The sequence below is a fragment of the Lysinibacillus sp. JNUCC 51 genome (genome assembly GCF_015999525.1).
Taxonomy (GTDB): domain Bacteria; phylum Bacillota; class Bacilli; order Bacillales_A; family Planococcaceae; genus Lysinibacillus; species Lysinibacillus xylanilyticus.
The window spans coordinates 111,844-169,514 of the sequence record NZ_CP065545.1 but is presented as its reverse complement, the minus strand read 5'-3'; the positions used below and the strand labels follow the sequence as shown (position 1 = coordinate 169,514).

Below are 57,671 nucleotides of genomic sequence, written 5' to 3'. Positions count from 1 at the left end.
TTTTCCTTCAAATATTTCATCGTTAAACTGAATATCAATATAGTGACCAATGTAGGTCATGTCATATGTTCCATCTTCATTTAGCCCACATTTGTCTTCAAATGGGATAAACTTAATTTTATAAGTTCTTTCATTTGTAGTTAGTGTTTCCATGTTACGTTAACTCCTTGTTACTCGAATAAAAAAACCTTCTCAGTTTTTAATTGGTTGAATTAATAATTATTAAGATAATCCTTCAAACATTTCTTGAATAAAGGAATCTCTGTATTCAGATTCTAAAATATAGACTCCTTTGTCATTGGCTATTTTCAGTAATTCTTTCTTTTTAGTTTCATCATTCTCGCTAAATGTTTTTTCTACATATTGCAAATCCTGCTTGAAATGTTGAATAAATGTATCTCCTTCTCTTTGAATATCAATAGCAATAAAATCAAAAGATAAAAATGTTTTCGTTGGAATAAAAATTGTATCAAATATATAATATAGAGCTTTCATAGGAACATAAGAAATGTCTTCTTTATATTCATATTTCTCGATGATAGGTAAAATTTCATTCACTAGTCTTTGTATTTCATCAACATCACATACTTGAGTATATTCTAATTCATAGACATTAATAATATCTTGTATTTTATCATACTGTTTTTGAGCTAACAGTTGTTTAAAATATAGAATTTCTTCTTTGAATTTGAACCGATCTTTTCTAGATACTTTCCTAAAATCGATAACTGCATCTTCAAGTTGTTCCCACTCAATCATTGGGTAAAAATGAGCTTGTAAAAAATACTTAGTTTCACCAAAGTTTTCCATTTAGATAACTCCCTTATTCATTGTATTCTATTAATGGCGCCGTGAAGATTATGTAAAATCCTTCTTCTGAAAATCCTGATTTCTCTAGAATAATGTAACTTTTTGTTAGATCTGTATACTCTTGTTTTGTGCGTTGTGAAATGCCATAGCCAATAGGATATTGATGGCTAGATTCTAATCTAATGCGTCTACGTGAAACACTGGAGTCTTCCCATAACCATTCAGCAATTTCTTCACTATGCATATTCAATATTTCATTGACAATTTCAATCGCCATATCTCTGTTATAAAAGCAAGTAATATCGTTAAATGAAATTCTTATTTTTCTTTCAATTTCTTCTTTTGGTAAATCAAAGAACATTATTTCTCTATTTGACATCATTCTTTCGACTCCTTTAAAACGTATAAAACTAAGTTAATAAATAATAAACAAAACTTCCAGTTCCTGCAATATCCAAATATTTATTATTTGAAGATTTAGCCACAAATAGTTGTCTTGATTCGTCTGAGATTTCTATTGTATCTAACGATGCTATCCTCACACCGTCCATGCTATCGTAAGCATTGTGATTTGCTTAGTACATTTAGACGAATTACTAGTGTTTGATTTTGATTTTGATTTTTTTTCTAAGGCAATGTCCCTCATAACTTTTATGACTTTATTTGTGTCAATCGCATATAAACTAATATTTTTACTAGGACCGGGAATACTTCGAACCATAAATAGAACAACCTATAATTTATTCTTTGCAATTTTTTCGAGAATTTAGTATATGTTACCAAGTTTGGATTTGCAATTTATTTTTGAGTGTATAATTTTGTATATTAAGCAAATTTATTCGCTTTTAAGCACAAATATCAAGTAATAGCAATACAGAAACTATTGTGAAAATATATAATTATATGACAAGTGTAAGTGCTTTTGGATATAGTGTTAGAAATAAATACGGGGTCTAATGGTGTAAAAGACTTTGTTAAATTTCGTGACAAAGGGGTTATTACTGGTTAAGGGATAAGTCGCTAGTGCATTTATCCAAAGGCATTTAAAGTTAGATCTAAACTTCCAAAACCGAAAAACATTATTATGCAAATATGCAACATCAACAAACGGGATGAATTAAAGCTAATGTAAAAAGGAAACTTCAATCTATACAAAATATAACAGGCGATTAAATGTCTTTAATTCTTGCGAATGCATCCAACTCAATTGCAAAGGGAAACACCTGTTTAAAGTTGTGTTAAAAAGTACAGAAGAAAGTAAAGTTATATTTGCTACTATTTAATTAGAAGTATTATCTTTTTTATTTTGTTCCACTTCATTTTAGTTTTAGAAGAGCCACAACCTTCCAAACAAAGTGTTATTTTAAGGGCAAGCACTGACACTATGATGAAACTGTCAATTTTTGAAGTTATTTACTAAAATAAAAAGCAACCAAAGCAACAAAAAGCAACCAAAATTCCGAAAGCAAGTGAATAACCGTGAAATCGAATCATTATACAATGACATAAAACCTTGCTATAATAACCTTTGCGAATACATATGAAAGAGGGTAAAAGCATGAACGCTTACGATGAATATATGAAACAGGTAGTGAAGCCGATGCGCGAGGAGTTAGTGGAGGCTGGATTTACGGAGCTTACGACAGCTGATTCGGTGAATGAGTTTATGGCGGAGGCGAAGGGGACTTCGTTGGTTGTGATTAACTCGGTTTGTGGTTGTGCGGCTGGGTTGGCACGTCCGGCTGCTCGTGAGGCAGTGGAGGCAGTTAAGCCTGACAATCTTGTGACTGTTTTTGCGGGTCAAGATCCTGAAGCGACAGCTGCAATGCGTGGCTTTTTTGAGGATGTGCCACCAAGTTCACCATCGATGGCGATTTTAAAGGATGGGGAATTGGCATACTTTATTCCACGAGAACAAATTGAAGGATTCCCTGTGGAGCAAATTGTTACACATTTAACAGGTGTTTTAGAGCAAACATGCGAGAAGTAAAGACTATTGTTACGACAGCGGGCAGACCAGACGATTTATCGTTGGCGCTCGCTGCTTTTGCGTGTGAACAATTAGATGCATCGTTTGAACCAAGAAAAAAGCGTTCTGTTCGGAAGATTTCACAGGAACTACATGCACATGTAATCGTTGCTGGGAAGAATCGTTTTGAGTATTATGCTTTTGGTACCAATGAGCCGTTTTTCTTCCATCCAAATTCAGCAGCGTTTCGCTTAAAGCGTGTTGCTCGTGGGGAAGCGGAGCCGTTTTTAGAAGCGGCACAGCTTGAAAAAGGAGATTCAGTCCTTGATTGTACATTGGGACTTGCTGCAGATGCTATGCTGGCGGCTTATACAGTTGGCGAAGCGGGTCAAGTCGTAGGGATCGAAGCAAATCCGAATGTTGCCTTTATTGTAGGGCAGGGTATGCAATCCTACGATACGACAGAGCTACCGCTAACTGCATGTATGCGCCATATTAAAGTGGTGCAGGCTGAGGCGGTTAGCTATTTGAAAACTCTGCCTGACAATACGTTCGATATTGTGTACATGGATCCGATGTTTGAAGAGATTATTGAAGAAGCCAATAATTTTGAAGCATTGCGCTTAGCTGGGGAGCATATGACATTAACGGATGAATGGGTAAGTGAGGCAAAACGAGTGGCAAAAAAACGCGTAGTGTTAAAGGCTCATTTTCGCTCAGAATGGTTTGCCAAATATCAATTTACACAATTAACAAGAACAACTGCGAAGTTTCATTATGGTGTTCTGGAGATTGACTGAAGTAAATATTGAGTGTTTTCCGGAGGCTTGTTCATTTGAACTTGCCCCTTTTTTAAACTAAAATTCCAAATGTGGTAATATGAAACACGGTGTAACTTAAAATAAAATGTTTACTTTTTAAATTCTTTGTAGTATAATATGAATCGTGCTATTTTAGGTGGCATATTTACGTAATCTGGAATTCTGCTTTTTGTTTTTGAAGATACTTATTCACACTGGCGCATGCTTTGGGGCTGCAAGGACGCAAAAGAAGGTTGGGTTTGCGTTGCTTAAGTTAGAAAGCACACAGTGGAATTTTACCGCGGTGATGAAACTAATGTTTCAATATAATATTTATTCCCCAGATGATTGGGTTGAGACTTTACAATTTACGGAAATGTTACCTATTAAATACTAAAGGGGTGGCTTCGCAAAAGCGAGGCTGCCCCTTGTCCAATTTTTGGAAAAAAGTCAAGCGAAGAAAAATACCATCTTTAAAAGATATATAGAAGAGCTTCTGACAGTAGACCGACTTTGTCTACTTTTTTTATGTAAATAATTTCTGATTAGCGAATTTGGAGTAGTTCTTTTTATCTATTTTATTAAATGAATATTTCAATATATTTGAACTTATGTAACAATGTTAATTATTATTTCAACTTAAAAATACCTAAATTGACTTTGCCATTGGGTCATGGTCGTTGGTAACACGTTAAAATCATGTTCAAAAGCAGTGTCGTATCCTATACTTTTAGATACTAGTAAGTGACATGTTTAATATCGTAATAGATTAAAGTTGTCCTTTTTAAATCTTTTATTTCTGAATATTCTACTTTTTGGTAAGTATATGATACTGCTTAAAAGCTGTCGAGCTAAAATATAAAGGAAAAGTTGTGGGGGAATAATTATGACGTTAAAGCAGACATTTTTGATTTTAGATGAATTGAATCATCCAAGAGTAGGGGTGATTATGAATGAATAAAATCGGTTTATTGACTATCGGACAGTCGCCTCGTTCAGACATTACACCAACATTTGAAGAAATTTTTGATAAAGATGATAAAGATATAGAAATTGTGGAAAGAGGAGCATTGGACTCCTTAAACGAAGCACAATTATTATCAGTTATTGCGAGAAAAGAAAAGAACATATGTGTTTCACGATTACATGATGGCAGATCGATAATAATGTCTAGAAGAAAACTGCTTCCAATATTACAAAATGAATTATCAAAGTTGCAACAAGAAGTTGATATGGTCATCGTACTATGCACAGAAGATTGGCCGACTTTAAAAAGTGAAAAGCCCGTTTTTTATCCAAATAGAATAGTAACACAAGCTATTAGTGCGATGAAGGATCATCCGAAGATAGGTTTAATTATCCCGCTAGAGGAACAAAGGAGAGGTGTGCTGAAAAAGTGGGAATGTGTTTCTGAGGATATTACAGTCGCTGTTGCCTCACCTTATGATTACGGCAACTTTGAAGAAGCAGCTCGATATCTTAAAGATTACCGAGTGGATATAATTATTTTAGATTGTATGGGATACAATGAAGAGCATAGGCAGTTTGTTAGAAAAGAGAGTGGTATATTAACAATTTTGCCGCGTACTTTAGTAGCAAGAATCGTACTTGAATGCTTATAAATTAAAGAAAATGAAAAGTGCTCCCAGACTGTAGATTCTAATCATAGATTTAATCTGCAGTCTTTGTCGTTTTATCGAAATCATCTGCTTTTTCCTATACCGTTCGTCAAAAGGATATAGAATTAGTCATAATAAATTAGAAAAGCCAGCAAGCCGCGGACTTTCTTGTATAAATAATGCATTAATTCGTGGAATCTTAACAATCACGCTTAAGAATTATATGACACAGTAAATGAAAGCGAGTCAGAAGTACAAGGTCTAGCTGAGAGCAAAAGTGTGCAGCACAATTCTGAGCCAAGAAGTAATTATTTGAATATTTCGGATATTTTACGAAATTTTATGTTAAAATGGATATAGTGAATTTTGTGAAGTTTTACATCAATGTTAGTGGATTAATTGATGAGGGAGGGATACCGCCTATGATAATTTGGTTTCGACACTTGCCACCGAAAAGCATGGATTTGTCAAAATGGTCTCCTTTCATATAGAATAATTGGTACAGAAAACATTATATGAAGTTTGTATATCTACTTCAGATTATCATTTTTCTAATACCCAATTTCTTTGGAACGGGATACACTCATTTAAATATATTTACTCTCATAATAATGAGTATTTTTGTTTTCATCGTTCATGAATGTTTACATATTGTTGTCATTAACAAAAAAGGAGATATTAGCTTAACATTTAGCGGAATATTTTTTTGGCTAAATACAAATGCAATACTATCCAAAACGAGATTTTTGGTCTTTATGAGCTTGCCTTTTATTGTATTATCGCTAGTCCCTGGCATTATGTCGTTCTATGTATCAGGAAATATCAAATCAATCATATTATTTGTAAGTTGGATAAACACATTGATTTCCGCCTCAGATATCATTAATGCATTCTTAATTGCAATTAAACCGAACAACTCATTTTTTTGCAGAGGCTATTACTCAAATAAGTTTAAACTAAAGGTGTCGGTTTAACTTTAAACCCCAAAACCAGAATGGATCTCTCCATTCTGGTTTTTTCTTTATGCAGCCAAACTATCACGATAGGTGAATGGACTACATCCTAGATACTTTTATTCATTCGTTATTGTAGTAGTAGGTCTATTTATCAATCGCTTGTTTTATTTCTTCAAAACTAGTATAGACAATTCCATGATACTTCTCTTGTTTTGTATGCCAAAGAAGGTTTACATTGGCGATTGCCTAAGCAGTTTCAATTTACTATCAATTCAGGAAAATGTGGGACATGGAGAAGTATCGTCTTTAAACAAATGGTTTATTATTTACTATTTGCGAGATCGTTGGAGGATACTCAAGAAAAGAACTATTATATTCTTGAAATTCTCTAGTCTAAAAAGGTACCTAAACAATTAAAACCAGGTGCTCAAAATGGTTAGTTTCTAGCATTTTGATGCTCATTCTTATTTTTTAGTTCAAAAATTCCTTTTTATAAAACTAGTATACACGTCCATACATAGATTTAATCGCTACATATTCTAACGTTATAGAGAGCGCTCTCTAATAAAAAAATGAAAAGAGGGAATTTTTTGGGTGGTCAATGTGAAAATCAAAATCAAAATCCAATACCTTGTCCAGTAACATCAACTGAACAAATACCATTCAATAGTGAGGCTACTCCACTAGCCGCTACACCGGTTACAGCTCCAACAATCAAAATTCCAGTTGTACTTGCAGAACCAACACTTCAAATAGTTGTAGAGTCAGATATTACACTTAATCCTGCAGCAACTGAAATCAAAAGAGTAAAGAAAAATGTATTCCTAAATCAAGTTAAACTAGTACCAGTTCGGTTTGCACGTATTGACAACACTGACTTTTTTACGGTAACAAGAGCTAAATTATTTGTAGCAGGACATATTCGCAAAAATATAGAATATGCTTCAGCGGCATGTAATGGGGCACTTCAAGATAGAATTGCTGATATTCCGTTTTCTGGTTTTACAGATCTAACTTTCCCACAAACACCAGGAGGACCTACTCCAATATTTGGAATTTCTGAGTTTGCCGAAGCGAACTTCCTTAATGAAAGAACTCAAATGGATGCTAGATTAGATAAAGTTTTCTTCCAAAATCTCGTTAAATACAATGAACAACCATTTGGCGAGTTAGTCGCTGCAAACTTCTTTGAACTTGATTTTTCACCGGTTATGGCATCGCCTGAAAGAACTTTCTGCACATTGCGTGAAAAAATCGTGCTTGAATTAACTGTAAAAGTACTGCAAGTTCAACAAGTTCGCCTTGGAGCTGGTACTACTGTAGTAACTCCGGTTCTTTTCGGCCTTACTCCTCCTACTAGCCCTTGATAATCTCAAGTTTTTAGAGGAGCAGAACAAATAAATAAGGCAGTTCACCGCAACAATATGTAATCGTAAAAATAGCCCTGTAATATTTTATGGGCACTATTATTAATCTAATATTGAATTGGCAGTTGAAAGATCGGTTGAATCTGATTTTCAACTGCCTTTTGCTTATAGATCAGAAAACAAAAAAGATTGAAGCGGATTAGCCTCAATCTTCTTTACATATGCTTCGTCGTACTTTCAACTATTATTAAAAATACTGACATTATTGGGTGTCGCGGGATATGGATGTATCTTATCCATTTATTATTTTGTTTCAAATAGAGAAATTAATAAATTAAATGCATATTTAAGTACATTTAGATATGTAGAAGTGAACAAGTAATACATAATAGTCGCACTCACTATGAGTTGCGGATGATTTTTCATTAATTGAAAATAAACAAATTAAAAGCACCCATTAAGGTGCTCATTAGTAATCGAATTTTTTAAAATCATCTAAATATTTTCTCCAACCAAAATCAGTTATTTTGAAATCATTATACTTTAATTGAGTATATTCTCGAAGATATTTATTTCTTTCCAATTCATTATAAGCAGAATCCATGTTAGTACCAATATTTTCGTAATAATCTTCTGGTCTGTCAACCCAAACGTGTTTAGTACTAATTGGTTCATAATTCGTCCAACTCATATTTGTTTCTATTCTCAAATCCATTTTCAGATTTGGATAAAGATACCAGCTATTGTAGTCTTGCCCCAATATTTTTTTGTTTGGCAGTTTTTCTATTACATCTTTAGCCATTGTTTCAATAAAATCATTAAGTTGTTTTCTAGCTTTAGCGACATCCTCTTTGGCTGTATCTTGATGCTTAATCGATTTTAAGTGGTCTCTCATTGCATATTCGAAAGACAATTTATAAGGTGTAAGAGACATATCGAAGTCAATAAAAAAATCATATGGTCTATTTAAATCATCGTTTTCAGAAACAGTATAATTAAAGTTTACTGTAACAATGTCAGTTTTTAATTCTGGATATTTTTTGTCTAAATAAGTTTTTAACTGATTAGCTGATTCAATTTTAGTATCAACCTCTTTAGCTTTACCGTTTGTATGCGGCTTCTTTAAAGCAACCATGTCTGTGCTTGAGTTCACTTTGTTTTCCATTTCTTCTGCTTGTACAGTCTCATTGTAGGCTGGAGTAAATAACATCGATAAAAAAATGCTACTAGCAGCCAATGATAATGATAGTTTTTTCATTTACTAACCTCCTATTTAGTTAGATTATACCATATAATAAAATGAATAAAAAGTAATGAATTATTTTCCATTAAACTATAAGTACTTTTGCTTTTAATAACAACAAAAGATCACTTCTAATGAGTGGTCTAATTTTTTATTAATCATTATTGGTTGATATTCACATATGAAACGTAAAATAACATTTAAAAGGGGTAATCTTTCATGAATGAACTGTTAGAAGTAGCTAAAAGACTTAAATGCAATAGAAATAAGGTTTATCATTCTTATTAAAAGAGGCCAACCCGTCGAATGAAAATATCAACTATTGAACAGGATGATTTTTTAGTTATAAACGCTGGTAAGGATTTAACATACCCCTTTAACGTTAAAAATTTATGATTCATAACTTCCACAGGTTAATTATATTCAAACACTCTAGCTACACGATTAGCCGAGAGTGTTTCTTCATTTTATCCAGCTTAATATTTGGCAATGAAAAAAATAAAAAGGAGATAGATGTGGATGGTTTTAAGGATTTTGAAATAACAGAGGAAAAAGTTCGAAAGCTATTACCTATTGTTGAGAAAATTTGGTCTAGGAAATACGGAGTTGATTTGAAATTGAAAAGTTTAACAATTAATAGTAATATATACACTTGCAGCGGCAGGTGTTTTTTCATGTGGAAGGTAAAATAAAAGGACTGAGGAATTAATCCCAATCCTAATTTCTCATCCCTATAAACATGCCCACCAAAGCGGTAATAATTAGCCCCGATTTAATGTTATTTAAAGTGTTTATATGCATTGTTGATAAAAAGTAAAAAGCCTACAGAATATTGATGTAGTAGGCTTTGTGGGAATTAATGATTGCTCTTTGCAAAGTAATTTTATTAGTCCGTGAAGCATAAAGATGATAAGTAACCTAACATTAATAAAAGACCAATACCCATTGCGATTTCCATGTTTTGTACCTCCTTTTAAAAAACGACACATTTATCACGCATTCTGCCAGTAAATGCCCGATTAGTTTGGGGCGACAGGACGATAGTCATACAAGCGTTTTCACAGGATGTGAAGTTTTTACTTTATACATAAATATTGTACAATGAATTATAGAAATATGAAACCTTTTAAAGGCTAAAGCGTATATATTAGTAATAGAATTACCAATTTGTACATAAAGAGAAGGTGTTAATTAATGAAGAAATGGGTTCAAAAAAGTATCGTCATTATGGTTGCGTTTTTAACATTTGGATTAATTACGCCAACACATGAAATATGGGAAGCATTTGATCAAACTCCATCAAATCGCGCTTCTATCGGACCGTCAGCTGGGACAAGTACTGCAGAAGCGGCTGCTCTTCCGATAGAACAAACAGAAATACAAGAAGATCCGGTTGACTACAGTGCATTGCTCGTTGATGCGGCGAAAGAGCAATCCTACATAAAATTCGGCACAAAAATCGGCCCGAAAATAAGCAATGAGTTTGACTCCATTATCTTCCCGAAAATGGAGGAAGCTATTGCGATGACAGTAGCAGGCTTAGACGATACGTCATTAGCATCGTTAACAATTTCCGAAAAGCCAAGTGGTAACTATGGCGAAAAAATTTTCAATATTACTAACAATGAATCAGGCAAGGATTTAATTCGCTTCCATGTCCGTACAGAAAAAAGACCACAGGATGGCTATTATTACAACTTCCACTACCACAGTGCCGAGGACGACTTTATGGCACACAATAATTTAGGGGATATTTATTGGGAGAAAAACACACCTCCGAAGTGGTTATCCTAAAAATCACGAAACACTCGCTTAAAATGCGAGTGTTTTTTTGTTTGAAATCAATGATATATATCTATATTAATACTGATTTGTTGACTTATTACACGTTTTCTAGGTAGAGGAGGGGGGATAAAATCAATTGCCCCATATTCATCGTTCATGCTACCAATATCCTGTAATCGATGAAGAAACAAATACAGAAAATTAAGAAGAAACGTAGACAAAAGCTAAGAGTTTTTTTTTATTTCTCCGTAGATATGTAAGGAGAGCTCTTATATTTTTGTGGAAGTAGGTGATCTATGAAGTATTGATCTATCATTACTTTTTGGTGCTATTGAAACTATTTTAGACGTATTTGGTGCAATTTATTGGCAGCATTTGCGCTATTGCTACCATTAGTTCAACAGATTTACCCTTTATTCGGCTACAACACAACAATTTATAATAAACAAATAACAGAGTAATTTACACTGCACTTGCTTTCGTAGTGGTGGTTAACCCGACAATGTTAGGCACTAATGATAGCAAACAAGCGATATAATATGACAAACAAAGGGTGATGTGAAATGACTTATACTATTGAACAACGTTTAATGTCAGGTTTACCGAATATGGCATTAACGGCAATAAAATATGTAATTGCCCATGAATCAAGTAACGAGAACAATTTCGGCCCTGATGCGTTAGAAAATGAAATAAAATATATGAATCTTAATAAAGCAAATGCATTTACATCTCATTGGGTAGGTGGTGGAGGTCGCATTGTACAAGTCGCACCAGTCAATATAGTGCAATACGGTTGTGGCCCTAAAGGAAATCCACTTAGCTATGCTCAAGTAGAGCTGGCGCGTACAGATAATAAAGAGCAGTTTAAAAAAGATTATGCATCGTATATTTGGATTTTACGAAAACTTGCTAAAGATGCTGGCATCCCTGTTGTATTAGATAGTAATGGTAATGGCATCAAGTCACACCGTTGGATTACTGATAATTTAGGCGGTACAACACATAGAGATCCGTATTCTTATTTATTGAGTATGGGCATTTCAGAAGCTCAATTTAAGCAAGATATTCTAAATGGAATAAATGAACAAACACCACAAACAGAACAGGATGATGATATTATGAAATTTACTAATGATGCCCCAAAGGCTGCAGTACGTGAATATCTTAAACAATCAGTAGATAAAAAGTTGATTGATAAATCGTGGTTAGATAAATTCGACAATGGGACTATGACAAGCGGTGATTTCGAAGGACTAAAAATTATCATTGCACAGCGCAGCAGTTAATATCAAAGTCCAGGTACTCAATTAATTTTGAGCCTGGACTTTTTTTATTTCGCGACTAAGCCTCTTAATTGTTTAACGAGAAAATTTAATTTGAAATCAGGAACAATTCGAAATCCTATTAGTCATGAAACACTCGTTTAAAATACGAGTATTTATTGTATTGAAAAATAAGTGTTAATTTTTTGTAATTGAATACCATTCTAATAAGAGCTGGAACTCCATCTTTTTCAATAGTTTTGTTTATATGAATTATGTTGTTTTCAATAAAGTGGAATTCTTTCTACAACCGTCTATACAATCATTTTTTTATTTTAATAAGATATACAGAAAGTAATATTTTTTATTAGGAGGTGAATCTTTGTCAAATCAAACATCAACGTCTCAAACTAGAAAGTATACGATTACTACAGGACCATTTCTTGTTCCATTGGATGCTGCAATTGGACAGCCTAATAATAGACTTGTGATTGTAATTAAAAACCCTACAAGCAAACCACTAGAAGCAAATGTTGTGATTGAATATTGCCCTTCTTTACAGCTTTCAACAGAAGGGGTAACACTTCCTTTTATAACTAATGAGAATGAAAGACCTTTTCTTGAAGGCCTTCCTTTAACTGTTATACCTCCTAAGAGTTGTACTCGATTGGAATTTGATATCAGTGCTATTGTAAATGGAATCCTGCATGTAAAATCTACAGGCGATTATTTAGTAGGAGAACGCCCATTACGTGGAAAACTTGAAATCGAAGTGGTTGGGGGATCAGGGCTTTCTAGTCCAACGAATCCAGGCCTTGCTGTTGCTGATCCTTCTATGGTATTCCATTACGGTGATATGAAGGTTATCCTTTAACTTTTGTTCTAATGTTTTGCGTTGTCATCATTGCATCGTCGAATAAAAGTGAATCAAAATTAGTTTCCGTATTAATTGACAAAAACTATCTAAAAAGCCTTCCCCGTAATGGAGAAGGCTTTATTTTATCGAGTGATACGTTCGAAAAACGCTATTGTTTTTTCTATATCTGTTACATGTCGATTGCATGTTTGGCTATCTGCGCAAATGTAATTACTATAATTCGTGAACGTTCCAACGACTTGACCTTTTACAGACGTAGTAAATAAGCCAACATCAGAATGGCGGTTACATAGTGCGCATATTCCTTTAGTTGTATTGTTAGAGTAAGTTCCCTTAATCGCTTTTAACTTTTCATCTTGTTCCAACACGACATATTTTCGATGTGTACCAGGATCATCCCAAGCTAAATAACAAATTTCCTGAAAGTCCATTTCTTCAAGTTTTGGTAACTTGAGCTTTTTTTCCTTTTTAAATAGGCTCTTAATTGTGCTTGCAGTTACAGCTTTGAATGGGATGACGTAAGGTTTTAATTGCTCTAAATACGCTTCACCCTGTGCACGATCTGTCACATTAAAAAGATTTTCAATTAGTTGAGCTTCCGCAGTGGACAGAGCTAATTTTGCCGTAATTTCGGTTTCAACAATACCGTGTACGGCTTGGATAACGTTTTTATCCTTTGTTGTTGCAAGTGTGTGTATGATTTTATTCATTTGCTGATCAAGTAAATTATAGTTTGCGACCGTTAAAAACGGCTGAATTGTTTGTTTTTCCATTTGAATTCACTCCTGTATAGTAGGCTTTTTAATAAGGTTTATGGCCTAAAGAGATCATTCAATGATGTTAATATGTTAACTTTTCTAGACCTCTTTGACCTGTAAAGTGTTTGGTCTAGAGCAAGCATTACAAAAGAATGCGTCCATTTCGATTCCTCCTTGAAAAGAAAACTATACTTATTATAACATTTTTTAGGAATTTAATAAAGTTTGAAAATTTACTCACCGCAGTATGTAATATTTGGTATAATAGTTTAATATTTGGTTATCATCAAAAGTTGTTAATGACATTTTGATAAATCGAGTGTCATGTATATAGGTTGATTGAAGTAGAGGCTGGGCGTCCGCATGGGAGTGCCTAGTCGGAGCAGAAATTAACCCCACGATATGGTGATGAGCTTGAATTATTGAAAGGGGGAATTTTTATGAAACAGGTTATCGGTCATGAAAATTTTAATGTTTGGAGAGGGATTGTTAGTAACTAACACGGGATGTTTAGTACTAATAGACCTTCCAAACTAGTAATCGATTGAAAACCTAGGAGGAACTATTATGCTAAATCAACAAGGATTTAATTTATGGGCTGATGGTTACGATAAAACGGTCCAGCTAAGTGAAGAAAGTAATCAATATCCATTTGCAGGATATAAAGCAGTATTAAATACGATTTTTAACGAGGTCATGTACATTCCAAAATCAACTGTATTAGACATTGGATTTGGCACAGGGGTGTTAACGGCAAAGCTTTATGACAATGGCCATATTATGAATGGGTTCGATTTCTCCTCGAAAATGATCGAAATTGCCAAAGAAAAAATGCCTGATGCGAACTTGATGGAGTGGGATTTGTCAAAAGGGCTACCAACGGAGCTTCTTCATCAAAAATATGACGCCATTATTAGTACCTATGCACTTCATCATTTTACAGATGAAATGAAGGTGCAATACATTACAGCGTTATTACAGCAACTATCGCCTGCAGGTAAAATTTTTATCGGTGATATTGCGTTTGAAACAAGAGCGCAGCTTGAAAAATGTCGTCATGACAGTATTAGTTATTGGGATGATGATGAATTTTACTTTGTCCATGAGGAAATCAGCTCCTTGCTAGAAGGAGTATGCCAATTAGAATTTTATCCAATCTCACATTGTGGTGGGGTTTTTGTACTTTCGAATTTTGCGTAGGAAGATGCTAATATGATTATTTCGGATAATATATATGGTGAATTCGAGATAGATGATGTGTTAGCGGAACTTATTTCGAGTAAACCGTTGCAAAGATTGAAGGGTATTCATCAAGGTGGTGCAAGTTATCTAGTAAATAGCCAATGGAATGTAACACGTTATGAGCATTCGATTGGTGTCATGTTGTTAATTAAACAGCTTGGAGGCTCTTTAGAGGAGCAGATTGCAGGATTATTGCACGATGTTTCACATACTGCTTTTTCGCATGTCGTTGATTTCGTCCTTGAAAATAAAGCTGAAGATTATCATGAAGATATATTTGTGGATGTAATCAGGGCATCAGAAATTCCTAATATCCTTAATAAGTATAACTATGATTATGAAAATCTGCTTTTTAATAATGCGATATGGAATTTACTTGAACAACCAGCTCCTGAATTATGTGCGGACCGAGTAGATTATACTTTAAGGGACATGTATGTATATGGGCAAGCCTCTTTAGAAGAAATAGTAAAATTTTTAAATGATATTATTATTTATCAAGGGAAGATATGTCTTCAAAGTATTGAATCTGCTGAATGGTTTGTGAGAACTTATTATCAAGAAGTGCTTGATTTCTTTATGGATCCGTTAAATATTTATGCTTATGATAAATTAGCGCAAACGCTAAAATTAGCATTAGATAAAAAAATTATTACGCTTGCCGATTTTCTTAAGGAAGATAATGAACTAATTGAATTGATGAATTCTTCAAAAGATAGGCAAGTACAGAGCCTTTTAAAACAACTCCATCCTAATATTAAAGTGAGGGTTGGTCAGGGAGAATTTGATATTCATCAAAAGAATAAAACTCGACTTATCGATCCATTGATTTACCTTAATAATAGATTAATAAGGGCAAGCGCATTATCTGAAGATGTTAGAAAAATGAATGCAGCTGCTGAAGAAAAATTTCAACAGGGTGTGTTTGTGAAAATACTATAAGTATCTGGGAATTTCCGATAAAATTAGTAAGGGGCTGTCTACTGACAGTCCCTTCGCTTTATGTAAACATCGACATAATATATTTACCTGATAACATAAAAACTGCATAAACTGCAAGAGAGCTAATTACGGAAATGCTTGGTTTAAACCAGGTTGTTAATAAAAATGCTAGAACCGTAAAAAGTAACATACCTACAGCCCCAAATACAGTATTTTGTAAAACGCTGTGGAAAGTATCTTCCTTCATATTTTTCATCTGCATGCCCATATTAATGAGCGTCAGAATAGGTAATGCCGTAATAATGCCAGATAAAAACAGATATTTTGATTGGCTTAATAGTAATGCTATTACCATTATAGTGCCACCCACAATAAAATAAAGAAAATATAACATAAGTAACCCTCGGCTTTTTATTCAGAATAGTGTAATAATACTTTACGAAATAGAGCATTACAAGTCCTTGTTTAATATATTTAGCAAGAAAGCGAGAAAGATATACTTATATCAAAACTTACTAGAATATTTCGGTCTATTTGAAAGGGGTGATGACTGGCGTTAAAAAACTGAAAATATAGAATTTTAGACACCTCTTTAAATACATCGTTTATTGCGATATAATCGCTTAAGACGACATATTAAAGGAGTATATTTGATGATTAAAGATTTAAATAACTATTTTACAACGATTTTCTACCATCTACATACTAAGCATGAAGATACAATTTCGCATCAAAGCGTGCGTATATTACAGATGATTCAAAAAGAAGATGAAGTAACTGTACGTGATATTGCGGAGTTACTGAATATTTCTCAAAATACAGCGTCTGAGCATACAAAAAAGCTGGAGCGTAATGGCTGGGTGAAAAAGGAGCGGGCCATCGAAGATCAGCGCAAAGTAAACCTCCATCTTACAGCTGAAGGGTTTCACATTTTAAAGAAAAATACTGAATTAGATGATGAAAAGCTTCAACATGCGCTAAAGCAGCTTTCAGAAGAGCAACAACAAACGATTTTACAGGCTTTTCGTTTATTAAGTGAGGTGTCTAAATAATGTACACATTAGTAAAAATTCTTTGTTCGGCAGTCGTTATTGGTATTGTTACTGAGGTTGCTAGAAGATTTCCTTCCTATGGTGGCATTATTGCAGCACTACCACTTGTCAGTATTTTAAGTATCATCTGGCTTACTGTGCAAAGTGAGTCGAGTGAACATATTCAACGATTTACGTTTGGTGTAATAGTTGGGTTACCAGCTACAATGTTTATGCTGTTTGTTATTTATATGGCAATGAAATCATCAATCCATATCGTTTTAGCCATTGGACTAGGTGTCGTTTCATGGGCAGTATTTCTAGGTGTGCAAAAAGCTATTGCTAGTATGTTTAATTTTTCAATTTAGGAGAATGATAGATGACAGTAATTCCTATTCAACAATTACCTCAAGATGATGTGTTACAGTTTTTTAAGGAGCATTGGGGAAGTACAGAAATGGTCATTTCTAGTGGGATATATGACTGTAGTAAGTTAGATGGCTTCGCTTATGTAGATGAACAAAACTCGATTTTAGGTCTCATAACGTATATCATTCGTGCTGAAGAATGCGAAATTATTTCCCTTGATAGTATAGTAGAGGGAAAGGGCATTGGTTCATTGATTGTACAAGCTGTTGAACACCATGCATTCGAACAAGGCTGTTCTATGATTACCCTCATTACGACAAATGATAATTTACACGCATTAAAATTTTATCAAAAGCGAGGCTATTACTTAGTCGAAATTATAAAAAACGCAGTCGAGCAAGCAAGAGCGTATAAACCTGAAATTCCTTTAATCGGTAATGACGGGATTCCGATACGAGATGAAATACGATTAGCAAAGCAATCTGGCTTATTATGAGCCAGATTGTTTTTCTGCCTAAAGAAATTGATTTGTGAAGAAAAATCCTTATAGTATATTTTCAAGGTTTCATCACCTACGTTTTCCCGTTATACTTGATGGGTAACAAGAAAGTGAGGAAAGAAATGAAAAAATTACTATTTGTTTTATTATTTAGTGTTCTAGTAGTGGGAGCGGGCTTTATCATTTATTTAAAAAGCAATCCACCACTTGTCATGAATAGCTATACGAATCCTACAGATGATTCATCTACAAGAATCATAGAAATAGAGAATAAAGGACTACGTGATATAAAGCTTCAGCAAATACTCGTCAATGATAAAGTGCCTGAAAATGTCGAGCTCGTCGTGAGTAAGTCCGAACCGTTTGAAGCAGAAACGAAGCTAGTAGGTAATCCAAATATTACATATTATAAGTTAAGGCAAGTAACCGTTTTTCCTAGTCAATACATAGATCGCAAGGCCATTGGAAAGCAGCCTCAGCATTATGCAGTAAAGGTTGAAGAACCTAATATTAAAAAAATAACGATTAAGTACAAATATTTAAAAATGCCATTTACTTTAACAGCTGAATTACAATCTACTAAATAGAGTAAAACGATAATCAGTGGGGGTATCCTTTCCCCACTGATTTTTAGTTTTCACTACTCGGGGTAGAAGTCCCAAATCTAACGATTAGGTTTCGGTACAAATAAATTACTTATTATTCAACATACTCTTTTTTTGTCTTATCATTTATGCCTATGTCAATTCATAAGATTGTTTGGTGAAAAAATACCATCACTACTAAAACATGGTATTCTAATAGTAACAGTCATTATGATGTTAGGAGGGACTAAATGGGATTTATCATCATCGGCATAGTACTTGTTATCTTTATTTTCACTGTAACTTTAGTGGTAATTAGGAAGCATTCGAACGGGGATATTAAGCTGGAGGTAACAGCTGTATGTGAAGGGAAAAATGAATTAGATCAAGCTATTATGAAGATATATTTTACTTTTTCAATTGGCAAACTTGCACTTCGAAAAAAAGAAATAATGGGCAGTATTGATTGGTCAAAGGGATGGATGCCTGTTTGCTATAATTTAAAGGAATATGGAGCCTATCAGGACGAAAGATTACTTCCTGTAACAAATGAGAAAACGTATACAACCTTCGAAATCAACGCTACAAATGCTATAGACCCTCTGGGACAGGGAGAGGGGTATGTTGTATTAGTATTAGAGGATCCTATTTCTACAGATAAATCCAGAGCAGGTGTGATTCTAGTAGTAACTGCCAATATGGTGACCTATCAGCTATCTGACTCAACTAGCTGGAATAATGACTTTGCAATTAATCATTAAATAATAAAAAAGCTATTCGTTAGGTAAACTGTACCCTATAAGATAGACACTTTGAAAAAAGTCTATCCTATAGGGTACTTTTGTTTATAATGAGAAAAAAGATGTTGAGGTAGAGTGAAATGACCAAAAGATATTTTACGAAAATAGAACTAGAACAACTAAAATGTAATCCAAATGTGCATGCAGTTAGTGAAAAAGCTATCACATATACTGACGAATTTAAACGTCATTTTATTGCGGAAAATGAAAAAGGTAAATTCCCAAGAGAAATTTTTGAAAATGCGGGTTTAGATGTTGAATTAATCGGTATAAAACGTATAGAATCTTCAGGCAAACGTTGGCGAGCTTCTTATCGTAAAACAGGTGTAGAAGGTTTACAAGATACACGTAAAACAAATTCAGGTAGACCATCTGAAAAAGAATTAACACTAGAAGAAAAATTGAAGCGATTAGAAGCGAGAAATCGATTACTTGAAGCAGAGAATGAATTGTTAAAAAAGGTCGATCTACTCGAAAGGCAGATGTTGAAGAAGAAATAAAAATCGCTACAACACTAAAATTTGAACTCATCTATCACACGATAAAAAAGTATAAATTAAAGCGTTTAGTCAGCTATCTATGTGATGTGATGGATGTATCTCGGTCTGGCTATTACAATTATTTTTCAGAAAAATCAGCGCAGAAGCGTATGGCACAAGAACAAGGAGATGAAGTGGTAAAGGAAATCATTTTAAAGGCGTATCATTTCCGAGGGCGAAAAAAAGGAGCACGTCAAATTAAAATGACGTTAGAAAATCAATATGGAATTACGTACAATCTGAAACGTATTCGCCGCGTGATGAAAAAATATCAGATTATCTGCCCGATTCGAAAAGCGAATCCAGCTCGACGTATGGCAAAAGCAACAAAAGAACATCGTACGTGCCCAAATGAATTACAACGCAACTTTAAACAGGGTGTGGCCGGAAAAGTGTTACTGACGGATATCACCTATTTAACGTATGGAAGCAGTAAACGCGCTTATTTATCAACGATTAAAGACGCTGAAACGAATGAAATTTTAGCGTATGAAGTGTCGTCTTCATTAAGTATTGATATTGCCCTCAATACACTTCATCAATTGAAGAAACACCGCCATTTAACAGAAGATGCATTTATTCATTCAGATCAAGGATTCCATTATACGAATCCGCAATTCCAGAAACTTGTGAAGAAAATGGGACTAGGGCAATCGATGTCACGCCGAGGAAACTGTTGGGATAACGCCCCCCAAGAATCCTTCTTCGGTCATTTTAAAGATGAAACCAACCTGAAAGCGTGCGAAACATTAGAAGAAGTAAAACGAGAAGTGAAAAGTTATATGATGTATTACAACCATTATAGAGGGCAATGGAACTTGAAAAAGCTGCCGCCTGCAAAATACAGACAGCAGCTTCAAAAGATTGCCTAGCTTTTTTTCAAAATGTCCTTTACAAAGGGTACACTTTAAGGATGAAAGTACCTAATGAATAGCTTTTCTGTTAGGTAGGGAATTAAAGGAACCTATTCAAGTAAATTTCGTAGAATATTAAAAGGATGGAGTGCCTTTGCTGTACTCGTTACTAAATAGGCCAACCTTGGGAAAAGGAGAATAAAGGAGAAATAATCAAGATGCCCAGAAGGTCGAAAATATATCAAATCTATATGGGGAAAACCCTTTTAATGTAGGCACTAAAGAAATTACACCCCTGTTTTTATGTGTAATAATTCATAACGAAGGATGGGTAGTATATGTATGAGCATGGATCAAAAGATTACTAATTAACAATCGAAAAGAAGGTAATAGAATTTGGATATTTTAACAGATAAATTAATAATGATAGCTTTATTTATTCTCATCATTCATTCGATAGAAACACTTGCGTATGCAGTTCGATTATCGGGTGCTCGTGTAAAATTATTAGCCTCTGCATTATCATTGTTTAATGTGATGGTCATGGTTTCAAGGCTTGCAAATATGATGCAGCAGCCATTTACCGGTAGTTTGACTGACACAGCACCAAAAGAAAACACTCTGGAATTTGTGGAGCAGCAGTTCCGAGTACTTATTGGCGCCGCTTCATTAGGTACAATCGTAGGCATTCTACTATTGCCGACATTTGTGGCGATATTTTCAAGAGCTATTATTCATTTATCTGAGGAAAAAGGTTCTATACCAGCATTATTCAAAAAAGGATTTAGTATTGAGTATTTCAAAAGGGGAATAAAACATATTCATATGCCAAGCTTTACATACTTAAAGGGGATTAGCTGGCGTGATATCCCCATAAAATTATTTATCGTTAATATCGTGATAACGGCCATCTATACAATTGGTGTCCTGTCTGCACTTTACGCATCTCTGTTAGTTCCTGAAAGATCAACAACTGCTGTAATGGCATCAGGACTTATAAATGGTGTGGCAACGATGTTACTAATTATATTTATTGACCCTAAAATTTCTATTTTGGCAGATGATGTCATCAATCAGAGAGGTAGCTACTTCAGTCTTAAACGAGCTTCTGTTATGATGATGGGTTCAAGGCTACTAGGTACTTGCTTAGCACAGCTATTATTTATACCTGGAGCAAAATATGTTGCTTGGTTTACACAATTTATGACTTAAGGAGAACAGCTTTTTCTAGGAATTAAGAAGGATAGAGAGGATATTAACATGATAACTTTCAAGGGAAGGAAAATCGATATTTAATGAAAAAATTATGCTTCCTAATTTTGATGATGTTTGTATTAGTTGCCTGTAGTACGAATCAACAAGGAGAGGTACATTACATAGCGAAAAGTGAACATTGGAAGGCTGTATATCATAGTAATACCGAAGAGGGCTTACAACTATTTTATCTAGGAGAAGAGAAAGATTTAGGTGATTTACAAATTACGATAGAAGGGTCCAATGAATCTAAAACTTTCGATGACGTCCGTGTGAATATGGATAAGCAGTTTGTCTTAAAGAAAAAAGAAAGTGCAAAAATTTTTAAAAGGGATGCTGCCCCAATTATTCACATTAGATGGCATTCATACAATGAGACTTTAGAAGTACGAAGTGGGTGAATACTAGCTTACGGATTGCGATTATATAGCAACTTTCCTGCAAAGAGTAGAATATGCCGTAAGTGCAAATTTAGGAATAGAGTCAAAATTGTTTCATAAAAAATAATTTTCGAACATTGACAAGTATTGGAGCATTTGTTACAGTAAATAACAATTTCACAAAGCAATGAAATTGGCGATGACAAGGACACGAGTTTGTATAAGCGATTTACAGAGAGGGAGGCCATGGCTGGAAGCTTCCTAATGCAGCTAGCAAATCTTACTACCTTCGAGCAGTGCTTGGAAACTTGCACCGTTTATGCAACGTTACTGCAGAACAATGAGCCACTAGTGCATCTAGTGGGAATTTGGGTGGAACCACGGGTAATCAACACATACTCGTCCCTTTATGGGGCGAATATGTGTTTTTTTTTATCTTCAATTACCTAATTTATTTTAAAAGGAGTAGAGAACATGTCAAATCAATTTATTAACATTCATTTTCCAGATGGTAAACAACAAACATTTTCAAAAGGTGTTACACTAACCGACATTGCACAAGCGATTAGCCCAGCTTTACGCAAAAAAGCAATCGTAGGGAGTGTCAACGGAACCATCATTGATTTGACGCGCCCGATTTTGGAAGATACACAAATTTCCCTGTATGATGCTAACTCAGAAGAAGGAATTCAGGTGATACGTCATTCAACAGCTCATTTGTTAGCCCAAGCAATTAAGCGCTTATACCCTGAAGCTAAATTGGGGGTTGGGCCAGTAATAGAAAATGGGTTTTATTATGATATCGATATTGCGCATTCATTAGTACCTAGTGATTTACAACAAATTGAAAAAATGATGAAGCAAATTGTGCATGAAAATATACAAATACAGCGTAAAGAAGTAACAAGAGCAGATGCACAACAGCTATTTGCTCATGATGCGCTAAAGCTAGAGTTATTAGAGGATATTCCTGAACAAGAAGTTGTGACAGTTTATGAACAAGGAGATTTTTATGATCTATGTCGTGGGCCTCATGTATCTTCTACAGGTAAATTACAACATTATAAATTAATGAGTGTGTCAGGAGCTTACTGGCGTGGAGATAGCAATAATCAAATGCTTCAGCGTATATACGGTGTAACTTTTGCCTCAAAAAAAGAACTTGAGGAATACTTTGTTTTCTTAGAAGAAGCGGAGAAGCGGAATCATCGAAAGCTAGGAAAAGAACTAGAGTTATTTATGTTTTCAGAAGAAGCACCAGGGATGCCATTTTATTTGGCAAATGGTCAAATTATTCGTAATGAATTGGAGTCTTATTTACGTCATTTACAAGCAAAATTTGATTACCAAGAAGTACGGACACCATTGATGATGAACCAACGTTTATGGGAGCAGTCGGGACATTGGGATCACTATAAAGACAATATGTACTTTACACAAGTAGACGATCAAAGCTTCGCATTAAAGCCGATGAACTGCCCTGGACATATGTTGATTTTTAAAAATGATTTACATTCGTATAGAGATTTACCGATTCGTATGGCTGAGTTTGGTCAAGTTCATCGACATGAATTTAGTGGCGCATTAAATGGCCTATTACGAGTTCGTACTTTTTGTCAGGACGATGCACATATTTTTGTAACTCCACAGCAAATTGAAGATGAAATTGCACTCGCACTGAAAATAATTGATGAGGTTTATAAGGTTTTTGGCTTCCAATACGAAATTGAATTATCAACACGTCCAGTTGATTATATGGGTGATATTGACCTTTGGAATCAAGCAGAAGAAGCGTTAGAAAACGTACTAATTAATCTAGGTGTTCCTTTTACAATTAATGAAGGTGACGGCGCATTTTATGGCCCAAAAATTGATATTCATATTAAAGATGCCATTCATCGTAGTCATCAATGTGCAACAGTGCAGCTCGATTTTCAACTTCCTGAGAAATTCGATTTAACTTATATCAATGAACAGAATGAAAAAGTAAGACCTGTAGTTATTCATCGAGCGGTATTCGGTTCTCTTGATCGCTTCTTAGGTATATTGATTGAGCATTTTGGAGGGGCATTCCCAACGTGGCTTGCACCTCAACAAGTTAAAGTAATTGGGGTTGCAGATAATCATCAAGGATATGTACAACAAGTAGTTGATGCTTTACAAAAAGAACAAATCCGTGTAAGTATTGACGATCGACAAGAAAAGCTAGGTAAAAAAATTCGTGAAGCTCAAATGAAAAAAATACCTTATATTTTAGTGCTTGGTGATAAAGAAAGGGATAATCAACATGTCACTGTTCGTAAATACGGTCAACAAGCATTAATTGAAAAACCGTTGCAACAGTTCATAGAGGAAATAAAGCAAGAAATACAGCAAAAAGCTTTATCTTAAAAAGGGGATTAAACAATTCAGCTCGCCGCTAGAAGGAAGTCATTTCCCTCTAGAGGCGAGCTGAAAAAATGATTGATATAAATGTAATGATATATATATTTGCAAAATTTACTAAAAAAATGTTGATTTTTTCATCGATTTTGCTACTATAATTCAATTTTCAAGCATACACTAAATTAAACAACAAACAAAATAGATTTAATTGATAGTATTACTTTGATAATTACTATTTCCTAATAGGATAGTTTGGGTCTCTGCGTCAATAACCAGGTATTTATGATAAGTCTCCTGATTATTTTGCTTAAAGGATGCTAAAAAATATACTTGTCGATTGGGATGAATAAAAGTATGTTGAGAGAGGTCTATTTTTTCACTTATAAAATTTGTTTTTAGATGAAATGTTTCTTCAGCCTTTGGTACGTCCTTAAAGGCTATTTTTTGACGAATGTTTAAGGTAGCATCGTTATATTCCTCATAGATTGCCCTATCTAATTGATGATAGAAATCACTCTCAGTACGAAATGTCTGATATTGATTATTAGGATATTTATAAGATGTAGTTCCAGAAGGTATGCAAAGAACCGGTGCTGTATTTTCTACTGAATCTTGAGGCTGCTGTAATAAAAAGCTTGAAACGACCAATGATAAAAAAAATACCTGCATTTTTCGACCTCCTTTTTCCTGTCATAAAGAAGTTATCCCATTTTTATGTTATTTATACGTATCTTTACAACGGCAAAAGGAATTGGTGCGATTTTTATAACCAAAACCTTATATACAGAATAAAACTAGACGGATCGTCGAAAATAATTTTAGCTAGCTTTATTGATAGCTTTTGAATATTTATTTAGTAGGACATCTAATTCTTGACTACAATCTACCACGCTAGGATGGGTGAAACCTAAATCCATAGCCTTTTTATACATATCTTTCCTTTTATTTTCAATCTCCATCTTCAAGAATTGTTTAAACGATATCTTAACCAAAATCTTTTCCCCCTATAATTTTTTCTCCATATTCTTGAAATACATTGACCTCGATTCAACTTTTTCATTGTATCTCACCTAAAATAAAAAATATGTCACATTGTGTATAGGTTGAGAAATTCGTAATTTAGTCATAGAAAAAGATATATATACTTATATAATGGAAAATATTAAAGAATGGTCTTGTTAGCTATTTAGACCTATTTATATTACTAATATTGTATTATCAATATGTTATATAGCCCTATACATTAGATTTTTAGGGTTTTTTTTTGACTTGATTTTATAAAGTATTTAGGGAGATATTTAATAGATTAGTAACTTTTTTACTATAAATATTAATGCATGTATTGACCGGTATTTTAATGGACTTTATTTTCTTGTCGCAATTTATCAAATATACTTTTTTGTTGTTTGTTATTGAGGAGATTTCTTTCTGGTTTATAATGTTGAGAATTTTCGAAATATACAGAATGATGGATAAATTAGTTTATGAGTCTATTAAATGATAGGGAGGAGGTATACCGTGTTGAAGTTAAAATTATCAATATTAAGCGTTTTTGTCGTTTCTAGTTTAATATTAATAGCATGTTCAGAAGTGAAAACAAAATCAGAAGAATCTACTGCAGTTTCTAGCCATACCATTCAACATGTGGAAGAGTCTAAATCGACAACTCCCGTCATTAATAGAAATTATGATTTTACATATTTAGAGGAACTAACCGAGGAAAAAAGAAAATTATATGAAGAATTCTTAAGCAACGGGAATATTAATAATTTAAAGACTTTTACACCAGAGGAAATGGTGTTAATTATGATGAATTTAATATTTGAGAATAATTTCGATAAACTATATGCAATTACCTACAATAACAATGAGCTTCCAGATAAGCAAACCTTTATAGCAGAGTATATAGATTATTTATTAGATGAAGATATACAGAATTATTTAATGTACAGATACTATGATAGAATTTCTTTAGATAAAGATTCTAGCACCGAAAGTATAGCAATTGTTCATTTGGAGATAATTTTTGGAAGCGCACACTATTGCAAGATATATCCCTTATTTAAAGAGGATGGAATGTGGAAGGTTGATTTATACAATTATATGAAAGAAAAGAAGGCAAAATCTGAAAAATAGTAGAGGCGATATTAATGACCGTAATATATTTTGTAAGACACGCTCATTCACACTTTACAGCGGATGAGTATAATCGTCCACTTTCTGACAAAGGGTTTGAGGATAGGGATCGTGTAACAAATTTATTTAAAAATAAAATAATCCATACAATCTATTCAAGTCCATATAATAGAGCCGTTCAGACGGTGGAAGGCATTGCACAAGAACATAAATTACAGATAAATACGATTGATTCTTTGAAGGAGAGAATATTATCTACTGAAACTATACTTGATTTTGACGCTGCGATTCGACAAGTATGGAGTCATCCAAATTTCGCATTTGAGGGTGGAGAATCAAATGAAATCGCAATGCAACGAGCTATTACTACCTTGCAAAATATTATACTTGCACATCCAAATGACAATATAGTGATTGGTACACATGGCAATGTAATGGCCTTATTAATGCAATATTTTGATCCAAAGTATGATTTCTCATTTTGGAAAAAACTATCAATGCCCGATGTGTATCAACTAACATTTCAGCATTTGGTGTTACGTGATGTTCAAAGAATTTGGCAAGAATAGAGGAAGGGGCTGTCTACTGACAACCCCTTGGTTCATTTTATCGAGAAAGTGGCCGAAGTGGAAAATCTTATTTCGTTAAAGCCACATTTTTCATAGGAACGAATAGCACCTTTTATAAATTAAAAACCTGAAGTTTATTAATAAGCTATTTTCGAAAAGATTATTGTTCTTCAACTAAACCAGCTAATAGTTTGTCAATAATTTTCTGTTAAAAGTTTAATAGGCACATGCTATACTAAAAAAGTGCATGACAAATAACCGTCCTAAAGTTTGTATTTGGAAGGTTTTGTTTGATTTAGTTGTACCTACTTATCAAGCTAAATCTTGGTACGTAGTTTTGTTTTTTAATAAGGCAAAAATCCAATGTAAGAGTTTATTAACACAAGCTATTATCGCTACTTTAAAAGGTTTTCCTTCTTCACGTTTTTTATCATAAAATTCACGTATTTTCTTGTTTCGAGGAATGATTGTATCGTCTGTTTTAGTTTTTCTGCAATCCCGTATTGCACAACGAACAGCCATAAACAATGCATGACGAAGTCTACTTGAACCTCGTTTTGTAATTCGATTCTTGGTCGCTGAAAATTTACCTGATTCGAAAACACTTGGGTCAACTCCAGCGAAAGCCACAAGCTTTTTAGGATTATTAAATCGATCTATTTCACCAATCTCAGAAATAATCGTTGCAGCGATCTTTTCACCGATACCTGGGATAGATTTGATAATACTATATTCTTCAATTTCTTTAGCGAGGGCATCTATTTCTGACTCTAACTTTGATAGATGCTCTTTGTATTGAAGAAGGATCTTTATATACATATCAAGACTTAAAATATGACTCTGGTAAACTGTTTTTTCAAAAGGATTACGAGCTGCAGCTGCTTTAAGTTGTAAAGCTTTTTCATTTGCCCATCTAATGGACCTACTCTTACATAATTCATATATTTTGTCTGTAATGGATTCTTCACTTGCTTTCAAAATATCTTCTGAAGAAGGGAACTCTGAAAGAGTTAATAGTGAAACATTAGAATATAAATCTCCGAAAACCCCTTTATATTCAGGAAATACCTGTTCAAGGACTGCCTGAAATTGCAACTTAGTTTGAATCATTACGCCAGTTATATTTTCATGTTGTCTTGTAAGGTTACGAAGATTTAATAACTGAACGCCACGCTTTTTATATGGCTCTAATTCCTCTTTATAGAACAATTCACAAAGAAGATAGGCATCAATGGCATCCGTTTTTACTTTTCTCAAACTCGATCCTCTTGCCTTATATGAAATTAACGGATTAATAATAATCAATAAATATCCTCGTTCTTCTAAATGATGTATGACAGGAGCACCATAGTGTCCTGTGGCTTCTAAAATGATTGTAGGCTTCATACCAGCCTCGTTTTTTACATCCTCTAAAAATATTACAAGGTCATTAAGACCTTCTAAAGTATGAGTCACCTTAAAACTTTTACGATATGGTTTGCCTTTATCTAAGAATGCTTGAACCTGGCTTTTTCCTTTTGAAATATCCAGACCAACGACTGGATTCATTATTAATCTCCTCCTAGAATCATAGTTTGCCAGTTACCCCTAATCCTCCATGCAGTGTCATAGCTTCGCTTGTTATACGAGATCTAAGTCCCAACCAGCCTCAATCATGTTTCTGCAAGTAGGGGGCGAACGGTTTAGTTGACGGGGTCAAGCCCCACGAGCAGTTACGTTCTACCCTGGCTACTGCTATAATAAAACCAAATAAAAAATGATCAACCAGAAATTAATATGTACCCTATAAGATAGACACTTTCAAAAAGGTCATCTTATAGGGTATTTTTGTTTTATAATGAAGAAAAAACGAGCGGTGGTTAATAGTATGACTAAAAATTTACTTTCGAAACAACAACAGGCGCAATTAAAATTAAATCCATACGTTAAAACGGTAAGCGCAAAAGCCATTACTTATACAGATGAATTTAAAGAATTTTTTATTGATGAATACGATAAAGGAAAATATCCAAGTGAAATTTTCCTTGAGGCAGGTTTTGATATTGAAGCCCTTGGTCCAGCGCGTATTCGGAGAGCTTCGAATCGTTGGCGTATGGCTTATAAAGAGCATGGGTTATCGGGTTTAGAAGATGCCAGAAAACATGCTTCAGGTCGCCCTTTAGAGCGTGAATTAAGTTTAGAAGAAAAATACGTTCGCTTAGAGGCGAAGATGAAATTATTAGAAGCAGAAAACGAACTTTTAAAAAAGCTAGATCAACTCGAAAGGCAGCTGATGAGGAAGAAATCAAAATAAGTACTGCACAAAAATTTGAATTAATCCATCAAATAATTGAAAAATATCAATTAAAACGAATGATAGGATATCTTTGTGCAATCGCAAATGTTTCACGCTCAGGCTACTATCGCTATTTTAGTGAAGAAGCTGTCTTAACTCGTCAAAAACAGAATGAAGCAGATGAAGTGGTAAAAGAAGTTATTTTGAAGGCCTTTCATTTCCGAGGACGAAAGAAAGGTGCACGTCAAATAAAAATGACACTCGAAAACCAATATGAAATTACGTACAACCTCAAGCGTATCCGTCGCATTATGAAGAAATTTAATATTGTTTGCCCTATTCGAAAAGCGAATCCAGCACGTCGTATGGCAAAAGCAACAAAGGAACATCGCACATGTCCTAACAAATTAGACCGTAACTTCAAGCAAGGTGTAGCAGGGAAAGTATTACTAACCGATATCACATATTTAACATATGGCGGTGGTCAACGTGCTTATTTATCAACGATAAAAGACGCTGAAACAAATGAAATTTTAGCTTATGAAGTATCTTCTACGTTGAGTATAGAAATTGCGCTCAACACGTTACATAAATTGAAGAAGCATCGCCATTTAAGGGAAGATGCCTTTATCCATTCGGATCAAGGTTTCCACTATACTAATCCAAAGTTCCAAGCCTTAGTAAAGAAAATTGGCTTGGGGCAGTCCATGTCACGTCGAGGAAATTGTTGGGATAATGCGCCACAAGAATCATTCTTTGGACATTTTAAAGATGAAACAACTATTAGAGCATGTGAAACGATAGAAGAAGTAAAGAAAGAAATTAAGAGTTATATGATTTACTACAATCATTATCGAGGGCAATGGAATTTAAATAAGCTGCCGCCTGCAAAATACAGACAGCAGCTTCAGAAAGTTGCCTAACCTTTTTTAAAATGTCCTTTACAAAGGGTACATATTAAATATCTGGCTGACCTTATAATACGAACAGAACAGTTTAGTTGAAGAAGAAGGTTACTTTAAACAGATTTACCAATGAAGAATTTTAAATTCCATCACTACATTGAATGAATATCTGAAAGAAAATGTTCAGCAAGGAAAGAGAAATCTTGCTGAACATTACTTTAAATATGATGATAATAATTTTACTGAAGGTTGGATTTTTTATTAATTAATGAAATTTTGAGGAACACATTCACGAACACCAGAATTTCTCAAGGAGTTAAATAAAGCTGCACCGATTCTTAATAAAACATTGTTATCTGTTCCATTTTCTAAATCATAAATTACGTAGTATGCATTATCAACTGTAAAAATACATTTTCGTTCTAATTTAAATCCAGGTGGTACAGTGGGAAGTTTAATAACTGGTCGAATTACAGGTGTATCTCCTTCATCTCTGATAAAATTGAAAGTTTGTTGGTCAATCTCATAGATATTAACTGGATCAATCTCCACACCTTGAGCTGGAATAGTAATTTCATCTTCAACTAATAGGAAAAAGCGTTCGTTTCGAAAATTGAAAAGACTTCTCGCTCCAATTTCAAATGATGCCATTTTATATTCACCTCCTCTTCTATTCAATATTTTATTCATATCGAATACAGTTGTTTGGACAAAAAGGAAGGTGGAGTAAAGAATAGTTTCTGGACTGAAGTCATTAAATGCTAATAGTAAGTGTGAGATTGGACTTCGAATATCAGATATGCATGTAACTTTAATGAACGATATGAGTAAATTAATAAATATGGTGTGATCCGCTTTTAATTGCGAATACCTAAGAATTTGTGAAAAATTGCACTTAAACTAATCAGGTGCTTTACTCGAAGAACATTTGCAGCTCTATTTTAATTGAACTAAAGGTGAGAATAGTTGAAGAAGGAGAATATTCAGATTAAATAGAATAGATAGGATAGTGGCTCTTACTATTTGGCTTACATATAGGTTTTCAAAAGTAAGATGAAATGAATGGAGGAATAATAATGGAAACTAATGTAATTCGAAAAATTGGACAAATTGGAATACCAATAAAGAATGTAGAAAATGCAATTGAATTTTATAAAGAAGTATTAGGGTTAACCCTTCTTTTTAGTACAGAAAGTATGGCATTTTTTGAATGTAATGGGCAACGACTTCTTCTTTCACTTCCTGAAAAAGAAGAATTTGCAAATTCGAGTTCTGTTATCTATTTTCAGGTCGAAGATATAATAAAAACCTTCGAAGAATTGCTTGAAAAGGGAGTGTCCTTTATCGACCAACCACATGTCGTTGCGAAAATGGGAAATACAGAAACGTGGATGGCTTTCTTTAAAGATACTGATGGAAATACACATGCTTTAATGTGCGAAGTACAAATTTAATTCGTAATATCTTCTTTATTAAACTAACGGTGCAGTTTAACGAAAAATAGAGTATTCAAAGATAGTATAGAAATAAAAAGATAAACACAAAGGGGAGAAAGCAAATACGAACAGGGCATGCAACAGGAATAATGATTTTAGAAGGCGAATTTCTACCTGTATATTTCATTTACTTAGCTTAAGTAATATAACTTATTTCAAATAAAAGAAATGGGGAGAATCCATGTATTCTATTTTTAAAGATACTGTTGCTGATATGACTTGGCTTGAAATTGAAGAGGCATTACAAAAAGGTGCAGTGGTACTGTCACCGACTGGTGTGATTGAACAACAGGGGCCTCACCTGCCTACAGGGGTTGATATTTACGAGAGTCATTATATTTGTCGTTATATAAAAAAAAGGTTAGAAAAAGAGAACATTTCATCTATAATAGCACCTCCTTACTACTTTGGTGTAAATCATATTACTGGTGCATTTCCTGGTTCTTTCACGTCAAGAAAGGAGACGGTACAGGCAGTCTTATTCGATATGTGGGAATCTCTTTACAGATGGGGAGCGAAACATATATTTGTCATTGATGTACACGGAGATCAACAGCATGGTGATGCGCTGTTAGGAGCTATTAAAAAGACAAGGCAAACACTAAAAATTGATGTTCGTTCGGTTATTGCTAATTTGTTAGCGAATCAGTTAGGAATTACAAAAGATCAAGAAGAATTTTTGATTTTTGAAATCGATTTCTCCTTTGGTTCATTTGAACCTCCTCCGAGTTATCCTGATTTTCATGCAGGAGCGCAGGGGACAGCACGGTTCTTGAAAAATTTCCCTGATTTGGTGAGAGGAGAAAAAATCAAGGAACTATCCCCTAAGCTATTGAACAAAGAGGAAATAGAGCAATGGCATGAAGGAGGAGAAAGAGCAAAGGGAATTGTCCCAAAAGGATATGTGGGGAATCCTCAAGGGTATACCCCTTTTTTGGCAGAAGATAAGTTAGATTTTATCAGTGGGTTTGTTGAGTTTGCATCAAGGGAGTTACTTCATTATTTAAGAATGCAACCAAAAAAAAGAGAGTGAATTGTACTTTCATAAGGACATAAGTTCAACAAGAAAGTACTAAGAAAATAGTCGAACTTTTTTTAAAAGAAGTGATCATCTAATAATAAATTGAACTCACATTTTAATTAATCTTTTTTCAAAATGTGAGCTTTTCTTATGTTTTAGATCCAGTGTTTGTAATTCTATTTTGATCAAACTTCATCCCAAATCAACAGCTAAGTTTGTGAATAAATGTACTTAAAGTAACGGGTGCTTTTCTTGAAGATCATTGAGTTGCATATGCAGCTCTTTTTTCTTTATTGAACTAACGAGGCAATTTAGTTCAACAATTTGCTGTTTTAAACATCCCACACATATCGCTATGTTGAATGAATATCTGAAAGAAAATGTGCAGTTTGAATCCCGTTAGGCGTTACATAATTTTTGATATAAGAAGCCGCCTGTAGCCCTTTAAGTAGTGAGATGTTAAACCTTCACGCAAATTAATAATCATTTCTAATCATGGTTTATATTGATGTCCTCAAATACATGATTTATATTTAGAAATATTTTTTTCTTTATCTAAAATAGAAGTATTCTGTTCGTATTTTTGGGGTTTAGATAGCTTTTCAAGCTGTCGCATCAATATATCATTTAAATCTCCGGACTCTTTCATGTTTTCTTGGGTTTGCTTAACCTCCATAATAAGTACTCTTTGTCCATTTGGTTTCACAATATATTTACGTATATAACCATTTTCATATCTAATTTCAAGTTTAGATTCGCTGTTTTTTTCTTCTTCGTCTTTATGTATATTTTCAATTCCAAATAAATCTAAGAGACTTTCATTTTTTATATTTTTATTAACCTCTGTTTTCAAATAATTTAATGTATTACTGGTTTGAATTTTCATTTATAATTCTCCTTAGAAATTAGTATTTTGTTACACTTTATTATAACCTTTAAAGTTAATAAATGGAGGTTTTGTTAAAAATTCATTAGTACTTTTAACATCAGTTTGCTGATGCAGAAGAGCATTAGTAGCATTAAAGACTACACTGTTAACTCGCCCCAAAAAGGAGGTTTAACAACTTACTTTACTTATTATTATTATTATTATTATTATTATTATTATTATTATTATTCATAATTCTTATAGCAACTGAGACTCAATACTACTGAATAATATGAGGAAAATAATAAATAAGGTAATCCACTTCTTATTGCGAATATCTAAGAATTTGTGATGAATCGCATTTAAACTAATGGGTGAATTAGATGACAATCCATAAGCAACAATCTTTGAGGGAACAGCCATTAATAAAAACATAAATAAAATTAAAGTGAATAATAGTTTTCATTGCATCTGTTACAAGGTCTTTACCTGGCAATTATTCGCCAAATGAAATGCCTGCAAAGGAAGTACAAAGCCGTAATTGATTTGTAACTTCATCTGAGGCATTTAAAAATGCCCATAAAACATAAGTTTAGGAATTACTTTTAAGTCCTTTAAATAATTTTTTAATTTTTTTTAATCATTTCTGTAACTTTTTTTCGACTTAATCGTACATATTAATAGAATCTAAAACTAAGCAAAAAATTAGTAAGATTCACTTTCGCAAAAGACCAGGGCTCACTTCATTGCTGAGATCCTGGTCTTTTTGTATTTGTTCCTAAGATCATCGCATCATTAGAATAGAAAAAGGGGCTGTCTACTGGCAGCCCCTTGGGTCATTTTTTCGAGAACTTTATCCGAACGTATTTCCATCTGTGGAAAATTACTTATCCTATTTGAGTCCATTCTTCTCGTAATAGACCAAATAAAACTACATCATGAAATTGGCCGAAGCGGAAAATCTCATTTCGTAGAATACCTTCTTTTGTAAATCCGCATTTTTCATAGGAACGAATAGCTCCTTTGTTAAAGCTAAAAACCTGAAGCTTAACTTTATTAATAGCAATATAATTAAAAATAAAATGTATGAGGGTTTTCATTGCATCCGTGCCCAATCCTTTACCATGCCATTGTTCACCAATCGATATGCCTACAAAGCAAGTACTGTTTTGCCAGTTGATACCATAGACACCACAGGAGCCGATAAGCTCATTAGTCGACTTTTCAAATATACCGAAGATATACTCCTCTTTTTTGCCACTAATACTTTGAAAGAATGCAGAATGATCCTCAAAGGTATTTGGAAAGGGGATTTCGTCATTGGCAAGGAGCAACGATTTATTTTCACTTTCAATTTTTACAAATGCCTCTAAGTCGGAGGAAGTCATTTGTTGTAAAGTAATAGATTGACCTGTAAGAAATTCTTTAAAATAATTTTCCATTTTTTTCTCCCTTGTTCAAGGGCTGCAGTTAGATTCTACACCCCTTGGATTATTTGTTGTATAAACAAAACATCTACTGCACTTTCCGCACTCATATGCACAACTCCTTTAAATCAGATAACTTTATAATAGCATTTTTGGTAATTAGTAGAAACTAATATTTTTAACCAGGTATCGAATAGGAAAATATAAGTTATTATTTGAATGATCATCGGACGCCTCCAGCAAAACGGCTGGCGGAACAGAGCTTTATGAAAGACATTAAAAGAAAAACCCGAATTTTATTTATTGTTTTTTGAAGGACGCCAATTTGTCTGGTTATCTACATCTTGTTGCTCTATCCAATTTAGAAAATCCTCTGTGCATTGAATATCGTGGTCTAACACTGCACTATATACATAAATCGAAGGAAGTACTAGGGATTTCTTAAGCAGTTCTTCTTTGATATTTAAAATATACTTTCTACTCTCAATTGTTAATGAATCATTCATTATCGGTACTAAATCTCTTGATAGAGGGCCATTCCGTGATTCAGAAAACAGCCACATATCAATATTCCAAATTTCTGATGGCATTTGCTCATATTGTATTTTAAAATAATAACCATTAAATGGTGTTTCCAAATAATTTCGATACTTTAATTCTAAAACCTTCGGATTGTTAGTTAAATCCGATAATATCGACATAGCTTCCTCTGCATTGGGGCGAACACAAAATGTTTCGATATCGATATCTTGATCCACAAGTAAATCATATGCTGTTGCGCCGACAACATAAGCTTGTCCAATTGTATTCCATTTTTCTATCAGTTTTAATTCTTCTAGAATACGCATGGCAGTTACTTTTCGTTTTGAAGCTCTCTCTAATAGTTCCAAAATTACCACCTACCTTAAAATAAATTTCTAAATCATGTTAGAATACATTATATTTGTAATTTATACAATATATTTTCAAGAAGATGAGATATGCCCAAGATCAAACTAAAGCAGAAAGAAGGGTGATTAAATGCATACTTCAATCCATATTTTATCAAGTAGAGATTGATTAGGAAGATTAAGAGTACTAAAGATGAGAGGGAGAGCTTCGATGAGATTAAAATTTTATGAAGAAAATGATGAATACTTAATTGATCAATACACTATCACAGAGGAGCAGCTTCGTTATACGATGTCTCCGAAAGCGAGCATTGAACTAGTAAAGCAGGACAAAGATCGTCATGCCGTTCTTGTATTAGACGAAGAAAAGCTCGTAACCTTCTTTGTATTGCATGAAAATGAGGGCGTTAAACCATATTCCTCTAATGAACAGTCGATTTTAATCCGTGCCTTTTCGACAGACTTTTATGAACAAGGTAAAGGCTATGCTAAAGCGGCATTACAGCTTTTGCCGGACTTTGTTTTGAAACATTTTCCGAATATTAATGAGCTTGTGTTAGGGGTTAATCAACCGAATACTGCCGCACAGTCACTTTATAAAAAATGTGGATTTGTCGATGAAGGAAGGTTGGCAACGGGTTTCAGGGGTGAGATTAAGGTAATGAGCTATCACATTAGTAAAATTGATAAAGAAAAATTTGATTAGAAATGCTGTACTTCAGAAAAATATTTCGTCGTACAACCATGAAAGAATGAGGTGAACAGAATGACACAATTGCTGGAAGCATATATGGAGCATTTAGATGAAATATGTGGGATTGATCAAGAAGTAATTGGGGATTTTTCGAGAAGGGAATATTTGCGTACTGCAATTAACGAAAAGCGTTGTATCATTCAGATAAGTGAAAAGGGGGTTGCTGGTTTTCTTATTTTTACGAATGACTTTTTTGAAAATAGCTTTATCTCATTAGTTGTTGTTAAGCCAACTGAAAGGGGAAGGGGAGTTGCATCAGCATTATTAGATTTTTATATAGAAATGGCTAGGACTCCAAAAATCTTTTCTTCTACTAACCAATCAAATACTAGTATGCATAAAGTATTTGAAAAGGCGGGATTTATAAAAAGTGGGTTTATTGATAACTTAGATGAAGGTGACCCAGAAATTATATATGTGAAATTTAAATAGATAATAGTTAAGTCTCGCAGAATTACAGCCTGCGAGACTTGGAACTTTGAAACGTTATTTTCTAGCTCGTATTAATAAAAATGAAGGGCGACGATGCTCTTTTTCTAAAGAAGGTAGTTTTTCAATGGCCTGTGAAATAGGGAGCGGTTCTAGTATTTTTTCTATCGTTAAGTCATGTGCGATTAATGTATTGATGATTGTAGAAATGCTACGGTGATATTTAACAACACCATCAACAAACCAAGTTTGCTCACGCAAGCCCTCATCGTGGTAATTGTCAATTGCGTAATGGCTCATAATCCCGTTGTCGTCATAAATCCAATTATCCTCCTTTGTTTCACGAGCTGTAACAATCGGATGCTCTACAGAAAAAACAAAAATGCTACCAGGGCGAAGCATTCTAGCAATTTTACCAATGACAGCATTAAAATCCTTTATATAATGCAATGAAAGAGAGCTTGTTATACAGTCAAAGCTGTCAGGAGCTGCATCGTAATCCTCTATTGCTTGCAAGTAGTAGTCTATATGCAGATGGGCATGTTCACGTTGAGCAATTTCCAGCATATTTTTTGAAACATCAATAGCCGTTACATGCTGAGCGTTATTTTCTATACAAAAGTACGCGAATTCTCCCATTCCACAACCGATATCAAGCATCCTTAAATTACTTAAATCAGGAAGCAAAGATTTTAACGCTGGTTGCTCAAGCAAGTTATTATAGTTATTTGGTGCTTGACGTAGCCTTTGATATTGATGGAAAAACTCCGGATGGTCATAAATATTTTGTTTCATCGTTAACCTCCATTTGTCATACATAACGTTATGTAACATTTGCGCATATTTATTGTCACATAGACATCAAGAAAGAAATAGACTTTTATTTCAAATTTTAGTAAGATGTTAGGTAGAGTCATGCCAACTTTTGTAATTTAACCATCTAATTTAGATGGTTTATTTTTTTGAAATGAGAAAGTCTAGTTGCTACGCTATTTGCTTAAATCACCTTTAGTCATAAAGTTGTAACAATTCAGAAAAAATAAAATTAATTAAAGTGGAATGACGGCACTTATTTTAGTGGATAACGTTCTTTTTATTGGGAACACTTATAAAGTTTCCCAAAAAATACTTTGGAGGATTTTGCATTGAGTAAAGAAACATTATTAAGTACAGCTAGTAATTCGTTGTTTGTTGCATTTATTTTATTATTAATCGCCATCATACCGATTGGGCTTGCCGTGAAATCAAAAGGAAAAATGTTTGGAAAAGTCGGGCTTCTACTTACATATATTGCTTTTACTTTACAGCTTGTTTATTTCATTTTAAGGTGGATTGCTGTTGATCATGCACCTGTAAGTAATATGTATGAGTTTATGACGTTCTTTGGCATCATGCTTACTGGTAGCTATTTGATCATTCATTTTTTATATAAGCAAATTGTTGTAGGCTTGTTTACTATCCCTGTGTCATTAATTATTCTCGGTTATGGAAGCGTTTTTACAAAAACGGTTTCACCACTTGTTCCTTCTTTGCAAAGCAATTGGTTAACGATTCATGTTATGACAGTTGCATTTTCTAGTGCTATTTTATCGATTTCGTTCGCAACTGGTATTATTTATTTGTTAAGAACATTAGATGTTTCTAAATTTTCGATTAGTACAGTTGCCTTGGAATTTGTTATGTATTGTTTAGTTGTCGTGATTGGCTTTATCGGAGTGGCAACATATTTTAACTTAGCAACAGATAAAGTTGAGGTTCAATTTGAAAATAAGCTAGATAAGGTAGAAACAGCAATTTATACGATGACACCGCTGATTGTCAATAAAGATGCAGTAACTTCTAGTGGGGATCAGGTTGGCGTTTTGCAGATTACAAATAAGATTGATGCGAAGAAATTGAATTCAATCGTTTGGGCATTTATCGTTGGAACGATTTTATATGCGGTGATTTTCCTCATTACGAGAAGACCGTTAATTGTTTCATTAAAGCCATTAACAAACCGTGTACAACCAGCATTAATGGATGAAATTACATATCGAGCTGTTGTTATAGGTTTTCCGTTGTTTGCTTTAGGTGGACTTTTGTTTGCCATGATTTGGGCACAGATTGCTTGGAGTAGGTATTGGGGCTGGGACCCTAAAGAAGTGTGGGCACTTATAACATTTTTATTTTATGCTGCTTTCCTTCATTTCCGACTTTCCAAAGGTTGGGAAGGGGAAAAGACAGCTTGGTTAGCGATTATTGGTTTTGGCATTATCGTGTTTAATCAAGTTTTTGTAAATCTAGTGATTGCAGGTTTACATTCTTACGCATAAGGATGTTTTGAATGAATTATTTTTTAAAACTAAATGTGGTGAGTATGTTATATGGATTTATGTTCTTTATTTCTCTTGAAATACAAGTAAATTATTATCGCATTGTGAGACTCACGGGGTGGGAAGGTCAATATTTCGATATTATAGTATTACTTGTGCATGGAGTTGGTTTTGTTGTAGCAACCATTGTACTATATAAACTGACATTAAAATGGATAGCGCATCGTTTATTAGTCTATTGGACAACCGTTTTTTGGCTGCCCTATACAGTGCTATTCATTTTAATATTTGTAAATGTGTATCCGATCACTTACCAGGGAGATATGCCAGCGCCAGTACAAGGGTTGATTCTTTTTGCAATGCTCTTGTTTTATCCTTTTTATATTGGAACTTTGAATATGATATGCTATCTTTCAAAATCAGAAGCTGTACAAACCGTGAAAAAGAGACATCCATAAATTTGGATGTCTCTTGAATTTTGCACTGTTTATTCTAAAGCTAAAAATTAAAGCTTTACAACATTAGTTGCTTGTGGTCCGCGGTTACCTTCTTCAACGCCAAACTCTACTTTTTGGCCTTCTTCTAAAGTTTTGAAGCCATCAGATTGAATAGCAGAGAAGTGTACGAATACATCATTTCCACCTTCTACTTCGATAAAACCAAAACCTTTTTCTGCGTTAAACCATTTTACTGTACCTTGTGTCATGTGAACAACCTCCCAAAAAAATTAAACAATCATATTGCTTCGATGCTTGCAAAAAAATCACATATTCAAAAGCGCGTATTACTTTTGAATACGTGATTTTAACGACTAAGATGAAGTAATGTAATTATTGTGTCTTTATTATATAACAGGTCCAGACATTTATCCAGTATATTCCGCTTTTAGTAAGAAAAAATTTACAATTAATCTATTTACAAGATAATTAGTTGATCCATGCCTTCTCTTTAGCGACAATTACTGCCTCTGCACGTGATTCTACGTTTAGTTTGACAAAAAGTTTGGATAAATAGTTTTCAACGGTGCGCTGTGTGACCCCAATGGCTGAAGCAATGGCTTTATTTGTACAGCCTTGTGCGACAAGCTGTAATATCTCTTGCTCCTTGTCGCTTAATAAAATCTCTTGCTGTACATTATGTAGATTGGTGCGCTGCTGTACAAAATCTAAAAAGTCAGCTGCTAGTAAGATTTCGCCTCTAAGTGCGGCTTCAATGGTTTGAATAACTTGCTGTTTTGTGGCAAGCTTTGATAATAGTCCATCGACTTTTTTTTCGATCAGAAGTTCGTAGTAATCGGAAAGCTCATAGCCTGTATACAGTAAAATCAGTGCCTCTGGTTGCTTTTTCTTTATCATTTCTGAAAGCTGTATGCCATTGATTGGCTTCATATTTATATCGATTAAAAATAATTGAAATGCTTGAGCATCCATTCTAGATAGAACAGCTGCACAATCTTGCTCTGTATCTATCTGGACATTTGGTAAATCCTGCAATAGTGTCTTTGTACCATCTAAAACGACAGGATGGTCATCTACAATAAGAATATCAATCATATGATTCCACGTCCTCTAGTATTTGAATAAATATATGCATTCCTTCATTATGACTGGAGGTTATAGTTATGTCTCCATTAAAAGCACGGACACGTTCTCGAATACCGTTAATGCCCATAGAAGTTGAAGATTGCATTAAATCTTCAATATCGCAGCCAATACCATTATCATCATATTGGAGGATAAAACCGCCATTTATCACTTGTAGTTTTAGTAAAACCTCAGTTGCTTCAGCATGCTTAATTGCATTATTTAAAAGCTCCTGCACAAGGCGATAGACGACTAAATGTAAGGTCGCATCCTGAAAGTGGACACGTTCTATTTGGGCTTTTAACAAAAAGTCGGCACGAATTTTCACCTTTTGAATCAGTTTTTTTAAGGCGATTTGAAGCCCAAATGTGTCAAGCAATGGAGGGCTTAGATTCTCACAATACTCACGTAAATCCTTCGATGCATTTAGCAATTGCTCTCGAATATCTAATACCTTTTCTTTTTCAATAATAGGCAGGCTAGAAATAACATCTAACTCTCTCGCTAAATGAAGTTGCTCCTGCAAAATGGTGTCATGTAATTCCTGTGCTAAAATACTTTTTTCCTTTTCAATGATATTCCATAATAATTTGTCGAGCCAAGGAAACTGTGTTTCATTATTATCCTGCATATGCCTTATTTCACATATTAGATCTTCAATAAGCTTTAAATTATCAATAAACATTGAAACATAGAGGGCAAGTAACTCTAACCAAAGAAGCTCTTCTTTTTGTAATACATGTCTAATCTTTAATATAATTTTTTCTTCACCTGTGTCATGTAATAGCAGATGAGTCGTTTCATTCCCTATGCTGACCTCGCTATGAGTTAATGGTACATCTTCCGTTATTGATATAATTGTAAAAGCAGTAGTACCAAGCTTTTCTGTTATCTCATACTTGAATTGATCAAGTAATTCTTGCTGATTTTTTACTTTACCCATACGATTAACGGCAGCATATAAATTATGTACATAATTACCAGTAGATGAAAAAATAATTTTTCGATATTTAAAATCAAGCTGCTCTTTTATATAGAAGCTAGCAATGATGACTAGGAATACAAGTATAAAGATACTTGTAATTTCAACAATCGATAATTTGTCTATAAACAGCAGGGTAATGCCTGTAGTTAATATTAATGCACAAGAAAAGGCAAGTGTTGAATAATAACGTAAACGTGATAATTGATATTCAATATCGAATAATCGTTCATTCACTTGAATGAAAATAAAAGAAAAAGGAATAAACAATAAAAATAATGAAGCTACCTCAGCATGTAAAATAATGTTTAGACCAAATATTTCAGGCATGACGAAAAGTAGTAAAAATGGCAAGAAAGGTATAATAAACGCAATGGTGATTAGACGGATTTTTGCCAGTTTAGTTCGTAAATAACTCGATAGTAAAATAAAGATAGCAAAGAGCACTAGTACAGCAAACATTCCTAATTTAATTAATGATGTGATCGTCCAGAAATCAGAATTAATTGTTTTTATGAAGTCACTGCATGGAATAAATAGTAATGTTAAATAAAGCCATTTCGTATTCAGGTACGGCCACTCAATATGTAGGTAGCGGAAATAAAATTGTAAAAAGTGAATAAAAAGCACCATGCATAAAACTATACCAATACTTATTACAAATCCTCCAATTAGATTTCCTCTAATCGAGGCTCCTGTACTTATATAAGTCAATGAACAGGTTAATAAAAATAATAATAGTAGAATAGTTAATAGATTATCTTTGTTTCTTCGCCATAAATAGATAGCAACGCCAAAAGATAAAACAAAATAAAAAAGTGGGAAAATAATTTGTAAATAAAATTCTTCCGGTATATCTTTATGCTTAACTGAAACAGAATGAACATCCCCATTAGCCTTCATAAACGTTAGTTCCTTAGCGCTTCTAACGAAAGAATTGAGTTGGATATAACGAACATCTTCTGGCGGCTTGCCATCGATTGTCAGTAGAAGATCACCTTTTTCGATGTTATTTTGCTGTGCCCAATTTGGATAATAAAACTCAGTCATGATTGGTTGTTCACTATTTGTTTCCAGGGTAATACCAATATAAGGTATTTGCATTGCCACTACGAGTACATAAATACCGAGGAGTAGGTAGGTTATGAAAATACTATATGTCCACTTACTCATCGTTTTCTCTCTATTATTTGCATGATAATATTGCCCCATTTCAATCTTAAGTACCTATATATTATCCATAATTTTTGGTAGTTTTGGAATACCGAAATAAAGTCTTTCGGAAAACCACTAATGTTTTTTCGGAATAACGAAGTAGTTTTTTCGGTGTAGCCTATGATAGTGTAAATCTAGCATATGTGACGAAAAGGGGGAGCGTTGCATGAAAAAGAAAGGGTTGCAATTAATCCTTTTTTTTCTAGTTGTCATAATATCGTACCCGAAGACAACAATCGCTAAGGACTTTGAGAATGATACGGTGATAGTAGATATTTGCATTATTGGGGGTGACAATCGTTTTGTCTATAAGATTCCAAAGCATTTACATAATAATACGCCGTTTGTGGAGATGAAGAATAATATTGAATCTTCCTTAGAAAGTCATTGGAAGGTCGGGGATGCTCGTTATGAAGCTCACCAGACAGATGTTGCATATACTTTTTCCATTAACGATTTAATTAATGAAAAACAAAATGGGCAAATGAAGGTAGCGATACCATATACTTTTTTAGTAGGAATGTTTGGTAAAAATGATGACATTCAATTACGCATTTTGGCAAGCAAATTAATCGACTGGGAAGCCAACTCAAAGGATTGGGCAACGCTCGGCTTTGTGGAACCGCCCACTAATTTTAGTAAACAGGAATATGTTTATGAGGGAGAGGTTAACGAGCTACTACAGCGGAGGGTAGGACATTTTAATGGCACGGTTATGAAAGGGCAATTGGTTCTACATAGTGTTATTTATTTTATCTTTATTATTGCACAACTTATCGCTTGTATATTCTTATCAAGACGCTTAAAAAAGAGAATTATTGAAAATCCAGAAAACATGCATCAGTTCCGAAAGCTTAACTATATGTACCAAATCATTCCGTTAATGATTATCGGTGTGCAAATTGTATTTTTAGTCATGTCAGGGTTACTGACTGCTTTTAGTCTCTATTTTTCACCAGGGATGGATCTTCTACTTATTATTGTTCCTATTTTATTTAATATTATTTTGTTACCAACGTATTTTGTCACAATTGAAAGTGAAGTTTCAAAAGAGCTAGAAAACAATTCTTTTAGTTCAGATATGTGAATATTGTTTTTATTTTTGGGAGTCCAAATGTAGTTGTTAGATGTTATAATGGTCAACAGCATACTTGAAGGAGCTGATGATTGACATGGCGCATCCAGAAATCGCGTACTTAAATTTATTACAACATATATTAGAGAATGGCGTTAAAAAGGAAGATCGTACAGGAACAGGTACATATAGTGTATTTGGCTATCAAATGCGATTTGATTTAAGCAAAGGCTTCCCTCTTTTAACAACTAAACGTGTACCATTCAAACTTGTAGCAAGTGAGCTACTTTGGTTCATTAAAGGGGATACAAATATTCGTTATCTACTGCAAAACAACAATCATATTTGGGATGAATGGGCTTTTAAAAAATGGGTTGAGTCTGATGAATATTCAGGTCCTGATATGACAGACTTTGGTCGTCGTTGTTTAGTGGACGAGTCATTCAATGCTGATTACAAAAAAGAGTTAGCATCATTTTGTGAGCGTGTTTTATCAGACGATGAATTTGCACGTAAATACGGAGAGCTTGGGAATGTTTATGGAAAACAGTGGCGTAATTGGACAACATCAACAGGGGAAAGCATCGATCAATTACAAGATGTAATCGATCAAATCAAACACAATCCGGATTCTCGACGCATTATTGTCAATGCATGGAATCCAGAGGATGTTATCAATGCTGGAGCAAAGGGCAGCAAAGCCGCATTACCTCCATGTCACGTGATGTTCCAATTTTATGTCGCAAATGGTAAATTAAGCTGTCAGCTAATGCAAAGAAGCCTTGACACATTATTAGGCTGTCCATTTAACATTGCCTCATATGCATTACTAACGCATTTAATTGCACACGAATGTGGTTTAGAAGTTGGCGAATTTATTCATAGCATAGGGGATGCTCATATATATTCAAATCACGTGGAGCAAGTAAAAGAACAGCTTTCACGCGAGCCTAAGGACCTACCAACCTTAAAAATTAATTCAAATAAAACGTCAATTTTTGACATAGAACTCGAAGATCTTTCTATTGAGGGCTATGATCCACACCCAACAATTAAAGCACCAATTGCCGTTTAAACTGAAGCAGCAGCCGTTTAGGTTGCTGTTTTTTTAAAAGCGAACAAACTGCGAAGCCTCGGGAAAAGAGCTGGTGATCTGGAATAAATTGGCGAAGAGAGGAATGGCAGTCAGAGTGAAGAGGGAAAGCTGTGGCAGTTCGAGTTCGAAGGGAGGAGCTCAGAGCGACGGATAGCGGAGTCGAAGTCGTGGATAGAACCGGCAGAGCGAGGAATAGTAGTCAGAGCGACTGAGAGTAGAAGAAGAGCCGAGGCGTGGATAGATTGCACAGAGTGGCGGAAAAGTAGGAAGAGCGTGGATAGAAAATAGAGTGATGGATAGATACGGCAAAGTCGTGGATAGAAAGGTCAAAGCGTCGGAAAGAACTGGAAAAGCGAGGAATAGCAGTGGCAATTCGACGGGAGGAGCTCAGAGCGACGGATAGCGGAGTCGAAGTCGTGGATAGAACCGGCAAAGCGAGGAATAGCAGTCAGAGCGAAGGGAAAGCAGTGGCAATTCGACGGGAGGAGCTCAGAGCGACGAATAGCGGAGTCGAAGTCGTGGATAGAACTGGCAAAGCGAGGAATAGTAGTCAGAGCGACTGAGAGTAGAAGAAGAGCCGAGGCGTGGATAGATTGCACAGAGTGGCGGAAAAGTAGGAAGAGCGTGGATAGAAAATCCAGAGTGATGGATAGATACGGCAAAGTCGTGGATAGAAAGGTCAAAGCGTCGGAAAGAACAGGCCAACCGATGGAAAGAAGAGTCAGAGCGACGGATAGAACCGACCAAGTGACGGAAAGAAAAGAGAGCGAAGGATAAAAAGGCCAAAGCGACGGAAAGAACTGGTCAATCGACGGATAGAAGAGTCAGAGCGACGGATAGAAGAGTCAGAGCGACGGATAGAACCGTCGAAGTGACGGAAAGAAAAGAGAGCGACGGATAAAAAGGCCGAAGCGACGGAAAGAACAGGTCAACCGACGGAAAGAAGAGTCAGAGCGACGGATAGAACCGTCGAAGTGACGGAAAGAAAAGAGAGTGACGGATAGAAAGGCCGAAGCGACGGAAAGAAGAGTCAGAGCGACGGATAGAACCGTCGAAGTGACGGAAAGAAAAGAGAGTGACGGATAGAAAGGCCGAAGCGAAGGAAAGAACAGGCCAACCGACGGAAAGAAGAGTCAGAGCGACGGATAGAACCGACCAAGTGACGGAAAGAAAAGAGAGTGACGGATAGAAAGGCCGAAGCGACGGAAAGAACAGGCCAACCGATGGAAAGAAGAGTCAGAGCGACGGATAGAACCGACCAAGCACGGAAAGAAAAGAGAGTGACGGATAGAAAGGCCGAAGCGACGGAAAGAACTGGTCAATCGACGGATAGAAGAGTCAGAGCGACGGATAGAACCGACCAAGTGACGGAAAGAAAAGAGAGCGAAGGATAAAAAGGCCAAAGCGACGGAAAGAACTGGTCAATCGACGGATAGAAGAGTCAGAGCGACGGATAGAACCGTCGAAGTGACGGAAAGAAAAGAGAGTGACGGAAAGAAAGGCCGAAGCGACGGAAAGAACAGGCCAACCGACGGAAAGAAGAGTCAGAGCGACGGATAGAACCGACCAAGTGACGGAAAGAAAAGAGAGTGACGGATAGAAAGGCCGAAGCGACGGAAAGAGGAGTCAGAGCGACGGATAGAACCTGCAAAATCGTGGATAGAACAGCCAAAATCGTGGAAAGAAACGCCAAAATTATCCTATATTTTGTATAGAGCCAAATTCTCTAGTGCTTTATGTGAAAAACGTTTAAATTTATGAAAATTTTTCCGATATAAGTTTTAATCTCGAAGTCCTAATAAAATTATAGAGGTGAATGATGTGAGGAGATCATTGATTTTTCAAATAGAAGGAAGAGGGCGTGAGCAGCGTTTAAGGACGAAATGGCTTACGAGTAGTCCTCAACAACAAGAGGAATTTAATCATCAACATGAGCTACCACACATCTCTACAAAATTAACACAGGAGCAAATACATAAAATGATGCAAGTTATTGAGGAAATTCGCCTGAATCGTTATAAAGAAAGACTGTAAATGTAAGCGCCTTCTAAGCTATAATAGTTGAGGAGGTGTTTATTAATGAACGTGATATTTGTAGATTCGGTTTTAGGTACAGAGCTTTTACAAATGGTGTCACATGATGTGGCAGGCATATTAGCTGCGGCTCAGGGGGAAAGTGTGACATTTCCACTCGGCCATTTTAAGTATGAATTTCATAACTTAGACTTTTATGAGCAAGATGGAGAAATACGACAGGAATTAGTCATTTATGTAAAGAAAATATAGCCATCGTATAATACTCCGTAAAATAGCAAAAATAAATACAGGTGTAAGTAGAGCAATTTGTTTGCTTTTATTCATACCTGTAACTATAATAGTTACAACAGGTGGTGATACATATGGTGAACAGTCGATTTTCGGTAGCGATCCATATACTTTCGCTTATTGCAACAACATCTGATAAGAGCCAGCTAACGTCTGATTTCATCGCAGGGAGTGTGAATACAAATCCAGTGGTCGTGCGACGAATGATTGGGGTGCTAAAAAAAGCGGGCTTGCTTACATCACAACCGGGTATTGCGGGCTATGAACTTTTAGTGGAACCAAAAGATTTAACGCTATTAGCCGTTTACCATGCGATTGATGGGCCAGAGCAGTTATTTGCGATTCATGATGAGCCAAATCCGGATTGTACAGTTGGTCGAAAAATCCAACGGACATTGGAAGGTGTTTATACATCTGTTTGGCATGCAATGGAAGAACAATTACAAGCACAAACTTTACAGGATGTGCTAGATCAACTTCGTTAAAATCAACGAAGTCGGTCTTTTGTATCTAACCTGTAACTAAAATGGTTACAAATGAAAAATTGGAGGAATTAATTATGAAAATAGCAGTAATTGGTGCAACAGGGAAAGCAGGACAAAAAATTGTAGAGGAGGCACTACAACGTGGTCATGAAGTAACTGCGATTGTACGTTCAGCAACAAAAGTAACGGCAAGTATTCCTGTAATAGAAAAGGATGTTTTAGAATTATCTCAAGAAGGTGTAAACGGCTTTGATGTAGTAGTAAATGCATTTGGTGCTCCTTTTGGTCAGGAGGAATTACATGTAAAAACTGGCCGTCATTTAATTGATATTTTCACTGGTATTAATACAAAATTAATTGTTGTCGGTGGAGCGGGTAGTCTGTTTGTTGACCCAGAAAAAACTGTTCGAGTAATGGATACACCAGATTTTCCAGAAATGTTTTATGCGACAGCTAAAAACCAAGGTGAGAATCTACGTGACTTACAACAATCTACTATTACTTGGACATTTATAAGCCCATCAGCTTTCTTTGATCCAGAAGGTCCACGTACAGGTAGCTATATTACTGGAGAAGATCATTTATTAGTAAATGCTGCTGGTGAAAGTTATGTTAGCTATGCTGATTATGCCGTTGCGTTATTGGATGAAATAGAAAATCCAAAGCATGTTAACAGCCGTTTTACAGTTTCTTCTAATAAATAATCATTTAGAAAGCACAAAGCCGATTCCGGACACAATGCCGAGGCATAATTGATTATTAGCTGAACTAACATAAACAATTAGTTCAGCTTTTTTATTGTGATAAATGAACAATTGGGAATAATTATCTCGCATTGTAGTAGTACGATTGGTGAAGATTAATAATTAGTGGGGGATGAACCCACTGGTTTAAGTTTTACTTTTTGTTTTTCAGATACTGTTGATATAAACTTTTTTTGCTTCTAACCCTTTAACTTCTTCTAGCAAATGTCTTTTGTACTGAAAGCATTGTGATAGCTCCGCTTTAGGCGGTGAGATGAATGCAGAATAATTCGATATATTAACCATCTTGTCCATTTACTGGTCTTATTAGTTTCGGTTTTTAGGGAATAATAATATCTTTTCATGGAAATTTTCATTTTCCAGACAATTGACTGTTTACAATACTGCATTAATTAGCTACTATCAAGTGTGAGGATTACATAAAAGGAGACGACAATTATGTCCACACAACGTATAGAAAAAGACTTTTTAGGTGAACGTACCTTACCAAGCAATGCTTATTATGGAATTCAGACGCTTCGTGCAACTGAAAATTTCCCGATTACAGGATATACAATCCACCCTGCACTTATTAAAGCAATGGGTATTGTAAAAAAAGCAGCTGCTTTGAGTAATATGGAGGTACACCTACTTTCAACAGAAATCGGAGATGCAATTGTCGCTGCTGCACAAGAAGTTATTGACGGCGAGTGGGATGCTGAATTTATTGTTGACCCTATCCAAGGTGGAGCTGGCACATCTATTAATATGAATGCCAACGAGGTTATTGCTAACCGTGCCTTAGAGATTTTAGGCAAAGAAAAAGGGGACTACAAAACAATTAGCCCAAACAGCCATGTTAATATGTCACAATCAACAAACGATGCTTTCCCAACAGCAATTCATATTGCTGTATTGAATTTGATAGATGAACTACTTCTTACAATGGAAAATATGCAAGCGGTGTTCCACCAAAAAGCGGAACAATTTGCGCATGTTATTAAAATGGGACGTACGCATTTACAAGACGCTGTACCGATTCGATTAGGGCAAGAATTTGAAGCATATTGCCGTGTTATCACTCGTGATATTGTTCGTATTCGCCAAACTCGCCCAAATCTATATGATGTAAATATGGGAGCTACAGCTGTTGGTACAGGTTTAAATGCATTCCCTGACTATATTCAATCAGTTGATATACATCTAGCTGAAATTTCAGGATTGCCACTTAAAGGCGCTACACACCTTGTGGATGCAACACAAAATACAGATGCTTATACAGAAGTATCAGGCGCATTAAAAATCTGTATGATTAATATGTCGAAAATCGCTAATGACCTTCGCTTAATGGCATCTGGTCCACGTGCTGGATTAGGGGAAATCATTTTACCAGCTCGTCAACCAGGATCTTCTATCATGCCAGGTAAAGTAAATCCTGTTATGCCAGAGGTTCTGAACCAAGTTGCTTTCCAAGTAATTGGTAATGACCATACGATTTCTTTAGCATCTGAAGCAGGACAATTAGAATTAAACGTTATGGAGCCCGTACTTGTCTTTAACTTAATTCAATCTATTAGCATTATGAATAACGTATTCCGAGCATTTACTCAAAATTGCTTGAAGGATATTGAAGCAAATGAGGACCGCATGAAAGAATATGTGGAAAAAAGCGTTGGTGTATTAACAGCAGTGAACCCGCATATTGGCTATGAGGTAGCTGCAAGAATTGCGCGTGAAGCAATTTTATCTGGTCGTTCAATTCGTGAGCTTTGCATTGAAGAAGGTGTACTAACGAAAGAACAATTAGATTTAATTCTAGATCCATATGAGATGACACATCCAGGTATCGCAGGATCAAGTATTATGAAATTAAAATAATTTATTTTAAAAGCACTTTGTCTAGAGCAAAGTGCTTTTTTGTTTTTGTAAAAATGACAATGAATTTAAGGAGCCATACTTTCAGATCATATCTAATTGGCCAACTAGTTTTTTGATACTACAAAAGAACACTCTCTATTGTAATTCATTTCACTTACAAAAGTTGGGCTTTTTTCTATGAATATCAGGAAAATTAAACTATAATAACTATGTTGGAGTAATATTATAGTTGGGGGAATTTAGTATGAGTTTACGTAAAAGAAGTATAATTTGCTTTTCTACTTTAAATGTTCTCATGGGTGTCGTTTTAATTATAGAAATAGCAAATTTACATTCATTAAAATGGCTATCCACTTTATTAACAGTAATAGGATTTACTATGTCATTATCTTGTATTTTCTATGTGAAATTTAAAATTATTAAGCCTATTAGACAATTAGCAGAATCCGCTCAAGCAATCGCTGATGGAGATTTGCGTACTGTTACGATTGAAATTAATTCCAATGATGAAATTGCAGATTTAGCTAAAGCGTTTTTAGAGATGAAAGAACAATTACATACAATGACACAAAATATTGCGAGCAGTTCTACAGATTTATCAGCGAGTATAGAGGAACTATCAGCAAGTACAAATGAAATTACAGATGCAGTTAACGAAGTTGATTCACAAATGGAGAATACGTCTGAGGGTCTTAAGAAAGCAGCACAGTCAGCTAATGAAAGTGCTATTGCTATGCAGGAAACTGCTGATGGTATTGAACGTATTACCGTGGCAACGCAAGATGTATTTGATCATGCAAAAGAAGCAAATGACATTGCAGGTAACGGTGCGGAAATTTTACACGTAGCTAAAAATCAAATGGAGTTTATTTCAACTTCAACTGAAAAAACAAGTGAATTAATGCAGCAATTATCAGGTAAAATGACAGATATCAAGTCCATGACAGACATGATTACTGCTATCACAGATCAAACGAATTTGTTAGCATTAAATGCAGCAATTGAAGCGGCACGTGCGGGAGAGCATGGTAAAGGCTTTGCAGTAGTAGCAGAGGAAGTTAGAAAATTGGCAGAGCAATCAAAGCATTCCGCTATTCAAATTGTCGAGCTTGTTGTTGGCATTGAAAGCGATACAAAACAAGTAGCTACCTCTGTCGAAGAGGACTTGAAAAACGTTCAACAGGGCGTCTATGTCATTGATGAGGCTACAAAGTCATTTGGTACGATCTCTCAACATGTTAGCAAAATGACGAACCAACTTGAGGATATTTCCACAACAGCTGAAGAGCTTTCAAGTAGCGCGAATGAAGTTACAAAATTAGTATCGACAATCGCAAATGGAATGGATGAATTATCTAATTATACAGATGTCGTTCTGCAGTCAGTTGATGAGCAAAGTGCCTCCATGCAGGCGGTCAACGTGGTAGTGTCACAAGACTTATGTGTTCAAGCTGAAAACTTACAAAAGCTTACACAGAGATATAGTGGACAATAATTAGAAAAAGGCTATTTTGCAGGAATAAATTTTCTACGAAATAGCCTTTTTATTTTATATTTAAGTGCATTGATTAACCAGTGTTATCAACAGCTTAATAGATTCGAAATTAAACATTAAATAAGCCGAAAAAACCAGTTGTTATCACCAAAAATACTATACTAATCATAAACATCGTTTCTGCGATAGTAGCAACAAAATCTCTTTTATTTTCCGCGTATTTCCATTCCATAAATGCTCGTAACATTTCAGATGTTATTAAAAAGACAATTAAGATAAACCATGTTTTGAAAAACGGAATTCCAAATGTATCGTTGTCAATCATATAATACGAACTAATAAATAAACATATAAATATTATTCGTAAAGACCAATCTAGTTTTTTATGTCTTTCGTTAATGTGATTATAAGAAAACCATTTTTTTCTTTCGGCACCTAACAGCTTTCTAATGACAAACTCAAAAATATTAATTACTAAAACAAGCACAATTAGAAAAAGTATCAATGTACCAAATTGGATATTAATATTATTCAATTTTATTCACCTCACATAGATTATTTATGTATTTTTATTGCTTGAACAATTAATGATATTCCTATAATACATAAACTTCCTGATAAAACATGAAGCGTTATATTCCATCCTTCACTGACTTTTTGAAAATATTTGATATATAAAGACACGCCATATATGCACATTGTGACACCCCAAATGCCTCTTAGCTTCTTCATATGATCCCAATCCCACCTTTTACTAGACTAACTGAAAATTTTATCTGTATAGAGAGTGTAGCACAGCAGACCATTATTTGGTAATTAATTGAAGAATGTGCGACAAACGGAAGTGCAGGCTATATGAATAAATTTAAGCCATTAGATTTGTGAGGGGCTGTTTAACATTTATGTTAATACGCTAAATCCTTGCAGAGCTTAGAATTAGTATACATGAGTTTCCGGCTGTGGTAGCTTGAGGAGACTTTGAGATTTATTTGAAAACTCTAAAAGATGTTTTAGGTATTAATTGATTTTATTGGTATAATCTTGAAAGAAGGGTAGGGGAGTATGAATGGGGATAAGTTTTAATAGTTTTCTTAAAGAAGAATTGTCTATAAATGATATTCAAACAGCTATGGAACATGGTGAAATAACATCAAAAGAATTGACTATGTATTATTTACATAGAATTGCTAAGTATGATCAAAGTGGACAGAGAATTAATTCTATGCTTGAAATTAATCCTGAGGCTATATTTATTGCTGAAGCTTTAGATGAGGAAAGACTAACAAAAGGGGCAAGAGGGCCACTACACGGAATTCCAATAGTTTTAAAAGATAATATCGAAACAAAAGATTTTATGCATACTAGTGCAGGCGTCATAGCATTGGAAAATTATCTAGCCAAGCAGGATGCATTTCTAGTAAAAAAGCTTCGTGAAGCAGGGGCTGTTATTTTAGGGAAAGCAAATATGACTGAATTAGCAAACGCTATGTCTAGTACGATGTGGGCGGGTTATAGTTCTCGAGGTGGACAAACACTAAATCCTTATGGCGATGCAGAACTTTTTGTGGGAGGATCCAGTTCGGGGTCAGCTGTAGCTGTTGCATCGAACTTTTCTGTTTTATCAATTGGAACTGAGACAGACGCCTCAATTTTAAGTCCTGCTATTACAAATTCAGTAGTCGGCATAAAACCGACTGTTGGGCTTATTAGTCGACAGGGCATTATTCCGTTTACTTACTCTCAAGACACAGCGGGGCCAATGGCTAGAACAGTAACAGATGCAGCTATTTTATTGGGAGTATTAACAGGAGTAGATGAAAACGACATCGCTACATATAAGAGTGAAAGAAGATTATATAAGGATTACACCAATTTTTTAGATGCTACAGGATTAAATGGTGCTAGAATCGGTGTGTATAATAATGCCTCAAAAGCTTTTTATGACTCAGAGGAATATGATGAAACACTTTTTAATAATGCAATTCAGGTTTTAAGAGAGCAAGGAGCCGGTATTAGAGAAGGAATCGAAATCCCTTCTTTTCATAGAGACTGGAAATGGGGAGTACCGCAATACGAATTAAAGCATAGTCTAAATAATTTCCTTGTCAATCTGCCTTCACATATGCCAGTGCACTCTATCTCTGAGTTAATTCAATTAAATAAACGTTCAAAAGGAAAGTCGTTAAAATATGGTCAGGATAAATTAGAATTGAGAGATAAATTATCGAACACGTTAAGAGATCCTGATTATTTAAATGCAAAACTAGAGGATTTGTATTTTTCTCAAGAACAAGGAATTGATTATACATTACAAAAATATGAATTAGATGCAATTATCTTTCCATCATATATAGGTTCGACAATTAGTGCAAAAGCTGGTTATCCGTCTATTGCCGTCCCAGCAGGGTATATGAAAAGTGGGAGACCTTTTGGCATAACTTTCGCAGGAACTGCATTTAGTGAGGACGTACTAATTAAACTTGCATATTCATTTGAACAAGCAACTAAACTACGAAAAGCTCCGAAGTTGTATTAAGATCCTTTGGGAAGCTCGTAAGGAGAAAAGTATAAGGGAGGATACCTCCTATTATGAGTACACACCGTAAATCTACAGGGATAAGCTAATAAAGTATGATTAAAAAAAGTAAAATAAGGGTGAATTTTATTGAAAAAATATCTGAAAATAGTTGTGGCATTTGTTCTGATAATTTCAATTCTAACGCTAACTTCCTGTACTCAAAAAGAAAAATCGAAAAATGATTTTGAAAGTATAGTTACATCATTCGAGCACCCTGAAACAAAGCAAAAATTTAAAATAGTAAATGCCTATAAACTTTATCAAAACTATGCAGATAAAGTTGAAAGTAACCCAAAACAATAACAATTGGAAATTTATAATGAAGAGGTAATTAAACCAATATATAGTACTTGTTTTGAGAATGGTGAATATCTTCATATGGCTGATCCAGTTCTAAATGTAGATCCTGATAGCCTTACAGAAAATCAAAAATTAAGCGAACAAATTGACGGGGAAGAAACAGAAAAAATAATAAAAGAAGCTCTGATAAAATCTTCTGACCTTATTGCATCCGAAAATGAAACAACAATATGTGTTTTGCCTGTCACAATTGCAAATCCGCTTATGGTTACAGTGGGGGCAGGAAAAATAATAGTCTTATATAATAAATATTATACCGAAAATGATTTAAGGTCTGGTATAGCTCACGAATATCATCATAGTGTTTGGACTGAGAAGTACTTACGAAAAGATATACCTATGACTATTTTGGATAACCTAATATTTGAAGGAAAGGCAGTTACGTTTGATAAGCTAGTTTATCCTGATATTTATTACCCTCCAATTAATACAACATTCAACAAAGATGATTGGTCGAAAATTGCCTTAGATCTCGACAAGGTTGACTTGAATCGGTCATTAGAAATTCTAAACGGAGGTAATGGCCTTCCTAGTCTATATGGTTACGGTGTGGGCTATAAATTGGTTAAATCCTATATTGATTTGAACCCAACTTTAACAGCAGAGGAATGGACTGCCCTAAGTTCAAAAGAAATTTTTGAAAAAGGAAATTACCTTGAAAACCTTCAATAATAATTTCATTAAAAAAGTTTAGTAGTATTAACGCATTATCGGAAAGAAGATAACTTGAAGAGAAAGTACAAGAAACTGAGACGCTTTGTAAAAAGAAATAGCATTTATGAATCGAAACAAAGCAAATGCATTTACTTCTCAATGGGTATTTCTTGAAGAAAGTATCTAATAAAATATAAAGTATTTAAAAAGTCACCCACATAAAATAGTGAGTGACTTTCTTTAATTATTATTTGTCACAAGCTAATCCATCACCATCTCTATCCAGTCTAGATGAGTAGCCAGGTTCTCCTCTTCGAATGTTTGAATAGCCTGCTGCCTTAGCTTCTTTACAATTTCTGAAACTTACACTTTGTTGAGGTGCGGTTGTTGTAGTAGTTGTCTGTTGAGTAGCTTCTTGTTTTTGAGTTTCATCAAGTCTCTTTTGCTCTTCAATCTTATTCTGTTCTTCTTGCTTTCTTATTTCCTCTTGTTTTTGTAATTCTTCTTGTCTCTTTAGCTCTTCTTGTTTTTTACGTTCATTTTCTTGTTCTTCTAATTTTTTATTCTGTTCTTCGATATTTTTCTCATAATCTTCTATTTTCTTATCTATATCTTGTTCTCTTATCTTTAGTTCCTTCTCTAGCTTAACTAAGTGTTTTTCTTTGTCTTTTAGTTGCTGTTCCTTTTTTAGCAATTCTTCCTTTTGAGCATTATTTGTACCGTTAAAACAAGATGCGAGTAAAATTATAATTAAGAAAAATAACGTTATGATGACCCGTATTTGTTTAGTGAAATGACCATACTTCCACATTAAAAATAAGCCTATTGGAAAGAAGATGATTAAAAAGAAAATGGTCCAAAATCTACTATGCATTACCTTATACCTCCTAGAAAATAGTTACAAAGTAAGTATACCAAATTAAATATAATATTCTATAAGAATTTTCCTATTAAGGTTAATAGTGTCTCTTTTTATTATCCTTTTATACCTAAGAAAACGATAATTATCAAAAAAAATAATGAAGGATTTCTCTTAATTGAGACAAATTTCATATAGAGGTAATCTTAACTGATGATGAAATTAATGAAGAAAAACAGAAAAAACTGAATAGGTTTTAGGTGATTATTAAAATTGATTTATTAATTAGTGGGATAATTTACCTTTTTCTTTTCCAGTTTCTTGACAGTAGGTATAATACACATTACAATTTAGTTTGATAGTCTGAAAGGAATATTTACTCTATAATTTCCGACATCTATAAAATGGCTAATTTAATAGGAATGTGTAGAACTATTGATTCCTATGACAACTGAATAGCGTAGAGTAATAGGTGTAAATTGCGTGCAATTTACTTAAAAGGGAAGTCGGTGCAAATCCGACACTGTCCCGCAACTGTAAATGTGAGCGACTTTTCATAGACCACTGTTTAACGACGGGAAGGCGAAAAGTAGCGATGACCATAAGTCAGGATACCTGCCTATTATGAGTACACACCATAACCCTACGAGGAATAGGAGGTGGCATGTTGACAAAACAGAATGTTCTGTTCGTCGCTGTACGTCAAACGCCCAAGATAAGAGAAGGAATTTGCGGTTGAGCTAATTCTTTCGTATTTGGGCACCGTTTGACAGTATATGATGAACGAAAAAGATAGAATGAAGGATTTCCTCGGTTGATGGGAAATCCTTTTTTTACTGATGACTTCCGTTTTGAAAATATGTACGAAAAGAGGATGCACGTATGACAAATATTAATGGATGTACAGCACAGCAAACGCAATATTTAGAT

Annotated in this window: 61 protein-coding genes, 1 pseudogene and 1 riboswitch (2 of these 63 only partly in view); of the genes and pseudogenes, 42 read left to right on the top strand and 20 right to left on the bottom strand. The window is 34.5% G+C overall.

Features of this window, described 5'->3' with window-relative positions; all coding sequences use genetic code 11:
* The 3 genes from JNUCC51_RS01030 to JNUCC51_RS01020 all read right to left on the bottom strand — a co-directional run.
* Window positions 1–153: the start of a hypothetical protein gene (locus JNUCC51_RS01030; RefSeq protein WP_337990423.1), read on the bottom strand. It extends 162 nt beyond the left edge of the window; the window shows 153 of its 315 coding nt (coding positions 1–153); it begins with the start codon at window positions 151–153; its stop codon lies beyond the left edge, outside the window.
* Between the two features lie 69 nt (window positions 154–222).
* Complete coding sequence (locus tag JNUCC51_RS01025) at window positions 223–810, bottom strand: hypothetical protein (RefSeq protein ID WP_337990422.1); 588 nt, start codon at window positions 808–810, stop codon at window positions 223–225.
* A gap of 13 nt (window positions 811–823) precedes the next feature.
* Window positions 824–1,192 (bottom strand): RNase A-like domain-containing protein, encoded by a 369-nt coding sequence (locus tag JNUCC51_RS01020; RefSeq protein ID WP_337990421.1) that lies wholly within the window; start codon window positions 1,190–1,192, stop codon window positions 824–826.
* Between the two features lie 1,176 nt (window positions 1,193–2,368).
* On the opposite strand from JNUCC51_RS01020, the gene JNUCC51_RS01015 reads away from it, so the two are divergent.
* From JNUCC51_RS01015 to JNUCC51_RS00995, 5 genes are all read left to right on the top strand, one after another.
* Window positions 2,369–2,800, top strand: a complete 432-nt coding sequence (locus JNUCC51_RS01015) for a BrxA/BrxB family bacilliredoxin (RefSeq protein WP_100542094.1) — start codon at window positions 2,369–2,371, stop codon at window positions 2,798–2,800.
* On the top strand, window positions 2,788–3,579 hold the full coding sequence (locus tag JNUCC51_RS01010) for a class I SAM-dependent methyltransferase (protein WP_337990420.1): 792 nt from the start codon (window positions 2,788–2,790) through the stop codon (window positions 3,577–3,579). The genes JNUCC51_RS01015 and JNUCC51_RS01010 overlap by 13 nt, the downstream gene beginning before the upstream one ends.
* A 953-nt stretch (window positions 3,580–4,532) precedes the next feature.
* Window positions 4,533–5,201, top strand: coding sequence for an AroM family protein (locus JNUCC51_RS01005; protein ID WP_337990419.1), 669 nt, complete (start codon window positions 4,533–4,535; stop codon window positions 5,199–5,201).
* Between the two features lie 512 nt (window positions 5,202–5,713).
* Complete coding sequence (locus JNUCC51_RS01000) at window positions 5,714–6,172, top strand: DUF3267 domain-containing protein (protein WP_337990418.1); 459 nt, start codon at window positions 5,714–5,716, stop codon at window positions 6,170–6,172.
* A 572-nt stretch (window positions 6,173–6,744) separates the two neighbouring features.
* Window positions 6,745–7,521, top strand: coding sequence for a CsxC family protein (locus tag JNUCC51_RS00995; RefSeq protein WP_337990417.1), 777 nt, complete (start codon window positions 6,745–6,747; stop codon window positions 7,519–7,521).
* Window positions 7,522–7,990: 469 nt separating this feature from the next.
* Here JNUCC51_RS00995 and JNUCC51_RS00990 read toward each other — a convergent pair whose 3' ends face one another.
* On the bottom strand, window positions 7,991–8,779 hold the full coding sequence (locus tag JNUCC51_RS00990; protein WP_337990416.1) for a hypothetical protein: 789 nt from the start codon (window positions 8,777–8,779) through the stop codon (window positions 7,991–7,993).
* Window positions 8,780–9,958: 1,179 nt separating this feature from the next.
* On the opposite strand from JNUCC51_RS00990, the gene JNUCC51_RS00985 reads away from it, so the two are divergent.
* The 3 genes from JNUCC51_RS00985 (at window position 9,959) to JNUCC51_RS00975 (ending at window position 12,688) form a co-directional block, all read left to right on the top strand.
* Entirely contained in the window at window positions 9,959–10,558 is a 600-nt protein-coding gene (locus JNUCC51_RS00985; RefSeq protein WP_337990415.1) for a YpjP family protein, read from the top strand.
* 554 nt (window positions 10,559–11,112) lie between these two features.
* Window positions 11,113–11,838, top strand: a complete 726-nt coding sequence (locus JNUCC51_RS00980) for a peptidoglycan recognition protein family protein (protein WP_337990414.1) — start codon at window positions 11,113–11,115, stop codon at window positions 11,836–11,838.
* 358 nt (window positions 11,839–12,196) lie between these two features.
* Window positions 12,197–12,688, top strand: a complete 492-nt coding sequence (locus tag JNUCC51_RS00975) for a hypothetical protein (protein ID WP_337990413.1) — start codon at window positions 12,197–12,199, stop codon at window positions 12,686–12,688.
* Between the two features lie 125 nt (window positions 12,689–12,813).
* Here JNUCC51_RS00975 and JNUCC51_RS00970 read toward each other — a convergent pair whose 3' ends face one another.
* Window positions 12,814–13,464, bottom strand: a complete 651-nt coding sequence (locus JNUCC51_RS00970; RefSeq protein WP_337990412.1) for a FusB/FusC family EF-G-binding protein — start codon at window positions 13,462–13,464, stop codon at window positions 12,814–12,816.
* 552 nt (window positions 13,465–14,016) lie between these two features.
* Between JNUCC51_RS00970 and JNUCC51_RS00965 the strand changes: the two genes are divergently transcribed.
* Together JNUCC51_RS00965 and JNUCC51_RS00960 are read left to right on the top strand one after the other, a co-directional pair.
* Window positions 14,017–14,649 (top strand): class I SAM-dependent methyltransferase, encoded by a 633-nt coding sequence (locus JNUCC51_RS00965; protein WP_337990411.1) that lies wholly within the window; start codon window positions 14,017–14,019, stop codon window positions 14,647–14,649.
* 12 nt (window positions 14,650–14,661) lie between these two features.
* Entirely contained in the window at window positions 14,662–15,633 is a 972-nt protein-coding gene (locus JNUCC51_RS00960; RefSeq protein WP_337990410.1) for an HD domain-containing protein, read from the top strand.
* A 58-nt stretch (window positions 15,634–15,691) separates the two neighbouring features.
* Here the strand turns inward: JNUCC51_RS00960 and JNUCC51_RS00955 are convergent, their stop codons facing one another.
* On the bottom strand, window positions 15,692–15,988 hold the full coding sequence (locus tag JNUCC51_RS00955; protein ID WP_337990409.1) for a hypothetical protein: 297 nt from the start codon (window positions 15,986–15,988) through the stop codon (window positions 15,692–15,694).
* A gap of 298 nt (window positions 15,989–16,286) precedes the next feature.
* Between JNUCC51_RS00955 and JNUCC51_RS00950 the strand changes: the two genes are divergently transcribed.
* The 9 genes from JNUCC51_RS00950 (at window position 16,287) to thrS (ending at window position 24,334) form a co-directional block, all read left to right on the top strand.
* Window positions 16,287–16,685, top strand: a complete 399-nt coding sequence (locus tag JNUCC51_RS00950) for a MarR family winged helix-turn-helix transcriptional regulator (protein ID WP_337990408.1) — start codon at window positions 16,287–16,289, stop codon at window positions 16,683–16,685.
* Window positions 16,685–17,032 carry a DUF3147 family protein gene (locus JNUCC51_RS00945; protein ID WP_337990407.1) on the top strand — a complete coding sequence of 116 codons (348 nt, stop codon included), beginning with the start codon at window positions 16,685–16,687 and terminating at the stop codon, window positions 17,030–17,032. The genes JNUCC51_RS00950 and JNUCC51_RS00945 overlap by 1 nt, the downstream gene beginning before the upstream one ends.
* Before the next feature lie 11 nt (window positions 17,033–17,043).
* Window positions 17,044–17,529, top strand: coding sequence for a GNAT family N-acetyltransferase (locus JNUCC51_RS00940; protein ID WP_337990406.1), 486 nt, complete (start codon window positions 17,044–17,046; stop codon window positions 17,527–17,529).
* Window positions 17,530–17,654: 125 nt separating this feature from the next.
* Window positions 17,655–18,119, top strand: a complete 465-nt coding sequence (locus JNUCC51_RS00935) for a hypothetical protein (RefSeq protein ID WP_337990405.1) — start codon at window positions 17,655–17,657, stop codon at window positions 18,117–18,119.
* 248 nt (window positions 18,120–18,367) lie between these two features.
* Window positions 18,368–18,877 carry a hypothetical protein gene (locus JNUCC51_RS00930; RefSeq protein ID WP_337990404.1) on the top strand — a complete coding sequence of 170 codons (510 nt, stop codon included), beginning with the start codon at window positions 18,368–18,370 and terminating at the stop codon, window positions 18,875–18,877.
* 119 nt (window positions 18,878–18,996) lie between these two features.
* Window positions 18,997–20,327 (top strand): IS3 family transposase gene (locus JNUCC51_RS00925; RefSeq protein WP_337988626.1). Its coding sequence is split into 2 segments (ribosomal slippage): window positions 18,997–19,378 and window positions 19,378–20,327, totalling 1,332 coding nucleotides; the frame shifts between segments, so codons are not numbered across the junction.
* Window positions 20,328–20,732: 405 nt separating this feature from the next.
* Window positions 20,733–21,521, top strand: a complete 789-nt coding sequence (locus JNUCC51_RS00920; protein ID WP_337992169.1) for a lipid II flippase Amj family protein — start codon at window positions 20,733–20,735, stop codon at window positions 21,519–21,521.
* An 83-nt stretch (window positions 21,522–21,604) separates the two neighbouring features.
* A complete protein-coding gene (locus JNUCC51_RS00915) occupies window positions 21,605–21,964 on the top strand; it encodes a hypothetical protein (protein WP_337990403.1) in 360 nt (119 codons plus the stop codon).
* Window positions 21,965–22,417: 453 nt separating this feature from the next.
* The gene (gene thrS / locus JNUCC51_RS00910; protein WP_337990402.1) at window positions 22,418–24,334 is read left to right on the top strand and encodes a threonine--tRNA ligase; all 1,917 of its coding nucleotides are present in this window, start codon (window positions 22,418–22,420) and stop codon (window positions 24,332–24,334) included.
* A 198-nt stretch (window positions 24,335–24,532) separates the two neighbouring features.
* Here thrS and JNUCC51_RS00905 read toward each other — a convergent pair whose 3' ends face one another.
* Together JNUCC51_RS00905 and JNUCC51_RS00900 are read right to left on the bottom strand one after the other, a co-directional pair.
* On the bottom strand, window positions 24,533–24,997 hold the full coding sequence (locus JNUCC51_RS00905; protein WP_337990401.1) for a hypothetical protein: 465 nt from the start codon (window positions 24,995–24,997) through the stop codon (window positions 24,533–24,535).
* A 149-nt stretch (window positions 24,998–25,146) separates the two neighbouring features.
* Window positions 25,147–25,287 carry an aspartyl-phosphate phosphatase Spo0E family protein gene (locus JNUCC51_RS00900; protein WP_198516187.1) on the bottom strand — a complete coding sequence of 47 codons (141 nt, stop codon included), beginning with the start codon at window positions 25,285–25,287 and terminating at the stop codon, window positions 25,147–25,149.
* A 562-nt stretch (window positions 25,288–25,849) separates the two neighbouring features.
* Here JNUCC51_RS00900 and JNUCC51_RS00895 point away from each other — a divergent pair.
* Together JNUCC51_RS00895 and JNUCC51_RS00890 are read left to right on the top strand one after the other, a co-directional pair.
* Window positions 25,850–26,464 (top strand): hypothetical protein, encoded by a 615-nt coding sequence (locus JNUCC51_RS00895; protein WP_337990400.1) that lies wholly within the window; start codon window positions 25,850–25,852, stop codon window positions 26,462–26,464.
* A 14-nt stretch (window positions 26,465–26,478) separates the two neighbouring features.
* Window positions 26,479–27,033 (top strand): histidine phosphatase family protein, encoded by a 555-nt coding sequence (locus JNUCC51_RS00890; protein ID WP_337990399.1) that lies wholly within the window; start codon window positions 26,479–26,481, stop codon window positions 27,031–27,033.
* 312 nt (window positions 27,034–27,345) lie between these two features.
* On the opposite strand, the gene JNUCC51_RS00885 is transcribed toward JNUCC51_RS00890, so the two are convergent.
* The gene (locus JNUCC51_RS00885) at window positions 27,346–28,581 is read right to left on the bottom strand and encodes an IS110 family RNA-guided transposase (RefSeq protein ID WP_337988372.1); all 1,236 of its coding nucleotides are present in this window, start codon (window positions 28,579–28,581) and stop codon (window positions 27,346–27,348) included.
* Between the two features lie 319 nt (window positions 28,582–28,900).
* Between JNUCC51_RS00885 and JNUCC51_RS00880 the strand changes: the two genes are divergently transcribed.
* Together JNUCC51_RS00880 and JNUCC51_RS00875 are read left to right on the top strand one after the other, a co-directional pair.
* The gene (locus JNUCC51_RS00880; protein WP_337988614.1) at window positions 28,901–29,326 is read left to right on the top strand and encodes an HTH domain-containing protein; all 426 of its coding nucleotides are present in this window, start codon (window positions 28,901–28,903) and stop codon (window positions 29,324–29,326) included.
* Window positions 29,221–30,231 carry an IS3 family transposase gene (locus JNUCC51_RS00875; protein ID WP_337992168.1) on the top strand — a complete coding sequence of 337 codons (1,011 nt, stop codon included), beginning with the start codon at window positions 29,221–29,223 and terminating at the stop codon, window positions 30,229–30,231. The genes JNUCC51_RS00880 and JNUCC51_RS00875 overlap by 106 nt, the downstream gene beginning before the upstream one ends.
* A gap of 243 nt (window positions 30,232–30,474) precedes the next feature.
* Here JNUCC51_RS00875 and JNUCC51_RS00870 read toward each other — a convergent pair whose 3' ends face one another.
* On the bottom strand, window positions 30,475–30,864 hold the full coding sequence (locus JNUCC51_RS00870) for a spore coat protein (RefSeq protein ID WP_337990398.1): 390 nt from the start codon (window positions 30,862–30,864) through the stop codon (window positions 30,475–30,477).
* A gap of 425 nt (window positions 30,865–31,289) precedes the next feature.
* On the opposite strand from JNUCC51_RS00870, the gene JNUCC51_RS00865 reads away from it, so the two are divergent.
* Both JNUCC51_RS00865 and JNUCC51_RS00860 read left to right on the top strand, forming a co-directional pair.
* On the top strand, window positions 31,290–31,667 hold the full coding sequence (locus JNUCC51_RS00865) for a VOC family protein (RefSeq protein ID WP_337990397.1): 378 nt from the start codon (window positions 31,290–31,292) through the stop codon (window positions 31,665–31,667).
* Window positions 31,668–31,890: 223 nt separating this feature from the next.
* The gene (locus JNUCC51_RS00860) at window positions 31,891–32,742 is read left to right on the top strand and encodes a creatininase family protein (protein WP_337990396.1); all 852 of its coding nucleotides are present in this window, start codon (window positions 31,891–31,893) and stop codon (window positions 32,740–32,742) included.
* A 502-nt stretch (window positions 32,743–33,244) separates the two neighbouring features.
* Here the strand turns inward: JNUCC51_RS00860 and JNUCC51_RS00855 are convergent.
* The 3 genes from JNUCC51_RS00855 to JNUCC51_RS00845 form a co-directional block, all read right to left on the bottom strand.
* On the bottom strand, window positions 33,245–33,616 hold the full coding sequence (locus JNUCC51_RS00855) for a hypothetical protein (protein WP_337990395.1): 372 nt from the start codon (window positions 33,614–33,616) through the stop codon (window positions 33,245–33,247).
* 869 nt (window positions 33,617–34,485) lie between these two features.
* A complete protein-coding gene (locus tag JNUCC51_RS00850) occupies window positions 34,486–35,040 on the bottom strand; it encodes a GNAT family N-acetyltransferase (RefSeq protein ID WP_337990394.1) in 555 nt (184 codons plus the stop codon).
* Window positions 35,041–35,321: 281 nt separating this feature from the next.
* Window positions 35,322–35,915, bottom strand: coding sequence for a hypothetical protein (locus JNUCC51_RS00845; RefSeq protein WP_337990393.1), 594 nt, complete (start codon window positions 35,913–35,915; stop codon window positions 35,322–35,324).
* 211 nt (window positions 35,916–36,126) lie between these two features.
* Here JNUCC51_RS00845 and JNUCC51_RS00840 point away from each other — a divergent pair, with 211 nt between their 5' ends.
* Together JNUCC51_RS00840 and JNUCC51_RS00835 are read left to right on the top strand one after the other, a co-directional pair.
* Complete coding sequence (locus JNUCC51_RS00840) at window positions 36,127–36,621, top strand: GNAT family N-acetyltransferase (RefSeq protein ID WP_337990392.1); 495 nt, start codon at window positions 36,127–36,129, stop codon at window positions 36,619–36,621.
* 84 nt (window positions 36,622–36,705) lie between these two features.
* Window positions 36,706–37,101 (top strand): GNAT family N-acetyltransferase, encoded by a 396-nt coding sequence (locus JNUCC51_RS00835; protein WP_337990391.1) that lies wholly within the window; start codon window positions 36,706–36,708, stop codon window positions 37,099–37,101.
* 54 nt (window positions 37,102–37,155) lie between these two features.
* On the opposite strand, the gene JNUCC51_RS00830 is transcribed toward JNUCC51_RS00835, so the two are convergent.
* Window positions 37,156–37,893 (bottom strand): class I SAM-dependent methyltransferase, encoded by a 738-nt coding sequence (locus tag JNUCC51_RS00830; RefSeq protein WP_337990390.1) that lies wholly within the window; start codon window positions 37,891–37,893, stop codon window positions 37,156–37,158.
* Window positions 37,894–38,243: 350 nt separating this feature from the next.
* Between JNUCC51_RS00830 and ccsB the strand changes: the two genes are divergently transcribed.
* Together ccsB and JNUCC51_RS00820 are read left to right on the top strand one after the other, a co-directional pair.
* On the top strand, window positions 38,244–39,413 hold the full coding sequence (gene ccsB / locus JNUCC51_RS00825) for a c-type cytochrome biogenesis protein CcsB (protein WP_337990389.1): 1,170 nt from the start codon (window positions 38,244–38,246) through the stop codon (window positions 39,411–39,413).
* Between the two features lie 11 nt (window positions 39,414–39,424).
* Window positions 39,425–39,871 carry a hypothetical protein gene (locus tag JNUCC51_RS00820; protein ID WP_337990388.1) on the top strand — a complete coding sequence of 149 codons (447 nt, stop codon included), beginning with the start codon at window positions 39,425–39,427 and terminating at the stop codon, window positions 39,869–39,871.
* Between the two features lie 47 nt (window positions 39,872–39,918).
* Here JNUCC51_RS00820 and JNUCC51_RS00815 read toward each other — a convergent pair whose 3' ends face one another.
* The 3 genes from JNUCC51_RS00815 to JNUCC51_RS00805 all read right to left on the bottom strand — a co-directional run bounded on the left by JNUCC51_RS00815 (window position 39,919) and on the right by JNUCC51_RS00805 (window position 43,151).
* Window positions 39,919–40,119 carry a cold-shock protein gene (locus JNUCC51_RS00815; RefSeq protein ID WP_053592785.1) on the bottom strand — a complete coding sequence of 67 codons (201 nt, stop codon included), beginning with the start codon at window positions 40,117–40,119 and terminating at the stop codon, window positions 39,919–39,921.
* Window positions 40,120–40,339: 220 nt separating this feature from the next.
* Window positions 40,340–40,966, bottom strand: coding sequence for a response regulator transcription factor (locus tag JNUCC51_RS00810; protein ID WP_337990387.1), 627 nt, complete (start codon window positions 40,964–40,966; stop codon window positions 40,340–40,342).
* Window positions 40,959–43,151, bottom strand: a complete 2,193-nt coding sequence (locus tag JNUCC51_RS00805) for a sensor histidine kinase (RefSeq protein ID WP_337990386.1) — start codon at window positions 43,149–43,151, stop codon at window positions 40,959–40,961. Before JNUCC51_RS00805 ends, JNUCC51_RS00810 begins: the two co-directional genes overlap by 8 nt.
* 208 nt (window positions 43,152–43,359) lie before the next feature.
* Here JNUCC51_RS00805 and JNUCC51_RS00800 point away from each other — a divergent pair, with 208 nt between their 5' ends.
* From JNUCC51_RS00800 to JNUCC51_RS00785, 4 genes are all read left to right on the top strand, one after another.
* A complete protein-coding gene (locus JNUCC51_RS00800; RefSeq protein WP_337990385.1) occupies window positions 43,360–44,280 on the top strand; it encodes a hypothetical protein in 921 nt (306 codons plus the stop codon).
* A gap of 85 nt (window positions 44,281–44,365) precedes the next feature.
* The gene (locus JNUCC51_RS00795) at window positions 44,366–45,343 is read left to right on the top strand and encodes a thymidylate synthase (RefSeq protein ID WP_337990384.1); all 978 of its coding nucleotides are present in this window, start codon (window positions 44,366–44,368) and stop codon (window positions 45,341–45,343) included.
* 645 nt (window positions 45,344–45,988) lie between these two features.
* Window positions 45,989–46,141, top strand: a complete 153-nt coding sequence (locus JNUCC51_RS00790; protein WP_337990383.1) for a hypothetical protein — start codon at window positions 45,989–45,991, stop codon at window positions 46,139–46,141.
* A 401-nt stretch (window positions 46,142–46,542) separates the two neighbouring features.
* The gene (locus tag JNUCC51_RS00785; RefSeq protein WP_337990382.1) at window positions 46,543–46,758 is read left to right on the top strand and encodes a hypothetical protein; all 216 of its coding nucleotides are present in this window, start codon (window positions 46,543–46,545) and stop codon (window positions 46,756–46,758) included.
* Between the two features lie 47 nt (window positions 46,759–46,805).
* On the opposite strand, the gene JNUCC51_RS00780 is transcribed toward JNUCC51_RS00785, so the two are convergent.
* The gene (locus tag JNUCC51_RS00780; protein WP_337990381.1) at window positions 46,806–47,057 is read right to left on the bottom strand and encodes a hypothetical protein; all 252 of its coding nucleotides are present in this window, start codon (window positions 47,055–47,057) and stop codon (window positions 46,806–46,808) included.
* Window positions 47,058–47,197: 140 nt separating this feature from the next.
* Between JNUCC51_RS00780 and JNUCC51_RS00775 the strand changes: the two genes are divergently transcribed.
* From JNUCC51_RS00775 to JNUCC51_RS00750, 6 genes are all read left to right on the top strand, one after another.
* The gene (locus JNUCC51_RS00775) at window positions 47,198–47,398 is read left to right on the top strand and encodes a hypothetical protein (protein ID WP_337990380.1); all 201 of its coding nucleotides are present in this window, start codon (window positions 47,198–47,200) and stop codon (window positions 47,396–47,398) included.
* Between the two features lie 45 nt (window positions 47,399–47,443).
* Window positions 47,444–47,650, top strand: a complete 207-nt coding sequence (locus JNUCC51_RS00770) for a hypothetical protein (protein WP_049665546.1) — start codon at window positions 47,444–47,446, stop codon at window positions 47,648–47,650.
* Between the two features lie 113 nt (window positions 47,651–47,763).
* The gene (locus JNUCC51_RS00765) at window positions 47,764–48,174 is read left to right on the top strand and encodes an Rrf2 family transcriptional regulator (protein ID WP_134024742.1); all 411 of its coding nucleotides are present in this window, start codon (window positions 47,764–47,766) and stop codon (window positions 48,172–48,174) included.
* Window positions 48,175–48,248: 74 nt separating this feature from the next.
* A complete protein-coding gene (locus JNUCC51_RS00760) occupies window positions 48,249–48,878 on the top strand; it encodes an NAD(P)-dependent oxidoreductase (RefSeq protein WP_337990379.1) in 630 nt (209 codons plus the stop codon).
* 498 nt (window positions 48,879–49,376) lie between these two features.
* Window positions 49,377–50,795, top strand: a complete 1,419-nt coding sequence (aspA, locus tag JNUCC51_RS00755; RefSeq protein WP_337990378.1) for an aspartate ammonia-lyase — start codon at window positions 49,377–49,379, stop codon at window positions 50,793–50,795.
* Between the two features lie 244 nt (window positions 50,796–51,039).
* Entirely contained in the window at window positions 51,040–52,290 is a 1,251-nt protein-coding gene (locus JNUCC51_RS00750) for a methyl-accepting chemotaxis protein (protein WP_337990377.1), read from the top strand.
* 109 nt (window positions 52,291–52,399) lie between these two features.
* Here JNUCC51_RS00750 and JNUCC51_RS00745 read toward each other — a convergent pair whose 3' ends face one another.
* Window positions 52,400–52,825, bottom strand: a complete 426-nt coding sequence (locus JNUCC51_RS00745) for a DUF4181 domain-containing protein (RefSeq protein WP_337990376.1) — start codon at window positions 52,823–52,825, stop codon at window positions 52,400–52,402.
* Window positions 52,826–53,356: 531 nt separating this feature from the next.
* Here JNUCC51_RS00745 and JNUCC51_RS00740 point away from each other — a divergent pair.
* Both JNUCC51_RS00740 and JNUCC51_RS00730 read left to right on the top strand, forming a co-directional pair.
* On the top strand, window positions 53,357–54,826 hold the full coding sequence (locus tag JNUCC51_RS00740; protein WP_337990375.1) for an amidase family protein: 1,470 nt from the start codon (window positions 53,357–53,359) through the stop codon (window positions 54,824–54,826).
* A gap of 129 nt (window positions 54,827–54,955) precedes the next feature.
* Window positions 54,956–55,900, top strand: a pseudogene (locus JNUCC51_RS00730) (DUF2268 domain-containing putative Zn-dependent protease).
* A gap of 229 nt (window positions 55,901–56,129) precedes the next feature.
* Here JNUCC51_RS00730 and JNUCC51_RS00725 read toward each other — a convergent pair.
* Window positions 56,130–56,756, bottom strand: a complete 627-nt coding sequence (locus JNUCC51_RS00725; RefSeq protein WP_337990372.1) for an excalibur calcium-binding domain-containing protein — start codon at window positions 56,754–56,756, stop codon at window positions 56,130–56,132.
* A gap of 438 nt (window positions 56,757–57,194) precedes the next feature.
* Window positions 57,195–57,378: riboswitch (cobalamin riboswitch) on the top strand.
* A 245-nt stretch (window positions 57,379–57,623) separates the two neighbouring features.
* Here JNUCC51_RS00725 and JNUCC51_RS00720 point away from each other — a divergent pair.
* On the top strand, window positions 57,624–57,671 hold the start of the coding sequence (locus tag JNUCC51_RS00720) for a hypothetical protein (protein WP_337990371.1). 717 nt of this gene lie beyond the right edge of the window; only the first 48 of its 765 coding nucleotides appear in the window; it begins with the start codon at window positions 57,624–57,626; the stop codon falls past the right edge of the window.

Excerpts from the sequence above, each read along its gene's own strand:
- JNUCC51_RS01025 (WP_337990422.1), bottom strand. The coding sequence starts at position 810 with ATGGAAAACTTTGGTGAAACTAAGTATTTTTTACAAGCTCATTTTTAC.
- JNUCC51_RS01020 (WP_337990421.1), bottom strand. The coding sequence starts at position 1,192 with ATGATGTCAAATAGAGAAATAATGTTCTTTGATTTACCAAAAGAAGAA.
- JNUCC51_RS01015 (WP_100542094.1), top strand. The coding sequence starts at position 2,369 with ATGAACGCTTACGATGAATATATGAAACAGGTAGTGAAGCCGATGCGC.
- JNUCC51_RS01010 (WP_337990420.1), top strand. The coding sequence starts at position 2,788 with ATGCGAGAAGTAAAGACTATTGTTACGACAGCGGGCAGACCAGACGAT.
- JNUCC51_RS01005 (WP_337990419.1), top strand. The coding sequence starts at position 4,533 with ATGAATAAAATCGGTTTATTGACTATCGGACAGTCGCCTCGTTCAGAC.
- JNUCC51_RS01000 (WP_337990418.1), top strand. The coding sequence starts at position 5,714 with ATGAAGTTTGTATATCTACTTCAGATTATCATTTTTCTAATACCCAAT.
- JNUCC51_RS00990 (WP_337990416.1), bottom strand. The coding sequence starts at position 8,779 with ATGAAAAAACTATCATTATCATTGGCTGCTAGTAGCATTTTTTTATCG.
- JNUCC51_RS00985 (WP_337990415.1), top strand. The coding sequence starts at position 9,959 with ATGAAGAAATGGGTTCAAAAAAGTATCGTCATTATGGTTGCGTTTTTA.
- JNUCC51_RS00980 (WP_337990414.1), top strand. The coding sequence starts at position 11,113 with ATGACTTATACTATTGAACAACGTTTAATGTCAGGTTTACCGAATATG.
- JNUCC51_RS00970 (WP_337990412.1), bottom strand. The coding sequence starts at position 13,464 with ATGGAAAAACAAACAATTCAGCCGTTTTTAACGGTCGCAAACTATAAT.
- JNUCC51_RS00965 (WP_337990411.1), top strand. The coding sequence starts at position 14,017 with ATGCTAAATCAACAAGGATTTAATTTATGGGCTGATGGTTACGATAAA.
- JNUCC51_RS00960 (WP_337990410.1), top strand. The coding sequence starts at position 14,662 with ATGATTATTTCGGATAATATATATGGTGAATTCGAGATAGATGATGTG.
- JNUCC51_RS00955 (WP_337990409.1), bottom strand. The coding sequence starts at position 15,988 with ATGGTAATAGCATTACTATTAAGCCAATCAAAATATCTGTTTTTATCT.
- JNUCC51_RS00950 (WP_337990408.1), top strand. The coding sequence starts at position 16,287 with ATGATTAAAGATTTAAATAACTATTTTACAACGATTTTCTACCATCTA.
- JNUCC51_RS00945 (WP_337990407.1), top strand. The coding sequence starts at position 16,685 with ATGTACACATTAGTAAAAATTCTTTGTTCGGCAGTCGTTATTGGTATT.
- JNUCC51_RS00940 (WP_337990406.1), top strand. The coding sequence starts at position 17,044 with ATGACAGTAATTCCTATTCAACAATTACCTCAAGATGATGTGTTACAG.
- JNUCC51_RS00935 (WP_337990405.1), top strand. The coding sequence starts at position 17,655 with ATGAAAAAATTACTATTTGTTTTATTATTTAGTGTTCTAGTAGTGGGA.
- JNUCC51_RS00930 (WP_337990404.1), top strand. The coding sequence starts at position 18,368 with ATGGGATTTATCATCATCGGCATAGTACTTGTTATCTTTATTTTCACT.
- JNUCC51_RS00920 (WP_337992169.1), top strand. The coding sequence starts at position 20,733 with ATGATAGCTTTATTTATTCTCATCATTCATTCGATAGAAACACTTGCG.
- JNUCC51_RS00915 (WP_337990403.1), top strand. The coding sequence starts at position 21,605 with ATGAAAAAATTATGCTTCCTAATTTTGATGATGTTTGTATTAGTTGCC.
- thrS (WP_337990402.1), top strand. The coding sequence starts at position 22,418 with ATGTCAAATCAATTTATTAACATTCATTTTCCAGATGGTAAACAACAA.
- JNUCC51_RS00905 (WP_337990401.1), bottom strand. The coding sequence starts at position 24,997 with ATGCAGGTATTTTTTTTATCATTGGTCGTTTCAAGCTTTTTATTACAG.
- JNUCC51_RS00900 (WP_198516187.1), bottom strand. The coding sequence starts at position 25,287 with ATGGAGATTGAAAATAAAAGGAAAGATATGTATAAAAAGGCTATGGAT.
- JNUCC51_RS00890 (WP_337990399.1), top strand. The coding sequence starts at position 26,479 with ATGACCGTAATATATTTTGTAAGACACGCTCATTCACACTTTACAGCG.
- JNUCC51_RS00885 (WP_337988372.1), bottom strand. The coding sequence starts at position 28,581 with ATGAATCCAGTCGTTGGTCTGGATATTTCAAAAGGAAAAAGCCAGGTT.
- JNUCC51_RS00880 (WP_337988614.1), top strand. The coding sequence starts at position 28,901 with ATGACTAAAAATTTACTTTCGAAACAACAACAGGCGCAATTAAAATTA.
- JNUCC51_RS00870 (WP_337990398.1), bottom strand. The coding sequence starts at position 30,864 with ATGGCATCATTTGAAATTGGAGCGAGAAGTCTTTTCAATTTTCGAAAC.
- JNUCC51_RS00865 (WP_337990397.1), top strand. The coding sequence starts at position 31,290 with ATGGAAACTAATGTAATTCGAAAAATTGGACAAATTGGAATACCAATA.
- JNUCC51_RS00860 (WP_337990396.1), top strand. The coding sequence starts at position 31,891 with ATGTATTCTATTTTTAAAGATACTGTTGCTGATATGACTTGGCTTGAA.
- JNUCC51_RS00855 (WP_337990395.1), bottom strand. The coding sequence starts at position 33,616 with ATGAAAATTCAAACCAGTAATACATTAAATTATTTGAAAACAGAGGTT.
- JNUCC51_RS00850 (WP_337990394.1), bottom strand. The coding sequence starts at position 35,040 with ATGGAAAATTATTTTAAAGAATTTCTTACAGGTCAATCTATTACTTTA.
- JNUCC51_RS00840 (WP_337990392.1), top strand. The coding sequence starts at position 36,127 with ATGAGATTAAAATTTTATGAAGAAAATGATGAATACTTAATTGATCAA.
- JNUCC51_RS00835 (WP_337990391.1), top strand. The coding sequence starts at position 36,706 with ATGGAGCATTTAGATGAAATATGTGGGATTGATCAAGAAGTAATTGGG.
- JNUCC51_RS00830 (WP_337990390.1), bottom strand. The coding sequence starts at position 37,893 with ATGAAACAAAATATTTATGACCATCCGGAGTTTTTCCATCAATATCAA.
- JNUCC51_RS00820 (WP_337990388.1), top strand. The coding sequence starts at position 39,425 with ATGAATTATTTTTTAAAACTAAATGTGGTGAGTATGTTATATGGATTT.
- JNUCC51_RS00815 (WP_053592785.1), bottom strand. The coding sequence starts at position 40,119 with ATGACACAAGGTACAGTAAAATGGTTTAACGCAGAAAAAGGTTTTGGT.
- JNUCC51_RS00810 (WP_337990387.1), bottom strand. The coding sequence starts at position 40,966 with ATGATTGATATTCTTATTGTAGATGACCATCCTGTCGTTTTAGATGGT.
- JNUCC51_RS00805 (WP_337990386.1), bottom strand. The coding sequence starts at position 43,151 with ATGAGTAAGTGGACATATAGTATTTTCATAACCTACCTACTCCTCGGT.
- JNUCC51_RS00800 (WP_337990385.1), top strand. The coding sequence starts at position 43,360 with ATGAAAAAGAAAGGGTTGCAATTAATCCTTTTTTTTCTAGTTGTCATA.
- JNUCC51_RS00795 (WP_337990384.1), top strand. The coding sequence starts at position 44,366 with ATGGCGCATCCAGAAATCGCGTACTTAAATTTATTACAACATATATTA.
- JNUCC51_RS00770 (WP_049665546.1), top strand. The coding sequence starts at position 47,444 with ATGAACGTGATATTTGTAGATTCGGTTTTAGGTACAGAGCTTTTACAA.
- JNUCC51_RS00765 (WP_134024742.1), top strand. The coding sequence starts at position 47,764 with ATGGTGAACAGTCGATTTTCGGTAGCGATCCATATACTTTCGCTTATT.
- JNUCC51_RS00760 (WP_337990379.1), top strand. The coding sequence starts at position 48,249 with ATGAAAATAGCAGTAATTGGTGCAACAGGGAAAGCAGGACAAAAAATT.
- aspA (WP_337990378.1), top strand. The coding sequence starts at position 49,377 with ATGTCCACACAACGTATAGAAAAAGACTTTTTAGGTGAACGTACCTTA.
- JNUCC51_RS00750 (WP_337990377.1), top strand. The coding sequence starts at position 51,040 with ATGAGTTTACGTAAAAGAAGTATAATTTGCTTTTCTACTTTAAATGTT.
- JNUCC51_RS00740 (WP_337990375.1), top strand. The coding sequence starts at position 53,357 with ATGGGGATAAGTTTTAATAGTTTTCTTAAAGAAGAATTGTCTATAAAT.
- JNUCC51_RS00725 (WP_337990372.1), bottom strand. The coding sequence starts at position 56,756 with ATGCATAGTAGATTTTGGACCATTTTCTTTTTAATCATCTTCTTTCCA.